57 protein-coding genes are annotated in these 54,898 nt (G+C 72.0%); 33 read left to right on the forward strand and 24 right to left on the reverse strand.

Annotation, left to right across the window (positions count from 1 at the left end):
• Positions 1-46 precede the first annotated feature (46 nt).
• The gene (locus ABD287_RS04895; RefSeq protein ID WP_344168877.1) at positions 47-286 is read left to right on the forward strand and encodes a hypothetical protein; all 240 of its coding nucleotides are present in this window, start codon (positions 47-49) and stop codon (positions 284-286) included.
• Positions 287-348: 62 nt separating this feature from the next.
• On the opposite strand, the gene ABD287_RS04900 is transcribed toward ABD287_RS04895, so the two are convergent.
• From ABD287_RS04900 to ABD287_RS04915, 4 genes are all read right to left on the reverse strand, one after another.
• Entirely contained in the window at positions 349-633 is a 285-nt protein-coding gene (locus ABD287_RS04900) for a DUF427 domain-containing protein (protein WP_344168880.1), read from the reverse strand.
• Between the two features lie 139 nt (positions 634-772).
• The gene (locus ABD287_RS04905; RefSeq protein WP_425565505.1) at positions 773-2,905 is read right to left on the reverse strand and encodes a putative bifunctional diguanylate cyclase/phosphodiesterase; all 2,133 of its coding nucleotides are present in this window, start codon (positions 2,903-2,905) and stop codon (positions 773-775) included.
• Positions 2,889-3,689, reverse strand: coding sequence for an SAM-dependent methyltransferase (locus ABD287_RS04910; protein WP_344168885.1), 801 nt, complete (start codon positions 3,687-3,689; stop codon positions 2,889-2,891). The genes ABD287_RS04905 and ABD287_RS04910 overlap by 17 nt, the downstream gene beginning before the upstream one ends.
• Positions 3,690-3,768: 79 nt before the next feature.
• Positions 3,769-4,149: a response regulator gene (locus tag ABD287_RS04915; RefSeq protein ID WP_344168888.1), complete on the reverse strand. Its 381-nt coding sequence runs from the start codon at positions 4,147-4,149 to the stop codon at positions 3,769-3,771.
• A gap of 101 nt (positions 4,150-4,250) precedes the next feature.
• On the opposite strand from ABD287_RS04915, the gene ABD287_RS04920 reads away from it, so the two are divergent.
• The 3 genes from ABD287_RS04920 to ABD287_RS04930 all read left to right on the forward strand — a co-directional run bounded on the left by ABD287_RS04920 (position 4,251) and on the right by ABD287_RS04930 (position 9,841).
• The gene (locus ABD287_RS04920) at positions 4,251-5,558 is read left to right on the forward strand and encodes a GAF domain-containing sensor histidine kinase (RefSeq protein WP_344168891.1); all 1,308 of its coding nucleotides are present in this window, start codon (positions 4,251-4,253) and stop codon (positions 5,556-5,558) included.
• Positions 5,559-5,821: 263 nt separating this feature from the next.
• On the forward strand, positions 5,822-7,990 hold the full coding sequence (locus ABD287_RS04925) for an IPT/TIG domain-containing protein (protein WP_344168894.1): 2,169 nt from the start codon (positions 5,822-5,824) through the stop codon (positions 7,988-7,990).
• Positions 7,991-8,131: 141 nt separating this feature from the next.
• Positions 8,132-9,841, forward strand: a complete 1,710-nt coding sequence (locus ABD287_RS04930) for a S1 family peptidase (RefSeq protein ID WP_344168897.1) — start codon at positions 8,132-8,134, stop codon at positions 9,839-9,841.
• Positions 9,842-10,068: 227 nt separating this feature from the next.
• On the opposite strand, the gene ABD287_RS04935 is transcribed toward ABD287_RS04930, so the two are convergent.
• Together ABD287_RS04935 and ABD287_RS04940 are read right to left on the reverse strand one after the other, a co-directional pair.
• On the reverse strand, positions 10,069-10,521 hold the full coding sequence (locus ABD287_RS04935; RefSeq protein WP_344168900.1) for a MaoC family dehydratase: 453 nt from the start codon (positions 10,519-10,521) through the stop codon (positions 10,069-10,071).
• 14 nt (positions 10,522-10,535) lie between these two features.
• Complete coding sequence (locus ABD287_RS04940; protein WP_344168903.1) at positions 10,536-10,967, reverse strand: ATP-binding protein; 432 nt, start codon at positions 10,965-10,967, stop codon at positions 10,536-10,538.
• 218 nt (positions 10,968-11,185) lie between these two features.
• Here ABD287_RS04940 and macS point away from each other — a divergent pair, with 218 nt between their 5' ends.
• Positions 11,186-12,349, forward strand: coding sequence for a MacS family sensor histidine kinase (macS, locus tag ABD287_RS04945; RefSeq protein WP_344168906.1), 1,164 nt, complete (start codon positions 11,186-11,188; stop codon positions 12,347-12,349).
• A 59-nt stretch (positions 12,350-12,408) separates the two neighbouring features.
• The gene (locus tag ABD287_RS04950) at positions 12,409-13,035 is read left to right on the forward strand and encodes a response regulator (protein WP_344169326.1); all 627 of its coding nucleotides are present in this window, start codon (positions 12,409-12,411) and stop codon (positions 13,033-13,035) included.
• 35 nt (positions 13,036-13,070) lie between these two features.
• Here the strand turns inward: ABD287_RS04950 and ABD287_RS04955 are convergent, their stop codons facing one another.
• The 6 genes from ABD287_RS04955 to aroA form a co-directional block, all read right to left on the reverse strand.
• Entirely contained in the window at positions 13,071-13,520 is a 450-nt protein-coding gene (locus ABD287_RS04955) for an ATP-binding protein (protein WP_344168909.1), read from the reverse strand.
• Between the two features lie 2 nt (positions 13,521-13,522).
• Complete coding sequence (locus ABD287_RS04960) at positions 13,523-14,503, reverse strand: SDR family NAD(P)-dependent oxidoreductase (protein WP_344168912.1); 981 nt, start codon at positions 14,501-14,503, stop codon at positions 13,523-13,525.
• 56 nt (positions 14,504-14,559) lie between these two features.
• Entirely contained in the window at positions 14,560-15,435 is an 876-nt protein-coding gene (locus ABD287_RS04965) for a hypothetical protein (protein ID WP_344169329.1), read from the reverse strand.
• 79 nt (positions 15,436-15,514) lie between these two features.
• Positions 15,515-16,330, reverse strand: coding sequence for a histidinol-phosphatase (hisN, locus tag ABD287_RS04970; RefSeq protein WP_344168915.1), 816 nt, complete (start codon positions 16,328-16,330; stop codon positions 15,515-15,517).
• 63 nt (positions 16,331-16,393) lie between these two features.
• A complete protein-coding gene (gene rsgA / locus ABD287_RS04975) occupies positions 16,394-17,440 on the reverse strand; it encodes a ribosome small subunit-dependent GTPase A (protein ID WP_344168918.1) in 1,047 nt (348 codons plus the stop codon).
• Positions 17,401-18,711: a 3-phosphoshikimate 1-carboxyvinyltransferase gene (aroA, locus tag ABD287_RS04980; RefSeq protein WP_344168921.1), complete on the reverse strand. Its 1,311-nt coding sequence runs from the start codon at positions 18,709-18,711 to the stop codon at positions 17,401-17,403. The genes rsgA and aroA overlap by 40 nt, the downstream gene beginning before the upstream one ends.
• A 91-nt stretch (positions 18,712-18,802) precedes the next feature.
• On the opposite strand from aroA, the gene ABD287_RS04985 reads away from it, so the two are divergent.
• From ABD287_RS04985 to rsrA, 5 genes are all read left to right on the forward strand, one after another.
• Positions 18,803-19,510, forward strand: a complete 708-nt coding sequence (locus tag ABD287_RS04985; protein WP_344168924.1) for an SOS response-associated peptidase — start codon at positions 18,803-18,805, stop codon at positions 19,508-19,510.
• 147 nt (positions 19,511-19,657) lie between these two features.
• Positions 19,658-20,041: a WhiB family transcriptional regulator gene (locus ABD287_RS04990; RefSeq protein ID WP_344168927.1), complete on the forward strand. Its 384-nt coding sequence runs from the start codon at positions 19,658-19,660 to the stop codon at positions 20,039-20,041.
• An 87-nt stretch (positions 20,042-20,128) separates the two neighbouring features.
• The gene (locus ABD287_RS04995; RefSeq protein WP_344168930.1) at positions 20,129-20,761 is read left to right on the forward strand and encodes an alpha/beta hydrolase family protein; all 633 of its coding nucleotides are present in this window, start codon (positions 20,129-20,131) and stop codon (positions 20,759-20,761) included.
• Positions 20,762-20,980: 219 nt separating this feature from the next.
• Entirely contained in the window at positions 20,981-21,715 is a 735-nt protein-coding gene (locus ABD287_RS05000; protein WP_344168933.1) for a sigma-70 family RNA polymerase sigma factor, read from the forward strand.
• Positions 21,716-21,729: 14 nt separating this feature from the next.
• The gene (rsrA, locus tag ABD287_RS05005; RefSeq protein WP_344168936.1) at positions 21,730-22,029 is read left to right on the forward strand and encodes a mycothiol system anti-sigma-R factor; all 300 of its coding nucleotides are present in this window, start codon (positions 21,730-21,732) and stop codon (positions 22,027-22,029) included.
• A 34-nt stretch (positions 22,030-22,063) separates the two neighbouring features.
• Here the strand turns inward: rsrA and ABD287_RS18520 are convergent, their stop codons facing one another.
• On the reverse strand, positions 22,064-22,243 hold the full coding sequence (locus ABD287_RS18520) for a 50S ribosomal protein bL37 (protein WP_425565502.1): 180 nt from the start codon (positions 22,241-22,243) through the stop codon (positions 22,064-22,066).
• Between ABD287_RS18520 and ABD287_RS05010 the strand changes: the two genes are divergently transcribed.
• A complete protein-coding gene (locus tag ABD287_RS05010; protein ID WP_344168939.1) occupies positions 22,242-22,508 on the forward strand; it encodes a biotin/lipoyl-binding carrier protein in 267 nt (88 codons plus the stop codon). The genes ABD287_RS18520 and ABD287_RS05010 overlap by 2 nt on opposite strands.
• Positions 22,509-22,514: 6 nt before the next feature.
• Positions 22,515-23,018, forward strand: a complete 504-nt coding sequence (locus tag ABD287_RS05015) for a GNAT family N-acetyltransferase (protein WP_344168942.1) — start codon at positions 22,515-22,517, stop codon at positions 23,016-23,018.
• A 64-nt stretch (positions 23,019-23,082) separates the two neighbouring features.
• Here the strand turns inward: ABD287_RS05015 and ABD287_RS05020 are convergent, their stop codons facing one another.
• Both ABD287_RS05020 and ABD287_RS05025 read right to left on the reverse strand, forming a co-directional pair.
• Positions 23,083-23,337 carry a WhiB family transcriptional regulator gene (locus ABD287_RS05020; RefSeq protein ID WP_344168945.1) on the reverse strand — a complete coding sequence of 85 codons (255 nt, stop codon included), beginning with the start codon at positions 23,335-23,337 and terminating at the stop codon, positions 23,083-23,085.
• Positions 23,338-23,772: 435 nt separating this feature from the next.
• Positions 23,773-24,699, reverse strand: coding sequence for a diacylglycerol/lipid kinase family protein (locus ABD287_RS05025; RefSeq protein WP_344168948.1), 927 nt, complete (start codon positions 24,697-24,699; stop codon positions 23,773-23,775).
• 122 nt (positions 24,700-24,821) lie between these two features.
• Between ABD287_RS05025 and ABD287_RS05030 the strand changes: the two genes are divergently transcribed.
• Both ABD287_RS05030 and ABD287_RS05035 read left to right on the forward strand, forming a co-directional pair.
• A complete protein-coding gene (locus ABD287_RS05030) occupies positions 24,822-25,232 on the forward strand; it encodes a hypothetical protein (protein ID WP_344168950.1) in 411 nt (136 codons plus the stop codon).
• A gap of 92 nt (positions 25,233-25,324) precedes the next feature.
• Positions 25,325-26,077 carry a FadR/GntR family transcriptional regulator gene (locus ABD287_RS05035; RefSeq protein WP_344168953.1) on the forward strand — a complete coding sequence of 251 codons (753 nt, stop codon included), beginning with the start codon at positions 25,325-25,327 and terminating at the stop codon, positions 26,075-26,077.
• On the opposite strand, the gene ABD287_RS05040 is transcribed toward ABD287_RS05035, so the two are convergent.
• The gene (locus ABD287_RS05040) at positions 26,046-26,465 is read right to left on the reverse strand and encodes an ATP-binding protein (RefSeq protein ID WP_344168956.1); all 420 of its coding nucleotides are present in this window, start codon (positions 26,463-26,465) and stop codon (positions 26,046-26,048) included. The genes ABD287_RS05035 and ABD287_RS05040 overlap by 32 nt on opposite strands.
• A 113-nt stretch (positions 26,466-26,578) precedes the next feature.
• Complete coding sequence (sodN, locus tag ABD287_RS05045; RefSeq protein ID WP_344168958.1) at positions 26,579-26,983, reverse strand: superoxide dismutase, Ni; 405 nt, start codon at positions 26,981-26,983, stop codon at positions 26,579-26,581.
• Positions 26,984-27,114: 131 nt separating this feature from the next.
• Here sodN and ABD287_RS05050 point away from each other — a divergent pair, with 131 nt between their 5' ends.
• The 3 genes from ABD287_RS05050 (at position 27,115) to ABD287_RS05060 (ending at position 29,748) form a co-directional block, all read left to right on the forward strand.
• On the forward strand, positions 27,115-27,453 hold the full coding sequence (locus ABD287_RS05050) for a S24/S26 family peptidase (protein WP_425565506.1): 339 nt from the start codon (positions 27,115-27,117) through the stop codon (positions 27,451-27,453).
• Positions 27,454-27,559: 106 nt separating this feature from the next.
• The gene (locus ABD287_RS05055) at positions 27,560-28,765 is read left to right on the forward strand and encodes an NAD(P)-dependent malic enzyme (protein ID WP_344168963.1); all 1,206 of its coding nucleotides are present in this window, start codon (positions 27,560-27,562) and stop codon (positions 28,763-28,765) included.
• 29 nt (positions 28,766-28,794) lie between these two features.
• Positions 28,795-29,748: a zinc-binding dehydrogenase gene (locus tag ABD287_RS05060; protein WP_344168966.1), complete on the forward strand. Its 954-nt coding sequence runs from the start codon at positions 28,795-28,797 to the stop codon at positions 29,746-29,748.
• A gap of 33 nt (positions 29,749-29,781) precedes the next feature.
• Here ABD287_RS05060 and ABD287_RS05065 read toward each other — a convergent pair whose 3' ends face one another.
• Entirely contained in the window at positions 29,782-30,792 is a 1,011-nt protein-coding gene (locus ABD287_RS05065) for an alpha/beta hydrolase family protein (RefSeq protein ID WP_344168969.1), read from the reverse strand.
• A 180-nt stretch (positions 30,793-30,972) separates the two neighbouring features.
• On the opposite strand from ABD287_RS05065, the gene ABD287_RS05070 reads away from it, so the two are divergent.
• Positions 30,973-31,407 carry an NUDIX hydrolase gene (locus ABD287_RS05070; RefSeq protein ID WP_344168972.1) on the forward strand — a complete coding sequence of 145 codons (435 nt, stop codon included), beginning with the start codon at positions 30,973-30,975 and terminating at the stop codon, positions 31,405-31,407.
• Positions 31,408-31,467: 60 nt separating this feature from the next.
• A complete protein-coding gene (locus ABD287_RS05075; RefSeq protein ID WP_344168975.1) occupies positions 31,468-31,632 on the forward strand; it encodes a hypothetical protein in 165 nt (54 codons plus the stop codon).
• Positions 31,633-31,695: 63 nt separating this feature from the next.
• Here ABD287_RS05075 and ABD287_RS05080 read toward each other — a convergent pair whose 3' ends face one another.
• Both ABD287_RS05080 and ABD287_RS05085 read right to left on the reverse strand, forming a co-directional pair.
• A complete protein-coding gene (locus tag ABD287_RS05080) occupies positions 31,696-31,875 on the reverse strand; it encodes a DUF6104 family protein (RefSeq protein ID WP_344168978.1) in 180 nt (59 codons plus the stop codon).
• Between the two features lie 6 nt (positions 31,876-31,881).
• Positions 31,882-35,673, reverse strand: coding sequence for a multifunctional oxoglutarate decarboxylase/oxoglutarate dehydrogenase thiamine pyrophosphate-binding subunit/dihydrolipoyllysine-residue succinyltransferase subunit (locus tag ABD287_RS05085; RefSeq protein ID WP_344168981.1), 3,792 nt, complete (start codon positions 35,671-35,673; stop codon positions 31,882-31,884).
• Between the two features lie 334 nt (positions 35,674-36,007).
• Here ABD287_RS05085 and ABD287_RS05090 point away from each other — a divergent pair, with 334 nt between their 5' ends.
• The gene (locus ABD287_RS05090) at positions 36,008-36,259 is read left to right on the forward strand and encodes a hypothetical protein (protein WP_344168984.1); all 252 of its coding nucleotides are present in this window, start codon (positions 36,008-36,010) and stop codon (positions 36,257-36,259) included.
• 26 nt (positions 36,260-36,285) lie between these two features.
• Here the strand turns inward: ABD287_RS05090 and ABD287_RS05095 are convergent, their stop codons facing one another.
• Entirely contained in the window at positions 36,286-36,942 is a 657-nt protein-coding gene (locus tag ABD287_RS05095) for a hypothetical protein (RefSeq protein ID WP_344168987.1), read from the reverse strand.
• Positions 36,943-37,032: 90 nt separating this feature from the next.
• Here ABD287_RS05095 and ABD287_RS05100 point away from each other — a divergent pair, with 90 nt between their 5' ends.
• From ABD287_RS05100 to ABD287_RS05125, 6 genes are all read left to right on the forward strand, one after another.
• On the forward strand, positions 37,033-37,815 hold the full coding sequence (locus ABD287_RS05100; protein ID WP_344168990.1) for a GNAT family N-acetyltransferase: 783 nt from the start codon (positions 37,033-37,035) through the stop codon (positions 37,813-37,815).
• Between the two features lie 71 nt (positions 37,816-37,886).
• Positions 37,887-38,594: a lysophospholipid acyltransferase family protein gene (locus ABD287_RS05105; protein WP_344168993.1), complete on the forward strand. Its 708-nt coding sequence runs from the start codon at positions 37,887-37,889 to the stop codon at positions 38,592-38,594.
• Positions 38,595-38,661: 67 nt separating this feature from the next.
• Positions 38,662-39,369, forward strand: a complete 708-nt coding sequence (locus ABD287_RS05110; protein ID WP_344168996.1) for a response regulator transcription factor — start codon at positions 38,662-38,664, stop codon at positions 39,367-39,369.
• The gene (locus ABD287_RS05115; RefSeq protein WP_344168999.1) at positions 39,366-40,931 is read left to right on the forward strand and encodes a sensor histidine kinase; all 1,566 of its coding nucleotides are present in this window, start codon (positions 39,366-39,368) and stop codon (positions 40,929-40,931) included. Before ABD287_RS05110 ends, ABD287_RS05115 begins: the two co-directional genes overlap by 4 nt.
• A 39-nt stretch (positions 40,932-40,970) precedes the next feature.
• On the forward strand, positions 40,971-42,476 hold the full coding sequence (locus tag ABD287_RS05120) for a S1C family serine protease (protein WP_344169002.1): 1,506 nt from the start codon (positions 40,971-40,973) through the stop codon (positions 42,474-42,476).
• Positions 42,477-42,730: 254 nt separating this feature from the next.
• Complete coding sequence (locus ABD287_RS05125) at positions 42,731-43,012, forward strand: hypothetical protein (protein WP_344169005.1); 282 nt, start codon at positions 42,731-42,733, stop codon at positions 43,010-43,012.
• Between the two features lie 14 nt (positions 43,013-43,026).
• On the opposite strand, the gene ABD287_RS05130 is transcribed toward ABD287_RS05125, so the two are convergent.
• Positions 43,027-43,485 (reverse strand): helix-turn-helix transcriptional regulator, encoded by a 459-nt coding sequence (locus ABD287_RS05130; RefSeq protein WP_344169008.1) that lies wholly within the window; start codon positions 43,483-43,485, stop codon positions 43,027-43,029.
• 327 nt (positions 43,486-43,812) lie between these two features.
• Between ABD287_RS05130 and ABD287_RS05135 the strand changes: the two genes are divergently transcribed.
• Positions 43,813-44,271: an RICIN domain-containing protein gene (locus ABD287_RS05135; RefSeq protein ID WP_344169011.1), complete on the forward strand. Its 459-nt coding sequence runs from the start codon at positions 43,813-43,815 to the stop codon at positions 44,269-44,271.
• A 63-nt stretch (positions 44,272-44,334) separates the two neighbouring features.
• Here ABD287_RS05135 and glpK read toward each other — a convergent pair whose 3' ends face one another.
• Positions 44,335-45,822, reverse strand: coding sequence for a glycerol kinase GlpK (gene glpK / locus ABD287_RS05140; RefSeq protein ID WP_344169014.1), 1,488 nt, complete (start codon positions 45,820-45,822; stop codon positions 44,335-44,337).
• A 138-nt stretch (positions 45,823-45,960) separates the two neighbouring features.
• Between glpK and ABD287_RS05145 the strand changes: the two genes are divergently transcribed.
• The 5 genes from ABD287_RS05145 (at position 45,961) to cphA (ending at position 54,007) form a co-directional block, all read left to right on the forward strand.
• Entirely contained in the window at positions 45,961-49,398 is a 3,438-nt protein-coding gene (locus ABD287_RS05145; RefSeq protein ID WP_344169017.1) for a cyclic nucleotide-binding protein, read from the forward strand.
• 9 nt (positions 49,399-49,407) lie between these two features.
• Entirely contained in the window at positions 49,408-49,623 is a 216-nt protein-coding gene (locus ABD287_RS05150; RefSeq protein ID WP_344169020.1) for a hypothetical protein, read from the forward strand.
• Between the two features lie 43 nt (positions 49,624-49,666).
• Complete coding sequence (locus ABD287_RS05155) at positions 49,667-50,326, forward strand: hypothetical protein (protein WP_344169023.1); 660 nt, start codon at positions 49,667-49,669, stop codon at positions 50,324-50,326.
• 112 nt (positions 50,327-50,438) lie between these two features.
• Positions 50,439-51,305, forward strand: coding sequence for a cyanophycinase (locus tag ABD287_RS05160; protein WP_344169026.1), 867 nt, complete (start codon positions 50,439-50,441; stop codon positions 51,303-51,305).
• Entirely contained in the window at positions 51,302-54,007 is a 2,706-nt protein-coding gene (gene cphA, locus ABD287_RS05165; RefSeq protein ID WP_344169029.1) for a cyanophycin synthetase, read from the forward strand. Before ABD287_RS05160 ends, cphA begins: the two co-directional genes overlap by 4 nt.
• Positions 54,008-54,052: 45 nt before the next feature.
• On the opposite strand, the gene modA is transcribed toward cphA, so the two are convergent.
• Positions 54,053-54,820 carry a molybdate ABC transporter substrate-binding protein gene (gene modA, locus ABD287_RS05170; protein WP_344169032.1) on the reverse strand — a complete coding sequence of 256 codons (768 nt, stop codon included), beginning with the start codon at positions 54,818-54,820 and terminating at the stop codon, positions 54,053-54,055.
• Positions 54,821-54,898: the final 78 nt, after the last annotated feature.

Genomic DNA, 54,898 nt, shown 5'->3' on the forward strand with positions numbered 1-54,898 from the left:
CGGCGATTGGCCGACCGCCGTCCTGCCGATCGGCAGCTTCGATCTCGTGCTCCGACGAGCACGCCGCCTGGCCCGGCATGTGAGCGTCAGCCACCGGACTCTCAGCGCGGTGACGCACGCCGACCACGTCAGCGACGAGCGCCGGCTGCTCTTGGTCCACGGAATGAGCGCCTACACCAGGTCCGGCATCATCGGCCGTCCGTCGCTGGGTACGGCGGCCAAGGGCAGGTCGCGGATCGAGAGCCTGGTCAGGAGTTTCCGGAGCCACCTTGACGCTATGCGCTGAAAAGGGGCGGACGACCGCGCCGTGGCGCTGTCGCCCGCCGTTGACGGTCGGGTGGGGCCGGTTCAGTCGAGTATTTTCACGTCTTTGGTGAAGTAGACGCGGTCCTTGACGCTGCGGGCGTCGGGTTTGGGCTCGGGGTAGTAGACGGCCGCGTCGTCGCAGCGCTCGCCGTCGAGTTCCAGCGAGTAGTACGAGGCGCGCCCTTTCCAGAGACACACGGTGTGTTTCTCCGACGGGCGCAGCAGATCCTCGCGCAGAGACGCGCGGGGGAAGTAGCGGTTGCCCTCCAACACCACGATGTCATCGCTCTCGGCAATGACGACGTCGTTCCACACGGCCTTTGGCATCTCTCCACGCTAGCGCGCAGATCGCCGGGCAACGCCCGCTATCAACCTTTTTTGTGGGCTGCTTCCCGAGACTGGGCATATAGGCGCCCGAGTGGCCTCGGCAAACTCGGACACGACGGCGCAAAACACAACGCGACACTCAGCGGGATCGCGCGTCGGTCGCGGGTTGGCCGACGGCCAGCCGGCGCAACTGTTCAGGCGGGTACGCCGGGCCCAGGAACCAGCCCTGCGCGGTGTCGCAGCCGAGGGCGCTCAGCCGCTGCGCCTGCGCGTACGTCTCCACGCCCTCGGCGGTGACGGTGAGGTCGATGGCGTGGGCGAGGCGGACCAGCGCGTCGACGATCTGCTCCTCGACGGCCGGGGCCCCGCCCTGCTCGGCCTGGTCCAGCCCGGCGATGAACGGGCGCGGGAGCTTGAGCGTGTGCACCGGCAGGCTGCGCAGGTAGGCCAGGTTCGAGTATCCGGTGCCGAAGTCGTCGATGGCGACCCGGACCCCGCCGTCCGCCAGCGTCCGCAGCGCCCGCAGTCCGGCGCCGTGCGGGGACATCAAGGCGCTCTCGGTCAGCTCCAGCTGTAGCCGCGAGGCCGGCAGCCCGGCGGCGACCAGCGCCTCGCCGATGTCGCTGACCAGCGAGTCCTCCTGGGTCTGCGCCACCGAGAGATTGACGCTCACGAAAAGGTCGTGGTCGGGGAACGACACCGCCGCCTGCCGGCACGCCTGCCGGAGCACATGCCGGCCGAGCGGGACGATGAATCCGGTCTCCTCCGCCAACGCGATGAACCGGTCCGGCGGCAGCAGCCCCAGCTCCGGGTGCCGCCACCGCACCAGCGCCTCCAACCCCAGCAGCTTCTGCCCGGGCAGGGCGACGATCGGCTGGTAGACGAGGGTGAACTCGCCGCGCTCCAGCGCGTCGGGCATGTCCGCCGACAGCGCGTACCGGGCGGACTCCTCGGCGACCATCGCCGGGTCGTAGCGCACCCACCGGCCGCGACCGGCGGCCTTGGCCTGGTAGAGGGTGACGTCCGCGGCCTTCATGATCTCGGCGGGCTCGGTGGCGGCGGCCGGCTGCTCGACCACGCCGATGCTCGCGCCGACCCGGAGCCGGTGGGCGCCGAGCGAGATCGGGGCGGTCAGCGCGGTGAGCGCGGCCTCGGCGAGGATCTCCAGCTGGTCGGGGCCGGAGCACCGCTCGACCAGGATGACGAACTCGTCTCCGCCCATCCGGGCAGCCAGGTGGCCGAAGGCCCGGGCGCAGTCGCTGAGCCTTCCCGCCACGGCGACCAGCAGCTCGTCGCCGACGTCGTGGCCGAGGCTGTCGTTGATCCGCTTGAAGCCGTCCAGGTCGAGGTAGCAGACGCCGATCCGGTCGGTCGGCCCGGCGTTGGCGATCGCGTCGGCGAGGCGCTCGGTGAAGAGGCTGCGGTTGGGCAGGCCGGTCAGCGGATCGTGCGCCGCCTGGTGCCGCAGCCGGGCCTGGAGGTGGTGCCGTTCGGTGACGTCGTCGACCATGGCGACGGTGAACTGCGGCTCGCCAGCGTCATCGCGGATCACCGACACCGACAGCTCGGTCCACACCACGTCGCCGTCGCGCCGGTAGTACGCCTTCTCCATCCGGATGTGGTCCACCTCGCCGGAGAACACCCGGCGGTAGTCCTCCCACATCCTCGCCGGGTCGCTGGGGTGACGCAGCTCTGGGATGGTCATCCCGCGCATCTCCTCGACCGGGTAGCCGAGCAGGTCGGCGAAGGCCTGGTTGACCTGGATGATCCGGCCGAACATGTCGGAGATCCCGATGCCGAACCCCGCGCCGGCGAAGATGGCCCGGAACCGGGCCTCGCTCTGCCGGGCGGCCCGTTCGACCCCGGACTGCGCCCTGATGATCGCCTGTGCCAGTCGTTCCTGCTCCCGTAGCGTCGCGGCGCGTAGCTGGGTGGTGAAGCCGCGCGCGAAGGCGCCGGCGGCGGCCGTCGCCGGCGGGCCCGGCGTCAGCCGTTCGCCCAGCACCAGCAGCGAGGTCTCCAGCGCGGCGGGGTCGGTGAGGTGGGCATCGACGAGTGTGGCCCCCGCCCGCCGACCCCACTCTGCGAGGGATGCCTCGGCGTCGGCGGACCCCCTGGCCGTTTCGAGGTCGGCGGCCAGCGCGGTGAGCAGTCCGCGCAGCTCTGGCGGGCGCAGCGGCGTGTACGTGGTGGCCGACAGCCGTCGCGCCCATTCGGTGGGCAGACGCTGTGACCAGGACGGGCCGCCGCCCCCGTCAGCCCTTGTGGCCAACGCCGGCGTAGGCGGCGATCCGCTCTGGGCGGTCGATCGCATCCTCCAGGTCCGGGCGCCACAGCGGGATGAACACGACGCCGGGCTCGATCATGCGGAGCCCGGAGAAAAGGCCGCGCACCTCGGCGTACGGGCGGGCGTGGATCTGGGTGCTGGTGCGGGCGGACAGCTGCTGCGCCTCGATGAGCGCGGCCGGCTGCTCATCGAAGGTGGCGTGCGAGATGAGCAGGTAGCTGCCGGTCGCCAGCGGCTCGATGAGCGCGTCGACGATCCCGCCGGGATTGTCGTTGTCGGACAGGAAGTGCAGCACGCCGGCCAGCAGCACCGCCACCGGTCGGTGGAAGTCGATGAGGCCGAGCTGGCGTACCTCGGCCAGGATCCGCTCAGGCTCGCGCAGGTCCCCGGCCAGGACGGCGGCCCGGGGGTCGCCGGCCAGGATCGCCTCGCTGTGCGCGACCGCCACCGGGTCGACATCGATGTAGACGACGGTGGTGTCCGGGGCCAGCCGCTGGGCGATCTCGTGGACATTGCCGACGGTGGGGATCCCGGATCCGATGTCGACGAACTGACGTACGCCGGCCTCGACGAGGAACTGCACCGCTCGGCGCAGGAACACCCGGTTGGCGCGCATGGTCTCGGCGATCTCGGGGGAGCGTCGCGTCAGCTCGTCGCCGAGGGCGCGGTCGGCGGCGAAGTTGTGCGCCCCGCCAAGCAGGTAGTCGTAGACGCGGGCGGCGCTGGGGTGGCTTACATCGATGCTGTCAGGGGCCCAGGTCGGATGCATGAGGTCACCTCGATGGGGGTGGACGGGGTGCCCTTAACGTATCCGACCCGTCCGACGCCCGTCGGGCGCCTGCGACCGTCTACTGAGGTCCAGCTGGCGCGGCGGTGAGGTGGGTGTGGACGCAGGCGAGCAGGTCGGCCGGGGTGAACGGCTTGACCAGCACGGCGTCGGCGCCGACCTGGGCCGCGCGGTGGTCACCGGGGTTGACGACCCCGGTGACCAGGACCACCGGCGTGTGGCGCAGCTCGCCGTCGTGGCGGACCTCGTCGCAGAGTAGGAAGCCGTTGATGAGCGGCATGTCGACGTCGGTGAGGATGAGGTCCGGTCGGATCCGACGGATTTCCCGTAGCGCGGTCTCGCCGTCGCCGACCGTCTCCACCTTGTGCCCGTCCGCGGTGAGGATCCGGGTGAGGATCTCTCGGGCGGACGGGTCGTCGTCGGCGGCGAGAATCAGCGCCATCGGCATGCCTTTCTGACGTGGCCCGCCGGCTGCGGAGGCCCGCTTTGATACTACTATCAGTACGGGATCAACTACTTGGCGTAGTCTCAGATGCTGGCGGGGTGTTCGTGCGACAGCTGAGCATTCCCGGGACTGACGGGGAACGACTGATCCGCCAGGAGGCGGCCATGGCGACAAGGACCACCTCGCCGGCGAGCTGGACCTCCCCGCCCAAGCCGGCGGACGAGGCGGACCGGCTCGTCAGACTCCACCAGCTCAACGTGCTCGACAGCCCGCCTGAGGCCGAATTCGACCAGATCGTCGCGCTGGCCTCCAAAGTCTGCGGGACCACCGTCAGCCTGGTGAGCCTCATCGACGCCGACCGGCAGTGGTTCAAGGCCCGACTCGGCCTGGACCTCCAGGAGACCTCGCGCGACCTGTCCTTCTGCGCCTACGCGATCCTCGGCAAGGACCTGCTGGTCGTGCCGGACGCCACCCGAGACGAGCGGTTCGCCGAGAACCCCCTGGTCACCGGCCCGGCAGGCGTGCGTTTCTACGCCGGCGCTCCGCTCGTCACCAGTGACGGCTTCGCCCTGGGCACGCTGTGCGTGGTCGACGGCGAGCCGCACCGGCTCAGTTTCGACCAGCTCCAGGCGTTGCGGGCGCTGGCCAGGCAGGTCACCGCCCAGCTGGAGCTGCGGCACTTCGCCGCCGTGTTCAACCAGGTCAGCCACTCGCGGGCCGAGGCCGACCGCCGGGTCGACGAGCTGGTCACGCTCGTTGACGCGCAGCTGCGCGGACCACTGACCGACGTGCGCGCCTACCTCGACCACCTCGCCGCCGGTGGCGAGTTGGAGCCCGAGGTGGCCGCGCGGGCCGCGACCGCGGTCCAGGATCACGCCGTCGGTCTGCGTACCCTCGTCGACGACGTGCTCGCGGTCGTGGGCGTCGATGACGGGGCCACCCTCCGGATGCGTCGGCTCGACCTCAGCCGGCTCACCACCCGGGCGGTGGAGGCGGTCCGGCCGATCGCCCACGCCAAAGGCATCTGGATCGTCCACCAGTCGGGACCGGAGCTGCCCGTTCTGGTCGACCCGATCCGACTGGAGCAGGCGTTGGGCCACCTGCTGTTCGCGGCCGTCAAGTACACGCCCGACGGCGGCCGGATCCAGGTCGCGACGGGCGCCGAGTCCGGGCCGGCGGTCCGGATCGAGGATCTGGACGCCCCCGACGGCGCGCACCCGCACCTGTTCGAGCACCTGCACCGCGTCATCAGCCGGGGCGAGGACCCAGAAGGCACGGACCGGGGTCTGACGGTCACCAAGCAGATCCTCGACATCCACCACGCCACGTTGACGATGTCCGACCGCCCCGGCGAGGGCACCTCGCTGCACGTGGTGTTCCCCGCGGCGCCTGAACTGGTCAGCTGACCCCACCCCGCGCGCCTGCCTGCGCCGTACGCCCGCCGAGTCGGGCGTACGGCGCATGTCGTCCAACCGGCTGACGTCCGGCTGAGGGCCTACAGCCCCCGCCGGGTCCGGCCACGGTTCCCACTCAGTTTCCTTCATGCCGCCGGGGCGCTGCCGATCACAGCCTCACGTCCCGGCCACCACCCGGCCGGAACAGGACACCGCAGCGACCACCCAGGTCACCGCGGTGAGGATGGCCTGTTCTCACCCCCGGAGGAGCACGGATGCGCCCAGTTCCAAGGCTGTTGGTTGGCCTGCTCGCAGTAGTGACGCTTTCCCCCGTACTGCCTGCCGCGCAGGCGTCCGCGGCGGCCCCCCGCCCGGTCGCCAAGCACAAGGTCGGCGGCTATGTGAAGAGCCCTGGTCGGATCAACGCCAAGCCCAGGGTTCGCACGCTCAACGTCCTGCCCGCCTCGGTGGACCTGCGCTCGTATGCGCCGGCTGTCGGCAACCAGGGCCAGATCGGCTCATGCGTCTCGTGGAGCATCGCCCACTCGATCATGGGCTACTGGGCGAACCGGACCGGTGGCGTCGGCGCCCCGTACGCGCCGCTCTACCTGTACATGCGGACGGTCGCCGCCGGCGGCGCCCCGAGCGCGGGCACCAACCCGGACCACGCCCTGAGCGTGGCCACCAACTCGGGTGTCACCACCCAGGCGGACTACTTCCAGGGCTACTACAACTACCAGACCCCGCCCACCGCCGGGCAGATCGCCAACGCGGCGAACTACCGCGTCTCCGGCTACAGCCGGCTGTGGCTGGGCGCCGGCCAGACCACCGCCGCCAAGGAACTGATGATGCAGTCGTTGGCGTCCGGCAACCCGGTCGCGATCGGCATGCCGGTGTACTCGAACTTCATGAGCCTGGGCGCGCACACCCTGTACAGCACGGTGTCGGGAACCAACCAGGGCGGCCACATGATGGCTGCCTACGGCTACGACAGCCAGGGCATCTTCGTCCGTAACTCGTGGGGCACAGGTTGGGGCAACAGCGGCGACGTCAAGATCGCCTGGTCGTACGTGCTGGGCAAGGTCGACGCGGCCTACACGGTCAACGGCATCAACACCCCAGCCCAGGCGACCCCGATCGCGCCGACCGTGGCCCGCCTGTCGGTCCTCAAGGGCTCGAAGCTCGGCGGCACGCAGGTCACCCTGACCGGCTCCGGCATGGACAGCGTCACCGGCGTCACCTTCGGCGGCGTGCCCGCGACGAACCTCACGCCGACCACCACCAACGGCACCACCACCCTGACGGTGACCACGCCGCCCGGCGCGGTCGGCACGACCGTCGACGTGGTGGCCACCAACCCCGCTGGCAGCAGCGCGGTGACGGCGACCTCGAAGTTCCTGTACACGCCACCGTCGCCGGAGTTGTCGTCGCTCAGCACGAACAGCACGGTGATCTTCGGCGGGGAACGCATCACGATGACCGGTGGCCAGTTCGCCACCGGCGTCAAGGTGATGGTCGGGGCGAAGTACGCCACCGGAATCGTGATCACCTCGCCGACGCAGCTGAGTTTCCTCGCGCCGGCACAGGTCGCCGGAACCTACCCGGTGAAGGCGCTCAACACCTACGGCGCCAGCGCGATGACGAACCTGACGTACGTCAACCCGCCGCCGCCGACCGTCGCCACGGTCGTCCCGTCGACGGTCATGTACTACAAGAGCACGCCGGTGCTGCTGACCGGCGCGAACCTGACCGGCGCCACCCTGGTGACGCTGGGTGGGTACAAGGTGGCCTTCACCAAGGTCTCGGCCACGCAGCTGAAGGTGACGGTCCCGGTCAAGAACCCGGGGACGTACAGCCTCCAGGTCACCACTCCGGGCGGCACGGTGACGGTGGCCACGCCGATCACCTCGGTCGTTCCGGCCGCGCCGACGGTCACCGGGCTCAGCGTGACCAGCGCCAACATCGGAGCCCCGTCGACGGTGGTCCTGGTCAACGGCACGAACCTGACCGACGCCAGCAAGGTGTATGTCGGCGGTGTGGCGGTGACCTTCGCCCGGGTCTCGGACACCCAGGTCAAGGCGACGCTGGCCAAGCGGTACGCGGGTGGCTACTACGTGCAGGTGCAGACCCCGGGCGGTCTGAGCCCGGCGACCTCGGCGGGAGTGTTCACCTACTTCACCCCGGCGGCGCCGACGGTGGGCGCCTTGAGCGTCACCAGCACGTCGATCACCAAGTCCTCGACGGTGGTGTACGTCAACGGCGCGAACCTCTCGTATGCCACGAAGGTGTACGTGGGTGGGGTGGCGGTCGGCTTCACCAAGATCTCGGATACGCAGATCAAGGCGACGCTCGGCAAGCGGTACGCGGGCAACTACTACGTCCAGGTGCAGACCCCGGGCGGCCTCAGCGGCGCGAGCCAGGCGGGAGTGTTCCGTTACGTGTGATGACCGACGGTAGGCAGCGATGAACCCCCGAGTGTGATCTAAATCACACCCAGGGGTTCATCTGGTGTGGCGGTCCGTGCGTACTCCTTGGTCAGAGCGGCGATGTTTTCCCCTCACTTCGCCGCACGAGAGGAGACCCGGATGAACCGCATGCGCGCCACCTCAACGGCTGTGCTTGGCGGAGCGGTCCTGGTGGCCGCAGGCCTCACAGTTCCGGCGCTCGCGGAGACCACGTCGCCGCCGCAGTCGGCGGTGGTCCAGCTCATGAGCCGTGACCTTGGTCTCACTGCCGACCAGGCGCAAGGTCAACTCGCCTTCGACTCCCAGCTCCCCGGCCTGGTCGACCAGATCGGCGCAGACCTGGGCGACTTCGCCGCGAAAGGCTCCGGGCGCGCCCCCCTGCCCGACGCTGACCTCCTCAGCCTCGGTGGCATCGACAGCGGCGCCGGGCAGGCCCAGAGCCGTGGCGTCGCCGGCGTCTTCGCCGGAGCCTGGGTCGACCGCGACAACAAGAAACTCAAGATCGGTATCACCGACCCGGACGCCGCGGCGGCGGTTCGCCGCGCTGGCGCCGAGCCCAAGATCGTCACATACAACGCGGCGCAGCTGGCCACCGTCAAGGCCGACCTCGACCGTCGGGCGACGAAGATCACCCCGACGTCCGCCCCCGGCTGGTACGTCGACCCGGCCACCAACAGCGTGGTGGTGCTCGCCACGCCGGGCAGGGAAGCCGCCGCGAAGGCGTGGGCGCTCAAGGCCGGCGCCCCGGCCAAGGCGGTCCGTATCGTCAAGTCCAACGAACGGCCACGCGCCTTCGCCGGCGATCTCCGGGGCGCCGAGCCGTACCTGGTCAACGGCGACGCCAGGTGCTCGGTCGGATTCTCGGTCATCGGCGGCTTCGTCAGCGCCGGCCACTGCGGTCAGCGTGGCGCCCAGACCACAACCGGTCAGGACGCCGAACTGCAGGGCGTGTTCGGCGCCTCCTCCTTCCCCGGCGACGACTTCAGCTTCGTCAGCACCTCCCGCGACGTCATCCCGACGCCGGTCGTCGCCACCGAGCGCGGCGACGTGCCGGTCCGTGGCAGCGAGGAGGCGCCGATCGGATCGACCGTGTGCCGGTCCGGCTCCACCACTGGGACCCGGTGCGGCGCGATCCTCGCCAAGAACGCCACCGTCAACTACGCCGAGGGCGCGGTCACCGGCCTCACCCGTACGAACGTGTGCGCCGAGCCCGGCGACTCGGGCGGCCCGTTCTTCTCCGCCGACCAGGCCCAGGGTATGACCTCCGGCGGGTCCGGCGACTGCGTCAGCGGCGGCATCACTTTCTTCCAACCCGTCAACGAGGTGCTTGACCGGCTCGACCTGACTCTGGTGACCACCGGCGCGGCGGCCCTGTCCGCCAACCGGGCCAGCCTGGGCGGCCAGCCGGCACTCGGCACGTTCAGCGGCGCTGCGGACGGTCCCGACTCCCAGCCCGTCGCCAACGACGCCGGCCTGGGTTCCGGCAATGCCAATGGCGGCGCCGCCGCGATCGAGGCCGTCCCCGCCGCCTGCCGCGGCGGCCAGACCCACGACGGCGCCCTCGCCGCCAGCGGTGACCAGACGCTTGAGCCCGACCAGCCGTTCGTCCAGGCGCCAGCCGGCGAGCAGGTGCTCTGCCTCGCCGGCCCCACGGACGCCGACTTCAACCTCGCCCTGCAACGGTGGAGCGGTGTGAGATGGGAGACGGTCGGCAAGGCCGACAGCGACGACTCATCCGAGGTGCTCCGCTTCGACGGAACCGCCGGCCTGTACCGCTATCAGGTGACGTCGGAGCAGGGCGAGGGTGAGTACACATTGACTGTCCGGTGATCCGATGTTGCCGGCGCATCGGCGGCATCGGATCACCGGCGGCCTGGTCGCCCGGTCGAACGTCCCCCTCGACCGGTCAGCCAGTGCGCGGCCAGTGGTGACGGATCTTGTGAGGGAGGTCCGGAGACCGCCAGGCCCAACCGAAAGAGGCGGCGGCGTCTTTTCCCGATAGTTGCGGATCGGGAAGCGGCGCCGCCGCCGTTCGTCCGCTCGACCTGGCGCGCTTGTCAGAGGTAGATGCGGGTGACCGTCTCGGCGACACAGACCGGTTTCTGGCCGCCCTCGCGCTCCACGGTCACCTCCAGGACCAGCTGAACACCGCCGGAGACATCCTCAGCGGAGGTGACCCGCACGCCGGCCCGGACCGCCGAGCCGGTCGGCAACGCGGCGGGGAAGCGCACCTTGTTGAGACCGTAGTTGACGCGCAGCCGGGCGCCCTCGACCGTGAGCACGCTGGTCACCAACGACGGCAGCAGCGACAGCAGGAGGTAACCGTGGGCGATGGTCGTGCCGTACGGGCCCTGCGCCGCCCGTTCTGGATCGGTGTGGATCCACTGCCGGTCCCCGGTGGCCTCGGCGAACGCGTCGACCTGTGCCTGGTCGACGAGGCGCCAACCGCTGTAGCCGAGGTGTTCGCCGACGGCCTTGGCCAGCTCGGCGGGCGTCCCGAAGGTGCGCATGGGTGGTGACTCCTCTAGATGGCGGCGCGTAGCCGGATTGTTGTGCCGTGGTCGCCGGTGTCGACGGTCATACCGTCGGTGAGCTGGCGGGCCAGCCACAGCCCCCAGCCTCCCGCCAGGTCGACGGGGGGCCGTTCGTGACCGGCGGCGCCGCCGACGGCGATTCCGCCGCCATGGTCGACGATCTCGCAGAGCAGGGCGCCGTCGGCGAGCCACAGCCGTAGCTGGCCGATGCCCCCGCCGTGGCGCACCGCGTTGGTGACCAGCTCGTTGACCGCGAGGATGAAGTCGTCCCGTCGTTGCCCGGTGAGCCCTACCGCCGCGACGTGCTGTGACACCTGGTGGCGGATCGTGGTCACGCCGGCCTGGTCGAACGTGCCCCGGAGCAGCTCACGGCCAGCCGCGGCCGGGCCGGAGCCGGCCGCGGCGGCTGCGCCGGGAACCATAGTGTCTACCTCGCGATGTGCGGCGTCACGAATCGATGGTGATGACCCGTGCCGATGGTGGTGACCCGAGGCCGTCATCGTGCCGGTCATGACGTGATGACGCCTGCCGTCGGTGGATCGGATGTCCAACAGTACGCCGGGCGGTTGACCGTTGGCGTCACTGCGCCGGCCCGTCGCCCGGCCGCGTCGGGTCGATCGTCCGGTGGCAGCATGCGGTGATGGTGTTCGTTTCCGGATCGGATCAGCCGCCGTCCCACCGACCAGGCCGCCTGCTCGGGCCACTGTGGCGTGCCGTGGCGGTGTTCCGCCTCGCGGCGTTGGCGTATGTCGGATATCTGACAGTGGCGAACGCCGACCTGTACCAACGCCCAGCCGTCGCCTGGGCGGTTCTCGCGCTGATGGCGGGTTGGACCGGCTTCACCTGGTGGGCCTACGCCGCGCCGGGCCGGCGCACCTGGCGGGTCCTCGTGCCGGACCTGGGCGTCACCGCGGTGATCGAACTGAGCACGGTCTGGGTCATCGGCGTCGAGGCGCTGACGCAGGGCATCCCGACGATGGCGGTCGCCTGGATGGCCGGTCCAGTGCTCGCCTGGTCCATCGCCGGCGGACGCCGACTCGGCGTGGCCGCCGCGCTGTTCATGGGCGCGGTCGAGATCGTCGTGCGCGGCGCCGCCCAGCAGACCGCCACCACCGGCACCATCCTCATGCTGCTGGCCGCCGTCTCCACCGGCCATGTGGCCCGCCTCGCCGGCGACACCGAACGGCTCACGCAGGCCGCGATCGAGCGGGAGGCCGCCGCCCGGGAGCGCGAACGCCTCGCCCGCGGCATCCACGACTCGGTGCTCCAGGTGCTCGCCATGGTCGCCCGGCGCGGCGCCCGGCTGGACGGGGAAGCCGGGGAACTGGCCCGACTCGCCGGCGAGCAGGAGGCCGCGCTGCGGGCGCTCATCGGCAGCAGCACGCCGGCCGGCGGCCCCGCCGCGGACGACACCGTCGACCTCAGCGCCCTCATCAACGGCCTCGCCGGTCGGGCGGTGTCGGTGGCCACGCCGGCCGAGCCGACACTGCTGCCGGCCGCGGCCGCGCACGAGGTCGCCCGCGCGGTGCGGGCCGCGCTGGACAACGTGGCCCGTCACGGCGGTTTGACCGCCAAGGCATGGGTGCTCGTGGAGGACGAGCCGGGCGCCGTCACCGTCACCGTCCGGGACGACGGGGTCGGCATCCCACCCGGTCGACTGACTGAGGCGGCGGCCGGTGGCCGGCTCGGCGTGGCACAGTCGATCCAGGGCCGTATCGCCGACCTGGGCGGCGTCGTCAGCCTCCGGTCCGAGCCCGGCGAAGGCACCGAGATCGAGCTACGGGTGCCCCGCCGCGCGCGATGAGCCCGACGTACGCTGCGGCGGTGACCGAAGAGACCAACAACGACCAGTCGATCCGGGTGATGGTCGTCGATGACCATCCGATGTGGCGGCACGGCGTCGCCCGGGACCTGGCGGAAGCCGGCTTCGCCGTGGTCGCCACCACCGGCGAGGGCCGTCAGGCGGTGCGGCTCGCCCCGGCGGCCCGACCGGACGTGGTGGTCCTGGACCTCCAGCTTCCCGACATCTCCGGTGTCGAGGTCATCGGTGGCCTCATCGCGGCGCTGCCCGACCTCAAGGTGATGATGCTGTCGGCCAGCGGCGAGCAGCAGGATGTTCTCGACGCGATGAAGGCCGGCGCGACCGGCTATCTGCTCAAGTCGGCCAGCCCGGACGAGTTCGTGGCCGCCGTGCGCGCCGCCGCCACGGGCGCCCCGGTGTTCACTCCCGGCCTGGCCGGGCTGGTCCTTGGCGAGTACCGCCGGCTCGCCGCGGAGCCCACCGACGACCTCGCCCCGAAGCTGACCGACCGGGAGACCGAGGTGCTGCGTTTCGTCGCCAAGGGACTGTCGTACAAGCAGATCGCCGAGCGGCTCAACCTCTCGCACCGGACTGTGCAGAACCACGTCCAGAACACGCTCAACAAGCTTCAACTGCACAATCGGGTGCAGCTGACCAGGTACGCCATCGAGCGCGGCCTCGACGCCTGAACTCCGGAGCGACCCGTCGGCGGCCGGCCCCGGAGTCATTCCGGTCGGATCAGCGCCCAGACGGTCTTGCCGCCGTCGTCCGCCGTGCAGCCCCAGCGTTCGGCGAGCGCCTGCACCACGACCAGCCCACGACCGCCCGGAGTCGTCGGCGACGCCGGTCCACGGGCCTGCGGCGGCGCCGGTGAGCGGTCGGCGACCTCGACGAGCAGTCCACCGTCCACAAGCGTCAGGCGCACGAGCATCTCGGTGCGGGCGTGGGCGACGGCGTTGTTCACCAGCTCGGTGAGCACGGTGCAGGCCGGTCCGACGAGGTCGGCCAGCTCCCACCGGGCGCACGCCTCGGTGACCAGCTCCCGGGCCTGCCGCGCCGCCCCGGGCGCGGGACCCAACCGGGCTGTCAGCGCGTCCAAGGCGTCGCCTGTCGGGACGCCCCCGTCGGCGATGGCCGGTCGGGCGGTCGACTGGTTCCCGGCCGGCGTGGTCATCGTCACCGTCCTCCCCGTCCGGCCCACCGTCGCCGGGCCAGCGCTGCCACGGTACCCGCCGTGAGACCGACCGCTGCGGACGTCCGTAGCGCTGTGCGGGCCTGCCCATGCCAACCGCCGGCGATCCGGGCGTCGTCGGGGCTTTCGGCGAAGAGGCTTCCCGCGGTGACCGGGGCGGCGCCGGGCCGGAACTGACGTCGGGCGCCCCAGCTGCCGCCGATGATCTCGCCGGCCAGTGGCGCCAGGCGCCGACGCAGGCTGCTCAGTCGGCCGGCGGTTCCGACCGTGATCTCCGCTCGTGGTCGCAGCAGCGCCGTGATCATGGCCCGCGCGACCCTTGCCGCCGGGTACACCGGCGGCGGCGGCGCGAGCGCGCGTCCGGTGTGGTTGGCCGCATGCGCGTACAGCGGGGTGTCGGCCGTGTACGGCAGCAGCGTGCACACGGCGATGCGCTCGCCGGACTGCCGTAACTCTTGGCGGGTCGATGCCGACAGGGCCCGTACCCCGTGCTTGGCGGCGTGGAAGATGCTCACGTACGGCCAGGTCAGCGCCCCGTGCACGCCGGCGTTGTTCACGATCACGCCGTCAATGCCGCCGCGCCGCAGCGAGCTGAGCGCCGCTCGCGTCCCGTACGCGACACCCAGCAGGTTGACGTCGATGATCCGGCGCATCTCCTCGGGAGTCAGCGCGACGAGTTCCCCGTAGGCGGCGACGCCGGCGTTGTTGATCCACGCGTCGATCCGCCCGAACCGGGCCTCGGCGGTCCGGGCCAGCAACTCCACGGCGTCGGCGTCGCCCACGTCGGTGGGCACTACCATGGCCTCGGCGCCGAGCACGGCGCACTCGTGGGCGACGGCGTCGAGCGCGTCCTCGCGTCGGGCCGCCAGCACCAGCCGCGCGCCGCGTCCGGCCAGCTCCAGCGCGGTTGCGGCGCCGATGCCGCTGGACGCGCCGGTCAGCACGACGACGGAGTCACGGATCATCGGTAACGCCATGACGCCCGGATACCCTATGGTCCCGAGCCGAAACTCCGCTGGTCTCAGCGCGGACGTGCGGCGGCCCCGGCGCCGACGGCGGCGGCTGCCCGGCGGCGCGGTGGCGGCTCGCTCACCGCGTGGTGGTGCTGCGGCTCGGCGTATCTGGTCAGTCCGATCACCGCCGCCAGGGTCAGCAGGAAGCCGGCCACCGCCAGCCACTCCAGACCCGGCCGGACCTTGTCGCCGAGCAGCAACAATCCCACGATCGCCGCCGGGATCGCGCCGGCGGCGTCCATGGCCGCCACGGCCGCCGTCGTCGAGCCGCGCTGCATCGCCAGGCCCAGCAGCAGCTGCCCCACGATCGAGTGGGCGATGAGCAGGTACAACAGCGGGTGCGTCAGCAGCGCCTCGGTCCCGTGCAGCGAGGCCAGCGGCCGTGCGGCCACGGCGGCCGCGGAGAACGCCAGCCCAGCCAACGAGCCCAACGCCACCGAGCCGGGCGCACCGTGCAGCCGGACGGCCAGCACGCTCAACAGCGCGATGACGCCGAGGGTGGCGCCCAGCGCGATGACCCCGGCGAGCCCGATCGGCAGCGACTTGGCCGGTTGGGCCGAGACCACGAGCCCGCCGATGCCGAGGAACAGCAGGATGAGCAGCCACACCTCGGCCCGTGGCAGCCGCCACTTGGCCACCAGCACGCCGAGAATCGCGGTGACGCCGAGCCCGGCGGCCACGCTGGCCTGAACGAGGAACAGCGGCAGGTCCTTGCGGGCCAGGAACGCCAGCACGAAGCCCGCCATCTGGCAGGCCAGCCCCACCAGGTACGCGCGCTGGCTGGCCAGGCGCAGCAGCAGTCCCGGGTCGAGTGTGTGGTGGACCGTGGTGCGGGCCGCGGCGATGGACTGGAGCAGGTTGGCCACGCCGTACGCGGCGATCATCGCCGCCAGGAACCACCAACCAGTCGAGACCACCTGGCGAGGATAGTCGCTCGGGGTTGCTGACCTCGGCGCCTCCGGGTCAGGTCAGCTCGGACCAGGTCCGTTCCCGGGTCGACAGCCGGTCGAGGATCTCCGCGTGGAGCCTGCCGTTGGTGGCCACGGCGCTGCCGCCGCCAGCGGCGCTGCCACCGGCGAGATTGGTGAAGGCCCCGCCGGCCTCGGTGACGATGGGGATGAGCGCCGCCAGGTCCCACATCGACAGCTCCGGTTCCACCATGACATCCACGGCGCCCTCGGCGACGAGCATGTGCCCGTAGAAGTCGCCGTAGGCGCGGCTGCGCCAGCTGTCGCGCATGAGGTCCAGCATCGCCGGCAGCCGTCCGTCAGCCTCCCAAGCCGGCAGGGAGGCGTAGCAGAAGCTGGCGTCGGCGAGCTGGCTGACGCCCGACACCTTGAGCGTCTGCGCCCCGGCCGGGTGCCGCCCCGCGTAGGCGCCGAGATCCTTTCCGGCCCACCAGCGGCGGCCGAGCGCGGGCGCGGAAACCATGCCGACGACGGGCTCGTCGCCGTCCAGCAGCGCGATGAGGGTGGCCCAGATGGGCACTCCCCGGATGAAGTTCTTCGTCCCGTCGATGGGGTCGATCACCCAGCGGCGCCCGTTGGCTGAGGCGTTGCCGGCGCCGAACTCCTCACCGGTGACCGCGTCCCGGGGGCGGCTGCGGGCCAGGGTCGCCCGGACGGCCTTCTCCACCGTCGTGTCGGCGTCCGATACCGGGGTCAGGTCCGGCTTGGCCTCGACGTGCAGGTCCAGCGCCCGGAACCTGGCCATCGAGATCGAGTCGGCGGCGTCGGCGAGGATGTGGGTGAGCGACAGGTCGTCGGCGTACCGGTTCATGGCGGAAACCTAGCTGATGGGCGGGGCGCGATCCCGGTAGGGCCGGTGGATCTGGGCGAACGCTCAGCCGATCCACTCGGTGCTTGAGCGGGACGCCAGCAACCGCCGGTAGGACTCCAACCGTCGCGGGTCGGCTCTGCCCGCGGCGGCCCACGCGCTCAGCGTGCAGTCCGGCTCCTCGACCGTGTGCTCGCACCCCGGCGGGCACTCCAGGGCGCCGTCGACGAGGTCGCTGAAGCCGTGCAGCAGGCTCTCGGCCGACACGTGCGCGAGCCCGAAGCTGCGGATGCCCGGCGTGTCGACGATCCAACCGTCGTCGCCGGGCAGTGGCAGGGCCACCGCCGACGTAGACGTGTGCCGGCCCTTGCCGATCGCGCTGACCACGCCGACCGCCCGATCGACGCCTGGCACGAGGCGGTTGACCAGCGTCGACTTACCCACCCCGGAGTGTCCGACGAGGACCGAGACGCGCCCGGCAAGCGCTGACCGCAGCGCGTCGGGCTCGGCGTCGGGCCGGCACAGCACATGGCGTAGGTCCAGCTCGCGGTAGTAGTCGAGGATCTCCTCCGCCCCGGCGAGGTCGGCCTTGGTGAAGCACAGCAGCGGCTCGATCGCGGCGTCGTAGGCGGCGACCAGGCAGCGGTCGATGAAGCCGGTGCGCGGCTGCGGGTCCCGTAGCGCGGAGACGATGACAAGCTGGTCGGCGTTGGCGACCACGACCCGCTCCAGCCGGCCCTCGGCGGTGGTGTCGTCGTCGTCGGCGGTGCGGCGCAGCACCGACGTGCGCGGGGCGATCCGCACGATCCGCGCCAGCGAGCCGGTCGTGCCGGTGGTGTCGCCGACCAGGTGCGCCCGGTCGCCGACTACGACAGCCTTGCGCCCCAGCTCACGGGCCCGCATCGCGGTGACGATCCGCCCGTCGTCGGTGGCGCAGGTGTACCGGCCCCGGTCGACGGCGAAGACGAAACCGTCGATCGCGTCATCGTGGGCGGGTCGGGTACGGGTGCGGGGGCGGGAGGACCGTCCCGGGCGGACCCGGATGTCGTCCTCGTCGTAGTCGCGTTTGCCTTTCAGCGCCTGTCCTCCGCACTGTTGACCATGCCCGACCATAGCGTGGCGAACTGCGGCATGGTCTTGGCGGTGCAGGCCACGTCGGTGAGTCTGACTCCCGGCACGGCCAGGCCGATGATCGCGGCGGCGTGCGCCATCCGGTGATCGTCGTAGGTGTGCACAGTGCTGGCGCGCAGCCGGCGGGGTCGGATGACCAGGCCGTCGTCGGTGGCGTCGACCCCGGCGCCGAGGGCGGTCAACTCCCGGGCCAGGGCGCTGATCCGATCGGTCTCGTGCCCGCGGATGTGCCCGATGCCACGCAGCTGTGACGGCCGGTCGGCGAGCACGGCCAGCGCGGCGACCATCGGGGTCAGCTCGCTGAGCCCGGAAAGGTCGACGTCGATGCCGGTGACCGTGCCGCCGCCGGTGACGGTGATCCCGTCCGGGCCGACGACGAGCGTCCCGCCGAGCCGGGCGATGAGGTCGCGGACCTCGGTCACGGGCTGGGCGCTGTGCGGCGGCCAGCCGGGCAGCCTGACGACGCCACCGGTGACCAGGGCGGCGGCGAGGAACGGCGCGGCGCCGGACAGGTCCGGCTCGATGACCCAGCTTCGGCCGGAGAGCCGACCGGGTTCGACGGCCCACAGGTCGGGGACGCTGTCGTCGACGCCGGCGCCGGCCGCGCGCAGCATCTCGGCGGTCATCCGCAGGTGTGGGGCGCTGGGCACCGGCGGGCCCTCATGCCGGATGACCAGACCGTTGTCGAATCGGGGGGCGGCCAGCAGGAGCGCGGAGATGAACTGGCTGGACGCGGAGGCGTCGATGGTGACCGGGCCGCCGTCGATCCGCCCGGCGCCGGTGACCGTCAGCGGCAGCCTGCCGACGCCGTGTGCCTCAACCGGCACGCCGAGGTCACGGAGCGCGGCCACCAGTGGCCCGAGCGGCCGGACCCGGGCGGCCGGGTCGCCGTCGAAGACGGTGGCGCCGTCGGCCAGCCCGGCGACGACCGGCAGGAACCGCATGACGGTGCCGGCGAGGCCGACGTCGATCTTCGCCGGTCCATGCAGCGGACCTGGCCGCACCACCCACCGCTGGTCGTCCATGGTCGACACGGCGCAGCCGAGGGCGCGTAGGCCGTCGGCCATCAGTTCGGTGTCGCGGGCCAACAGCGGCGCGGCGATGGTGGACTGCTCGCCGCTGAGCGCGCTGAGGATCAACGCCCGGGCGGTCATCGACTTCGAGCCGGGAAGGTCGAGAGCGGCGTCGACGGGCCCGTGGGCGGTCGGCGCCGCCCACGGCTGGGCGGTCGGGATGGGGGCAGGCGAAGACATGCCCCCATCCTGCCTGGTCGGAGCAGGTCCTGTCGGCGGTGCCGCCGCGTCGTCGCGGGGGTGGCCACCGCGCGGCGCTACGGTGGTGGCCATGTGTGGGCGGTATGCGACGACCCGGAGCACGGCTGAGCTGAGCGTCATTTTCGAGGCTGCCGACGAGACCGACGACCTGCTGGCGCCGGACTACAACGTGGCGCCTACCGATCCAGCCCCGATCGTGCGGATCACGCCCGAGCCGCGGGCGGGCGCGACCGCCGGCCGGGTGCTGTCGGTGGCCCGCTGGGGTCTGACGCCGCACTGGGCCGACGACGCCCGCTCCGCCGCCCGCATGATCAACGCACGGGCGGAGACCGTCGCGGAGGCGCCGGCGTTCCGCGCCTCGTTCGCCGCCCGCCGTTGCCTGGTCCCGGCCGACGGCTGGTACGAGTGGCCGGCGCCTGGCCGGCCCGTGTTCCTCACCCCGACTACCGACGAGCCTCTCGTCTTCGCCGGCCTGTGGGCGGCCAATGCGGCCGTTCCGGGCCGGCTCAGCTGCGCGGTCGTCACCATCGGGGCGGTCGGCGCCCTCGCCCGGGTACACGACCGGATGCCGTTGCTGTTGCCCCGCCAGCGGTGGGCGGACTGGTTGACCGCCGAGGACGCCTCCGGCCTGTTGACGCCGCCGACGGCGGAGTGGTTGTCGACGGTGGAGATCCGTCCGGTGGGGCGGGCGGTCGGCGATGTCCGCAACGACGGGCCCGGGCTTGTCGAGCGGCTCGCGGCGCCCCCGCCCGAGGCGGAGCAGATCGGCCTGTTCTGAGGCTGTCCAGACCGCTTCTGGCCCCGAAACTGTCGGATATCCGCCAGAGGAGTGCCCGAAACCCGATTGAACCCTTGTTGCCGGCCGTTTTCCTGGGATACAAACCGTCGCCGATGGCAGTCCCAACACTGTGGAGGCGGGGGAGAGATGACACGAGCACGGCCGCCACGGCCGCATGAGGTCGAGGTGGCGCGAACTGATCCACGACTACGACGGGCGGTGGCCCAGCGCCGGGAGGACACCGGCTGGCGACCGCTCGGCGCGTGCCGGCAGACCGATCCTGATCTGTTCTTTCCCGCGCCGAACGAACCGGCGACCGCCGCGCTGGCGGTCTGCGGCGCCTGCCCGGTGCAGGGCGCATGTCTGGCGTGGGCCCTTGACGTGGGCGACACCCATGGCGTGTGGGGCGGGACCACTCCCCGGGATCGACGGGCGATGGCGGTGATCTGGCACGGCCGAGCCCGCCCGGGCGACGACGGCCCGCCGGTGCGCGCCCAGCTGCTGACTCTTGAGCCGGTCACAGCAGGGTGACGCCGCTGCGCCCCGCTGCGCCCCGCTGCGCCCCGCTGCGGCCGGCGTGCCGGACGGCCCAGGTCGGGGCGCGGTACTGTCGCGCTGGTGAGCGCGTCAACGAGGGTGGAGACACCCACCCCGACCGGTCTGGCCTGGTTGGATCTGTCCTGGCCGGCGGGGTGGCCAAGGTCCTTGCTGATGCTTGGGCACGGCGCCGGCGGCGGCGTCGACGCCCCGGATCTGGTGGCCCTGACGGACCGGGCGGTGGCGGCAGGGGCCTTGGTCGGACGGGTCACCCAGCCGTACCGGGTGGCCGGCCGTCGGGCCCCGGCGCCGGCGGGCCAGCTCGACGCGGCCTGGGTGGCGGTCGTCGAGGTCGGCCTGGCATTGGCGGCCGAGCGGGGCTGGACGCTCCCGCTGATCGTGGGCGGACGGTCCAGCGGGGCCCGGGTCGCGTGTCGCACCGCGGTCGGTTTGGGCGCGGTGGGCGTGGTCGCGTTGGCGTTCCCCACCCATCCGCCGGGCCGGCCTGAGCGCTCGCGGGTAGCGGAGCTGCGAACGGAGCTGCCGACGGTGGTCGTCAACGGCGATCGTGATCCATTCGGGCTGCCTCCGCCGCTGGCCGGCGTGACGTTGGCCGTCCGGCTGGGGGAACGCCACGACCTGCGCAGGGACCCCGGTGGCGCGGCTGACGCGGCGCTGGTCTGGTTGGCCGACAACGACTGGGTGACGCCCTAGCCCTCAACGGACTTTCCCTGTTAAATAATGACGAAATACGAACAAACTCCCAGATCCATTTGTCCCCGGCGGCTGGCAGTCGCCGGGGACAAGCTCGTGTGGGCGGGAATGAGCAGGGAGTTCAGAGGCGTTGCTCCGGTGTGCGTCGTTATGCCGGCCGCCCGCGGCTACGAAGCCTGGTCGCCCGGCAGCCGCCGACGCCCGAGGAAGGAGAGCCCCGTGTCCGCTCCGACCCGACGGCCGCAGCTTGATCTGGTCCGGCAGTTGCTCAGCGCGCCGTCCTGGCCGGCCGACGGCGGCCTTGACGCGGTCGGCGTATCCTCGGCACAACAGTCGAGGGGAGACGTGCGGGTGACCCGAGCGGAACGGCCCGACGAGCGGCGCGAGCGCTTCGAGCGTGACGCGCTGCCATTCGTGGACCAGCTCTACGCAGCGGCGCTGCGGATGACCCGCAACCCAGCCGACGCCGATGACCTGGTGCAGGAGACATTCCTCAAGGCGTTCAGCGCGTTCCACCAGTTCACCGAAGGCACGAACCTCAAGGCATGGCTGTACCGGATCCTCACGAACACCTTCATCAACTCGTACCGCAAGCGGCAGCGCCAGCCGGTGCAGGCGCCCACCGAGGAGATCAGCGACTGGGTGCTGGCCGAGGCCGAGTCGCACACCTCCAGCGGCCTCAAGTCCGCGGAGACCGAAGCCTTGGAGCGGCTGCCCGACAGCGACGTCAAGCAGGCGCTCCAGCAGCTGCCTGAGGACTTCCGCCTCGTCGTGTACCTGGCCGACGTCGAGGGGTTCTCCTACAAGGAGATCGCCGAGATCATGGGCACGCCGATCGGCACCGTCATGTCCCGGCTGCACCGCGGTCGCCGCAATCTCCGTCGGGAGCTGGAACGGTACGCGGCTGACCGCGGCTTCGCCCGGCCGGCCGTCGACCCGGCCCCGGCCCGGTAGGAAAGGGGCACAGCGTGAGTCAGGGCCAGGCCCCCGAGTGCGGCAGTGGCGGGGACGACTGTGGCGAGGTGCTCGGCGAGGTGTACCTCTACCTCGACCTGGAGTGCGCCGAGAGCCGGCGGGAGCTGATCCGCCGTCATCTCGACGAGTGCCACCCGTGCCTGAGCGAGTACGGCATCGAGCAGGAGGTCCGGGCGCTGGTGGCCCGGTGCTGCGGCGCCGAGCGCGCCCCCGAGGAGCTGCGTCAGCGGCTGCGGGTCCGGCTCAGTGAGCTGGTCGTCGACGTGGAGTCCCGCGGGCCGATGTCCGAGTAGCCCGCGGGACGCCGCGTGTGCCTAGGGTCTGGCCCTAGGAGTTGGGGCGCTTGCCATGGTTGGCGGCGCTCTTCTTACGGGCCCTCTTCCTCCGAGCCTTCTTTGCCATCGTCGATCTCCCCTCGTCATGGATTGTCGGCGTCGACCATGGTAGGCCGCGCCGGCGCCGGCCGGCCCGCGTGGTGGGATGCCGGCGTGACGCCGTGGCGCCCATGATTGGATACCGACGCGGGACATCCGCGTACGCGAAGAGGGGTGCCGACGTGTCCGAAGAGATCCGCGCCGAGATGGTCGCCAACGTGTGGAAGGTTGTCGCCAAGGCCGGCGACCAGGTGTCCGAGGGTGACACCCTGGTCATCCTGGAGTCCATGAAGATGGAGATCCCGGTGATCGCCGAGAGCGACGGCATTCTCGGCGAGCTGGCCGTCAACGAGGGCGACGTGGTCCAGGAGGGCGACCTCATCGCCACCATCGAGTGACCACTGTTGGCTGACATCCGGGTTCGCCATGCGCAGCCGGAGGACCACGACGCGGTCGTCCGGCTGACGCTTGCCGCCTACCGTCGGGACGGGCAGCTGGCCGGGCCGAGCGGGGACTACGCGGCGACGCTGGCCGACGTGGCCGCCCGGACGGCCGTCGCCGAGGTGCTGGTCGCCACCGACGATCTCGGTCTCGTCCTGGGCTCGGTCACCCTGACGCCCTACGGCAGCCCGCTGGCCGATCTCGCCAGGCCCGGTGAGGGTGGCTTCCGGATGCTGGCGGTCGACCCGGTGGCTCAGGGACGTGGCGTCGGGGAGGCCCTGGTGCGCGCCTGTGTCGCGAGAGCCGTCGAAGACGGCAGCACGGCCATCTCGATCTTCAGCCGTGACTTCGCCACCGACGCGTTCCGGCTCTACTCACGACTCGGCTTCGAACGCGACCCCGAACGCGACCGGGCGGTCGGACCGGGCATCCAGCTCTGGGCGTGGAGCTACCTGATCACGCGCTGATGCCCCGGACCTCACAGGTCCGGGGCATCAGCGGTTCAGTCGTGGTGGTGGCGCGGTGGGTCAGTCAGAGAGAGGCGGCGCGCACGCGCAGTCCGCCGCGGCGCTTGAGCGCGCGACGTTCTTCCTCGCTCATCCCGCCCCAGACGCCCGCGTCCTGGCCGCTTTCCAGCGCCCAGGAAAGGCAGGATTCGGTCACGTTGCAGCGACCGCAGACCGCCTTGGCCTGCTCCACCTGGAGCAGGGCCGGGCCCGACGTCCCGATGGGGAAGAACAGTTCGGGGTCTTCGTCGCGGCACAAAGCACGGTGGCGCCAGTCCATGGCGGCAACACTCCTTGTTTCTGGATAGGTGTAAGTAAATGTGGCGGTGCGTCGGGCATGCGTCCGAGATGCCCTTGACCAAGGACGTGCTGATCAAGCGACATGACGTGAGCAAGATTGTGGAACGGGACAGATCGCGATTGCGGCCGCGCGCCAAGGCTTGTGGGCCCCGTGCAAGCGCAGTCGTACGCGCCCCTATCCGTTTCGCTTGTGAATGCTTTCACGAACTCCCCGGATGTCAAGGGGATGCTCGGAAAAAAATACTGTCGGTGAGGCAACTCACCTGTGTTATGTCCTATTTGCTGGCAGATCGGGAAGTCTCCGATGCAACAGCCAGTTACGAGATTAGTACCGTAGGCGCCGACCCGGCGGTATTTCCACCGCGTGTCGTCCTGGTGTCGTTTGGGTGACCTGGTCAGTTGGCCGTCGTATCGATCAGCAGATTACTCGTAACGATTCGGGAACACTGAGGAATCGCACCTTCTGTCGCTCTCCAAGGTAGTCACCATCGACGTGGAACGGCTCGGGCTGCACAGCGCTCAACGAGAATTCGCTCAGATCGTGGCGGCGGACGACGTGCTGACCCGGACGGGGCCCCCGCCGGCTCAACATCCGCAGCCCTGCCCACGCTGCCCCGGGCGCCCGCAGGCTCCGTAGCGCCAGGACGTCCAGCCCCTTGTCGAACGAGGCGTCCGGGCTCGACTCGACGCGCCGCTCGCCCAAGAACGTCCACGGGGCGCCGTTCTGGATGATCGCCGTCGCCAGCTCCGGCTCAGGCTCCTCGCCTGGCGCTTCGAGCGTCAGCGACGGCTCGTGTCGGGTGCTGGCCACGACGTACTGGCGCACCGCCTCGCGCAGATAGAGCGCCGGGGTCGAGACCCGTCCGCGTAGTCTGGCCCGCTCCACCCGGCGGATCACGGCCGCGTCCAGCCCGAAACCAGCACAGAAAGTGAAGTAACGGTCGTCGGCCATTCCGAGCCCGATGACCCGGCTCCGGTCGGCGCGCATCGCCTCCAGAATGGCCCCAGTGCCCTCGGTGGCGTCCCGTGGCAGGCCCAAGGCGCGGGCGAAGACGTTCGTCGACCCGCCCGGCACCACCGCGAGCGCCGGCCGGGACGCCGCGCCCGTGCCGCTGGCCATCAAGCCGTTGACCACCTCGTTGACCGTGCCGTCGCCGCCGAGGGTGACTACCACGTCCACGCCGTCGGCGGCGCTGCCGGCGGCCAGCTCGGTGGCGTGGCCGCGCCGGCGGGTGAGGCTAATTTCCAACTCGAACTGGCTGCGCAACGCCCGCACGAGCACGTCGCGCGTGCGTTCCGTCGTGGTAGTGGCCTTCGGATTGACCACCAGTAGCGCCCGCATTCCCGGCACGATACCCGTTGGCTGACGAAGTAATCGCCCAGCTTGTGCGTCGGCCAACGCCGGCCGACAGGTTGGGCGCTGTCGCGCGGTAGGGTCGCCGCGGTTTCGACTGAGGAGGACACGTGACGGCAGCGGCCGATGAGATGACCGGCCCGGCGCCGGCGACCCTGCGATGGGCGGCCGCGCTGGTGGCCGCTGAGGCCGGCGGTCTTGGCCTCCTCAGCGCCTATCTGCTGTATGCCGACCTGACCGGCGAAGCGGCGAGCCAGCTCGGCGCGCTGCTGGTGACGGCATTTGTGGTCGCGGCGGCTGTGGCGGTCGCCGCGATGGCGCGCGCGCTCGGCCAACGGCGTGGCGGGGCCCGTGGGCCCGCGGTGGTGACGCAGCTGTTTCTGCTCGCTGCGGCGTACTACATGGTTACCGGCGGGCTGGTGTGGGCAGGGGTACCGCTGGCTGTGTATGCGCTGGTTGCGGGGGCCGCGCTCATCGCCTCGGCGACGACCACCGCGTTGGGCTTGCGCCGACGTCTCTGAGCGCCCGTTCGGGCGACCTGATATGTGCCTAATGGGACAGTGAAAGTGTTACGAGCAGTTCATACGTTCTTGTCAGCTTTAGAGTGCGGGCCGTGAATCCCGCCTTCCCCGCGCCGGAACCCGTCGTCGTCCGTCCGGGCCAGACCACGCGACCGCCGGCCTACCAGGCGCTCGCCGACGATCTGCGTCAGCTCATCACGTCCGGTCGGCTCCGTCCAGGGCAGCGGCTGCCCACTGAGCCCGAGCTGTGCGCGCGGTCCGGCGTCAGCCGGAGCACCGTCCGCGAGGCGTTGCGGATGCTGGCCAGCCAGAGCCTCATCGTCACCACCCGGGGGGTGTTCGGCGGCAGTTTCGTCGCCGAGCCGTGCCCGGAGCGGCTGGCGTCGTCGCTGTTCCCCGCCGTCCGGCTGGTCTGGTCCGCGAGCACCCGCAACTCCGCCCGCCATCTGGAACTCCGAGAATTGATCGAGATACCCGGGGCCGGCCTGGCGGCGCAGCGGCGCACCGACGCGCAGGTCGTCCGGCTGCTCGCCATGGCGCCGCGACCGGATGCCGCCGCGGATGAACGGCTCGGCGCCTACCGGCAGTTCCACGGCGCGCTGGCCGCCGCCGTCCAGAATCCGCTGTACGAGCTGCTGGCCCGGCCGTTGCACCGGCTCTGCGTAGAGGTCCAGCTCGCCAGCGCGCCGGTGGACTGGACGAGGATCGCCGACGAATGTCAGGAACTGGCCTATCGGGTGCGTGACCACGATGTCGTCGGGGCGCAGGAGGCCGCCGAGCGCCATCTGCGCCACCTGCGCGGCGTCCGGGTGATCAAACCGGCGCTGGGCCCTGCCGTCGGGTGAGGAGCCGGATCGAGGCGCTGACGCCGTCGCCCTGCGCGACGGCGTCAGTGGTGAGCGCGGTCAGGACCTTCCAGGCGAACGACGACTCGGACGGCAGCTGGGCACCCGGCAGAACCTGCACCGATACCTGGACGGTGAGCGCGTCGTCGCTGACGGCGAAGCGGCACTCCAGCTCCGCGCCGGCGACGGCGACGCCGAGCAGCATCGCGCACGCCTCGTCAACCGCGATCCGGAGATCCTCGATCTCGTCCAACGCGAAATGGAGCCGGGCGGCGAGACCGGCGGTAGCGGTGCGCAGGACGCCGAGGTAGCCCACCTCGGCCGGCACGGTCAGCAGAACGATGTCGTCCTCGACGATCGCCTGGTCATCCGTTGTCAGCTGGCTCACCTGAACAATCCCCCCTGGCGGCACTCTACTGTGCCGGTCGCCAAAAAGCGGGTGGAGGGTCGGCGCGTCGCGACGCGCCGACCCTCCACCCGCTGACATGCCCAGAATAAGGCTCAGACCTGCTTGGTCTCCCAGAAGATCTTGGAGATCTCCTCGATCTTGCCCAACAGCTCCTCGGCCTTGGCCGGGTCCAGCGAGCCCTTCACGCCACTCGCCCCAGCCAGTTTCGTGGCCTCGTTGAACAGGGTGTGCAGGTGCGGGTACTTCTCGAAGTGCGGCGCCTTGAAGTAGTCCGTCCACAGCACCCACAGATGGTGCTTGACCAGCTCGGCCCGCTGCTCCTTGATCAGGATCGCGCGTTCGCGGAACGCCGGGTCGTCGTTGGCCTGGTACTTCTCGCAGATCGCCTTGACCGACTCGGCCTCGATCCGGGCCTGCGCGGGGTCGTACACGCCGCAGGGCAGGTCGCAGTGGGCGTGGACAACGGTGCGCGGGGCGAACATCCTCGAAAGTCGCATCGGGACCCTCCATGGTGACGATCCGACCGGCGACCGCCGGCGGGTGGCTTGAATCGTGAGTCGCGTCGACCCTATCGCGCCCCCCGTGCTCCCCACCGGGCAAGCCGGGCTACCGACCGCCGCCGGGTACCCTGCCAACCGCCATCGCCGGAAGGGAGCGCCAGGTGACCGCGCGCTGGGGCGCAGTTCTCGTCCACGGGCCCTCGATGTCGCCGACGCTGAGCGCCGGCGACGCCCTCGTCGTGCGCTACGGCGGCCGGCCCACCCGCGCCGGCGACGTCGTCATCGCCAGGTTCCGCGCCCGGCCCGACCTGCTCGTGGTCAAACGCGCCGAGCGGCCCGTCGACGGCGGCTGGCTCCTGCGCGGCGACAACGACCACGGCAGCGACGACTCCCGCGTCCACGGCGTCGCCGACGTCCTCGGACGGGTGATCCTGCGTTACTGGCCGCGACCGGCACTGATCCGGTGAACCCCGGCGCGTCGCACGCCTCCCTGGCTTGCGCGCCGGCACTACCCTCGGCGGGTCATCCGCGCCCGGCGCCCGGGCACGGCGTCGCACAGATCTGGAGCCACTCATGGCGACGGCCACCGTCGACCCGCTGGACCCCGTGTTCGCCCTGCACCGCGGCGGCAAACTCGCCGTCGCCGCCACCGTCCCGCTGACCAGCCGCGAGGACCTGTCCCGCGCCTACACCCCCGGCGTGGCCCGGGTCTGCGCCGCCATCGCCGCCGACCCGACCCTCGCCGACGAGTACACCTGGGCCGGCAACGCGGTGGCCGTCGTCACCGACGGCACCGCCGTCCTCGGCCTGGGCGACATCGGCCCCCGGGCCGCCCTGCCCGTCATGGAAGGCAAAGCGATCCTGTTCAAGCAGTTCGCCGGCGTCGACGCCGTGCCGATCTGCCTGGACACCACCGACGTCGACGAGATCGTCGCGACCGTCACCGCTCTGGCCCCGTCGTTCGGCGGGATCAACCTGGAGGACATCGCCGCGCCCCGCTGTTTCGAGATCGAACGCCGCCTCGACGCGGCGCTCGACATCCCGGTCTTCCACGACGACCAGCACGGCACCGCGATCGTCGTGTACGCCGCGCTCCGCAGCGCCGCCGCCGTCCTGTCCCGCAAACTCCCGGACCTACGGGTCGTCATCAGCGGCGCCGGCGCCGCCGGGACGGCGGTCGCCCGGATGCTGCTGGCCGGCGGCGTGGAAGCCGCCACCCTCACCCTCGTCGACTCCCGGGGCATCCTGCACGCCGACCGTCCCGGCCTCGTCGGCGTCAAGCGGGAGTTGGCGACGCTCACTAACGCCGAACGCCGCCGCGGCCCGATCGGGGAGGCGCTGCGCGGCGCGGACGTCCTCATCGGGGTGTCCGGCGGCCGCATCGACGCCGCCGCGTTGGCGGGTATGGCGCCCGGCGGCGTCATTTTCGCCCTGGCCAACCCGGAGCCGGAGGTCCACCCGGACGTCGCCGCCCGCCACGCCGCCGTCGTCGCCACCGGGCGCAGCGACTATCCGAACCAGATCAACAACGTGCTGGCCTTCCCCGGAGTGTTCGCCGGCGCGCTGCGGGCCCGGGCCACCCGGATCACCGAGGGCATGAAACTCGCCGCCGCCGAGGCTATCGCCGGCGTCATCGCCGGGGCGGCCACCTCCGACGCCATTGTCCCGAGTCCGTTGGACCCCAGGGTCGCGCCCGCGGTCGCCGACGCCGTCGCACGGGCGGCCCGGGATGAGGGTGTCGTCCGCGACCCCGTGGCTGCCGGTTGTGGTTCTGGCTGATGCGCGAGCCCGGGCGATAGCCTTGCGGAATGCGTGCCGCCTATGCCTCCGCGATCAAGCCCGACGACCCGTTGGCCGCCCTCACCGTCGGCGAACGCCCCGAGCCGGTCCTGCCCACCGATGACTGGGTGAGCGTCGAGGTGCGCGCCAGCGCCCTCAACCACCACGACCTGTGGTCCCTGCGCGGCGTCGGCCTGCGGGCCGAGCAGCTGCCGATGATCCTGGGCTGCGACGCCGCCGGGATCGACCCCGACGGCAACGAGGTGGTCGTGCACGCCGTCATCGACGACCCCACCGATCAGCGGGGCTACTCGCTGCTGTCCGAACGTCACCAGGGGGCGCTCGCTGACCGGGTCGCGGTGCCACGGGGAAATCTCGTCGTCAAGCCCGCCGGATTCAGCTTCGCCGAGGCCGCCTGCCTGCCGACGGCCTGGCTGACGGCCTGGCGGATGCTCACCACCCGTGGGCGGGTCGCCGACGGGGAGTCGGTGCTGGTTCAGGGCGCCGGCGGGGGAGTGGCCACCGCGGCGGTGGCGTTGGGCGTCGCCATGGGCAAACGGGTCTACGCGACCAGCCGCAGCGCCGCCAAGCGCGAGCGGGTGTCCGAGCTGGGCGCCACCGCTGTGGCGCCGGGGGTCCGGCTACCGGAGCGGGTCGACGTCGTCATCGAGACCGTGGGCGAGGCGACATTCGACCACTCGATGAAGTCGGCCGCCCCCGGGGCCAGGATCGTCGTCGCCGGCTGCACCAGCGGCCCCACGCCGCCGGTGGACCTGCGCCGGGTGTTCTGGCTCCAGCTGGAGATCCTGGGCTCCACGATGGGCTCGGCCAACGAGCTGCAAAGCCTGCTGGCGTTTCTCACCTCCAGCGGGCTGCGCCCGGTCATCGACTCGGCCCACGGCTTCACCGAAGCGGAGCAGGCGTTCGCTCGGCTCGCCAGCGGCGAGGCGTTCGGCAAGGTCGTCATCGACCACACCCGGTGACAGCACCGGGCGCAGCGGTGGCCGACCCGCGCGTCAGAGGCGGTCGTCCAGGGTCGGGCCGGCGGTCCCCGACGCCGCCGCCCGCCGGAGGTTGTCGCGGGCCGACGGGTCCCGGTAGAGGCCCCAGCGCAGGAACTCGACCGTGAAGTCGGCGACAGCCTCGAAGTCGTCGTCAGCGCCCCGGCCGAGTCCCTCGCCGTGGTCGCCCTCAGGCAGCGTCAGCATCGCCTTGGGCCACGGGACCGCCTGGAACGCCCGGCGTCCGGCGTCGTACGGCACGACCTGGTCGCGCTGGCCGTGGACGAACAGCAGCGGGGTCGCCGCCCCGCCGTAGGCAAGGTTGATGCCGAGCGTGCCGCCGGCCATGACCACACCGGCCCGGAGCCGGTCGTCCCGGGTCAGGGTGAACATGCCGATCGTGGTCATGCCGCCGGCTGAGTGGCCGGCGGCGGCCACCCGGCCGGTGTCGAGTCGCCCGCGCAGGCCGTCGCCGCGCCGGTTGTCGAGGCTCAGGACGACGTCCAGCACCCGGCTGGCGTCCAGCGGCTGGTTGAGCACGTCGACCGGGTCCCGGTCGCTGCCGCGTCGGGTCCGCGGATACGCGGGCGCGGCCACCACGAAACCGGCCTGGGCGAAGCGGCTCAGCAGCGGGCGGTAGTCGGCCGGCTCACCCCCGAGCCCGTGGCTGAACAGGACCACCGGGAAACGTCCCTCAGCCGCCGTGGCGTCACGGCCGGCCCGGCCGGCGGGATACCAGATCGTCGTCGGCAGGGAACGGTCCCCACGGTCGACGGCGAGCTGACGTACGCCAACGGCGTGGCGCCGGCGCGGCGCGGTCGTCGGGGCCACGCTGGCGGCGTCCGCCGAGGCGCCTGGGCCGGCGGCGCCGGGCGACCGACCGCCGGGGGAACGGCCGGCTGACGCCCCGCCCGCGGCGTCGGCCTGGCCGGAGGATGCCGGCGCGGCGGCGTCACACCCGGCTATCAGTGCGGCGGCCAGCCCAGTGGCCAGCAGCAAGATTGTCGATCTGGAGGCGACGCGCATCCATCAATTGATACCTCGTGGCGCCTCTGCGCCCAACTCGCCGCCAGTCGGCGAGCGTGACCACGCCTGGAAAGTCGCCGCGACCGCGGGTGATCTTTGCCACCCGCCAGGGCGAATCTGTCATTGTTACCCACCGGTCGGGGGCGGCGCTCGTCCAGGAGCACCAACTACCGTTCGCGTATGGATCGCTACCGTTCGATTGTCGATGTGCACCTGCTGCTTGTCCGCGACGGCCGGATCCTGCTGGGCCTGCGACAGAACACCGGGTACATGGACGGCTGCTGGCACCTGCCGTCCGGCCACCTCGAAGCCGGCGAATCGATCCCTGATGGGCTGATCCGCGAGGCACACGAGGAGGTCGGGCTGGTGCTGCGACACGACCAGCTCCGCTTCGCCCAGCTCGTGCACCATCGGGAAGACGGCGAGGAGCCCCGGGTGGGCGTCTTCTTCGAGGTCACCGAGTGGACCGGCGAGCCTGTCAACGCCGAGCCGGACAAGTGCGCCGAGCTGGCGTGGTTCCCGCCGTTGGCGCTGCCGGCGAACACCGTCCGCTACCCGGCCCGGGCGATCCACCGGTACCTGGCCGGGGACACCTTCGCCGTGCACGGCTTCTGAGTCGACGTGGGTCAGGGGTTGTCGGCCAACAGGGTCGTCTACGTCGCTAAGGTCTTCGGCATGCCCGAGGAGTACAAGGACCCCAGTGCCAACACCACCCAGTTCCAGGCGTTCGCCGCCGGCACGCCGCCGGAGTCGAAGCGGGCGCCCGTCGGCCTCATCCTCGGCGGCGCGGTTCTCGCCGTCGTGGTGATCGGCGTGGCGATCTGGGCGTTCGCCTCTTGACCAGACCAACAACGACGTGAGGGGCCGACCGGCGATGCCGGTCGGCCCCTCACCCGTCTCGGGTCACTCGTCGTCCGGGTCGTCCAGCCGGGCCAGCCAGGTGGCGAGCCGCTCGATCGGCGTCTCGAACTCCGGGTTCAGGTCGACGAAGTCGCGCAGCCGCTCAGCCAGCCACTCGACCGTCACCGACTCCTCGCCCCGGCGCTCGTTCAGCTCCTCGATCCCACGGTCGGTGAAGTACATCGCGCCTCAGCCGTTCTGACGTGGCAGGGCGGCGTCCAACAGGGCCTGCTGTTCTGCGTCGTGCTTCTTGGACGAGCCGCCGGCCGGGGCTGCCGCCGACGGGCGGGAGATCCGGCGCAGCTGCACCCCGTCGAGGTGCTCCAACAGGTTCAGCGCCACGAACGACCAGGCGCCCTGGTTCGCCGGCTCCTCCTGGACCCACGCCACGTCGGCCAGGTTGGCGAACCCGCCAAGCTCGGCCTTCAGCTCCGCCACCGGCAGCGGATGCAGCTGCTCCATCCGCAGGATCGCCGTGTCGCTGAGGCCGCGCTCGGCCCGCGCCTGGGCCAGGTCGTAGTAGACCTTGCCGGTGCACAGCAACACCCGACGCACGTTCTCCGGGCGCAGCGAGCCGTCGGCCACCGCCGGGTCGCCGAGCACCGGGGCGAACGTGCCGGTGGTGAAGTCGGCCACCGACGACACGCACAGCTTGTGGCGCAGCAGCGACTTCGGCGTGAACACCACCAACGGCTTGCGCCGTGTAGACAACGCCTGGCGACGCAGCAGGTGGAAGTAGTTCGCCGGAGTGGTCGGGATGGCCACCCGCATGTTGTCCTCGGCGCACAGCTGCAGGTACCGCTCAGGACGGCCCGACGTGTGGTCGGGGCCCTGACCCTCGTGCCCGTGCGGCAGCAGGATCGCCAACGAGTTCTGCTGGCCCCATTTGACCTCGCCGGACGAGACGAACTCGTCGACGACCGACTGGGCGCCGTTGGCGAAGTCGCCGAACTGGGCCTCCCACAGCACCAGCGCGCCCGGGTTCTCCACCGAGTAGCCGTACTCGAAGCCCATCGCCGCGAACTCGCTCAGCAGCGAGTCGTGCAGGAAGAACCGGGCGCCGTCGGCGGCCATGCCAGCCACCGGCAGGAACGAGTCGCCGCTGTGGGCGTCGACGATCGCGCCGTGCCGCTGGACGAAGGTGCCGCGGCGGGAGTCCTGACCGGACATCCGCACCGTGACGCCCTGCGCCAACAGCGAACCGAAGGCGATGATCTCGCTGAAGCCCCAGTCGATGTTGCCGTCGGCGGCCATCTTCGCCCGTCGGTCCAGCAGCTGCTGGACGCGCTTGTGCGGGGTGAAGCCCTCCGGCAGCGTCACGTGCGCCTGCCCGACAGCGTGGACGGTCGCCGCGTCGACGGCCGTCTGCACCACCGGCTCCGGTCCGGTCTGCGGCGGGGCCGGGCGCATGACCTTCGCCGGGTGCCCGTCGCGGGTGGCCTTGAAGACCTGCTCCAACTGCGCCTGGTAGTCGCGCAGCAGCTCCTCGGCCTCGGTGACGGTGACGTCGCCGCGGCCGATCAGCTCCTCGGTGTACAACTTGCGCACCGATCGCTTCGCGTCGATGATCTGGTACATCTCCGGGTTGGTCATCGACGGGTCGTCGCCCTCGTTGTGACCGCGACGCCGGTAGCAGACCAGATCGATCACGACATCCTTGTTGAACGCCTGCCGGTACTCGAACGCCAGCCGGGCCACCCGCACGACGGCCTCGGGGTCGTCGCCGTTGACGTGGAAGATCGGCGCCTGGATCATCCGGGCCACGTCGGTGCAGTACAGCGACGAGCGGCTGTACTCCGGCGCGGTGGTGAACCCGACCTGGTTGTTGACGACGATGTGCACGGTGCCGCCGGTGCGGTAGCCGCGCAGCTGCGACAGGTTGAGCGTTTCGGCCACGACGCCCTGGCCGGCGAACGCGGCGTCGCCGTGCACGAGCACCGGCAGGACGGTGTAGCCCTCCAGCTTGAGGTCGATCCGGTCCTGCTTGGCCCGGACGATGCCCTCCAGCACCGGATTCACGGCCTCCAGGTGCGACGGGTTCGCCACCACCGAGACGGTCGTCGTCGCGCCGCCGTCGGGCGAGGTGAACGTGCCGGACTGGCCCAGGTGGTACTTGACGTCGCCGGAGCCGTGCGCCGACTTCGGGTCCAGATGCCCCTCGAACTCGAAGAAGATCTTCTCGTAGGGCTTGCCGACGATGTTGGCCAACACGTTGAGCCGGCCACGGTGCGCCATGCCGATGACAACCTCGTCGAGGTTGCCCTCGGCGGAAGCCTGTAGGACCTCGTCGAGCAGCGGGATGAGCGACTCGCCGCCCTCCAGCGAGAACCGCTTCTGGCCCACGTACTTGGTCTGGAGGAAGGTCTCGAACGCCTCGGCGGCGTTGAGCCGGTTGAGCACGTGCTTCTGCGCGACCGCGTCGAGCTTGGTGTGTTTGCGCTCGATCCGTTCCTGGATCCAGCGGCGCTCCTCGGGGTCCTGGATGTGCATGTACTCGACGCCCACCCGGCGGCAGTACGAGTCACGCAGGACGCCCAGAACCTCGCGTAGCTTCATTTTCTGCTTGCCGGCGAAGCCGCCGACGGCGAAGTAGCGGTCCAGATCCCACAGGGTCAGCGAGTGGCGCAGCACGTCCAGGTCGGGGTGCTTACGGATGTGGAACTCGAGCGGGTCGGTGTCGGCCATGAGGTGGCCGCGGACCCGGTACGCGTGGATGATCTCCAGCACGCGGGCGGTCTTGTCGATCTGCCCGTCGCCGTCGGCGGCCACGTCGCGGGTCCAGCGGACCGGCTCGTACGGGATTCGCAGCGCGGTGAAGATCTCGTCGTAGAAGCCGTCGCCGCCGAGCAGCAACTCATGCATGACCTTGAGGAACTCGCCGGACTGGGCGCCCTGGATGATCCGGTGGTCATACGTCGAGGTCAGCGTGGCGACCTTGCTGACGCCCATCTCGGCCAGGCGCTCGTCGGACATTCCCGCGTACGGGGCCGGGTACTCCATCGCGCCGACGCCGATGATCGTGCCCTGACCCTGCATGAGCCGTGGGGTGGAGTGCACGGTCCCGATCCCGCCGGGGTTGGTCAGCGAGATCGTGGCGCCGGCGTGGTCGTCCATCGTCAGCTCGCCCTTGCGGGCCCGCCGGATGAGGTCCTCGTACGCCTGCCAGAACTGGCGGAAGTCCATCTGCTCGCACGCCTTGATCGACGGCACGACGAGCATCCGGGAGCCGTCCGGCTTGGCCAGGTCGATGGCGATGCCGAGGTTGACGTGCTCCGGGGTCACCAGAACGGGCTTGCCGTCGACCTCGGCGTAGGAGTTGTTCATCTCCGGGTGCGCGGCCAACGCCCGGATCATCGCGTAGCCGATGAGGTGGGTGAAGCTGACCTTGCCGCCCCGGCCGCGGGCGAGGTGGTTGTTGATGACGATGCGGTTGTCGGCCAGGAGCTTGGCGGGCACGGCCCGCACGCTGGTGGCCGTCGGCACCGTCAAGGAGGCGTCCATGTTCTGGACGATCTTGGCGGCGATGCCACGCAGCGGCGAGGTCTTCGCGCCTCCCGGCACGGCCGGGCCGGCCGGGGCGGGCCTCGCCGCCGCCGGCTCCGGCGTCGCCGGTTCGGCCGCCGCCGGAGCGGGCCGCGCCGCCACCGGCGTGGGCGCCGCAGCAGCGGCGACCGGCTCCCGGGGCGTCGCGCCGTTGGGGCCGGCCGGCATCGGCTCGACGGCGGCCTCCTCGGCCGCGGCCGGGGCCGAGGCCCCGACGCTCGCCGCCGCGACCGTCGCCGTTGCCGCCGTGGCGGCCGCCGGGGTCACCACGGGGCGCACCCCGTCGGTCACCGGCCGGTAGTCGGCGAAGAAGTCATGCCATGCCGGGTCGACGCTCGTCGGATCGGTGAGGTACCGCTGGTACATCTCCTCGACGATCCACTCGTTCGTCCCGAAACCCGCCAGCGGGTTGTCCTGCGAAGTCTGCTGGGTCGACACAGCCGGTATCGCCTCTTCCTCGCGCGATGAATCCACCCCGGTGGGGGTCCGAGACACCCGGGCCGCCGCGTGGTCGGCAGGTACGCGAAGATCAAGTGGCGGCCGGGAGCTCGCTGTCGGAAAGTCGGCTATCAGGTTACGCCTGCGTCGTCGCTCAGGTCTCGCCGAGGCTGACAGTGGCGCATATCACCGTTCGGACTGCGGCAGATCGCTCCGCCACCCCGCCAGATCCCGACGACGTGGGCAACCCGACCGCAACCGGAACGGGTCTTGGTCGGCAACCGGGCAGGCGTTGAGTAGGTCCTGTCAGCGAGAACTAGCACGGGGGTGCGAAATGATCAGCACGGTGAACGACCTGATGGCCGAGGCGCTGTTCGCCTCCGACCTCCAGCCGTCCCAGAACGCCGCCGCCGGCGCCGTTCACGAGGCCGTCTCCGCCGCGCTGCTGCGGCACGGCGCCGAGGGTTGCCTGGCGATCGTCGCCGGCGAGTTCGGCGACCGCCCCGAATCCGCCGTCGCCCGGATGGGCTGGGCCCGCGAGACCGTCGCCGTCGTCGCCTCCGAACTGGCCAGCGCCACGGCCTGACCCGCCCCGCGGATCCCTCGGCCCGCTCAGGAAACGGCGATCCAGGTGGCCCGGGCCGACCCCAGAGCCGCGCCCGTCGACGACCAGAGCGTAGAGCTGACCTGCGCCTTGCGACCCTCGACGGCGTCACACCGGCCCACCACCACACACACCTCGCCCGCCGCTGGCAGGGCCCGCACCGTGGCCGTCATCCGGCCCAGCACGTACGGCCGGCCCTGGCCGAGCACCGACCAGCCCCCGGGGCAGTCCAGCGCCGCCCACACCACCGGCGCCGACACCGCCTCCGGAGCGATGAACGGCGACGCGACCCGCCCGTCCGGGAGCGGACCAGGGTAGATGGCCAGCCCGTCCGGGCGCTCCGGACCGCACACGTAGCAGCGCGGGAACGGATGGTCGGTGAAGCCGGGGTAACCGCTGGCCACGGCCGTCGCCGTCGCCAGATCCACCGGCGGGACGGTGCCGGCAACCGGCGCGACAACCCGGGCCTGCGCCACCAGCCGTTCACCGTCGTGAGCGGTCGCGGTGTCGCCGTCGACGACGGTCGTCAGCTCGACCTCCAGCGGCGGCGGCAGCCGCAGCGTCACCTCCGCCGTCCCAGCGCCCAGCAGCGCCGCCACCAGGCCGGCGGTGTAGCCGCCGTTGCCTGATCCGTCCGGTCCGTTGAACCGCGCCCCAATGATCACAGCGCCACGGTACCGGCGTTCATGTGATCGCCACGTATCACTATCCGGGCCGACACGGGCTGGCAGCGGATCGGCCCAACCATGGTCGTCATGGCAGTCTTGCTGACCGCACCGACCCGCACTAGCGGGTACACCCTCCTGCTCACCGACGACGCCGACCACGTCGCCGCCGCGCAGCGGCTGCGCCGACGGGTCTTCTCCGACGAACTCGGCGCCCTCCTCCCCGACGACCCCGACGGGCGCGACGTCGACCACTTCGACGAGCACTGTGACCACCTCGTGGTCCGCGAGGACACCACCGGGCAGATCGTCGGCACCTACCGGATGCTCCCGCCGGCCGCCGCCGCCCGCGCCGGGCGCCGGTACGCCGACGCCGAGTTCGACCTCACCCCGTTGGAGGGACTCCGGACCCGGATGGTCGAGACCGGCCGGTCCTGCGTCCACCCCGACCACCGCAGCGGGGCAGTGATCAACCTGATATGGGCGGGGATAGCCCGCTACCTGCACCTGCACGGGCTCAGCTGGCTCGCCGGCTGCGCCTCAGTGCCGTTGGCCGCCGGCCGAGACCTCGCCGCCGGCGTCTGGTCCGCCGTGCGAGCCGATCACCTCATCCCGGCTGGCCTGCGGGTCACCCCACGCCGGCCCTGGCTCGCCGAGCCCGGCGTCGCCGAGGCCCTCGAGCGCGCCAGCGCCCCCGACGCCCCGACCGCGGCAGCGCCGCCACTGCTGCGCGGCTACCTGCGTCTGGGCGCCCGGGTCTGCGGCGAGCCCGCGTACGACCCCGACTTCAACGTCGCCGACCTCTACGTGCTGCTGTCGATGGATCGCATCCATCCGCGTTACCGGCGGCACTTCCTCGGCGCCGTCCGGTGACCGTCGGCACGCTCTGGCGGCCGGCTGCTCCGTGCGGCCCGAGCTGCGTCGCGGTTTCCCACCGTGCCAGCGTGCTGCGGCAGGCTCTCCGGTGGGTGGCGTTGCCGCTGGCGCTGCTGCTGGCGCTGCTGGCCGCGCCGCTCAGCGCGGTCGGCCCGCTGCGGGCGGCGGTCGTCGGTCGGCTGGCCCGGCTGACGCTGACGGCCGCGGGCGTCCGGTTGCAGATCACCGGACGCCCGACGCAGGCCGCCGCGCTGCTGGTCGCCAACCACATCTCCTGGCTGGACGCGCTGGCGTTGCTGGCGGCGATGCCGTCAGCCCGCCTGGTGGCCAAACGGGAGGTGCGAGGCTGGCCGCTCATCGGCGCCATCGCCGGGGCCAACGGCACGATCTTCCTGGACCGGTCCCGCCCGCGCAGTCTGACCGCCAGCGTCGCCGATGTTGCCCGCGTGCTTCGCTCCGGCACGCCCGTCGCCTGTTTTCCGGAAGGCACGTCCTGGTGTGGCGCCGCGGGCGGCCGGTTCCGGCCCGCGCTGTTCCAGTCGGCCGTCGACGCGGGTGTTCCGGTGCGCCCGGTGACCGTCCGCTACCGCAGCGCCGAGGCGGCGACGACGGCCGCCGCCTTTGTCGGCGCCGACACCCTGTGGGCCTCGGTCCGGCGGGTCCTGGCCGCCCCCGACCTGTGCCTCCAGCTGACCCTCGGCCAGGCCCTGCACCCCGGGGAGGGGGCCAGTCGGCGCTCGCTGGCCCGGATCGCCCAACGTCAGGGGGTCGGCTGAACGGCTTTCCAGCAACTTCACAGGAACTGCCCAGGCGTCCTCCAGAGCCAGGGTCGAGAATGTCCGTATGGCCACCGCCCAGAGAGACCGCAGCGAAGCCCGCCTGCTCGTCGTCGAGGACGATCCGAGCATCCTTGAGCTGCTCTCCGCCAGCCTGCGCTTCGCCGGCTTCGAGGTCACCACCGCCGAGACGGGCGGCACGGCGGTCGACGCCGCCCGGACCAGCCGCCCGGACCTCGTCATCCTGGACGTCATGCTGCCCGATCTGGACGGCTTCGAGGTCGTGCGCCTCATGCGCGAGGACGGCGCCCGCACGCCGGTGGTGTTCCTCACCGCCCGGGACGCCACCGAGGACAAGATTCGTGGGCTGACTCTCGGCGGCGACGACTACGTCACCAAGCCGTTCAGTCTGGAGGAGCTGACCGCCCGGATCCGGGCGGTGCTGCGGCGCACCGGCGGCGACGCGGCCGCGCCCCGACTCACCTTCGTCGATCTTGAGCTCGACGAGGAGACCCACGAGGTCTACCGGGCCGGGGCTCGGATCCAGCTCTCGCCGACCGAGTTCAAGCTGCTGCGGTACCTCATGCTCAACGCCAACCGGGTGCTGTCGAAAGCGCAGATCCTCGACCACGTCTGGAACTACGACTTCCGGGGCGACGACAACATCGTCGAGTCCTACATCTCCTACCTGCGGCGTAAGGTCGACACCTCGGAGCCACGGTTGATCCACACCCTGCGGGGGGTCGGCTACGTGCTGCGCAAACCCGTCGCATGACCGATCCGCTGGCGGCCGCAGCGGGCTGGGCCCGCAGCGTTCCGCTGCGGGTGAAGCTGGTCGCCGCGGTGCTGGCCCTGGTGTCGCTGGCACTCGGGGTGATCGGCGTCGGCAGCGCGCTGGCGCTGCGGTCGTACCTGGTCGGTCAGGTCGACACCGCGCTGCGGGAGCAGGGCCCCCGGTTGAACGTCGCCGGCCTGATCCGCCCCGACCTAGGCCAGACGCTCATGCCCCCCAGCGACTACGCCGTCGCCCTTCTCGACCCCGGCGGCCGGGTGGCTGTCGGCGACTACGGGCGGCCCGAGCTGCTGTTCTCCCCAGGGCGTTTCAGTGAGAGGGACCTGCCCCGGTGGCCGGCCGACCCGCAACGGCTGACCACCCAGCTGGGCCAGCCGTACACCGACCGGGGTCAGAACGACCGGGTCCGCTGGCGCATCCTCGTCACCCGTAACGGCGACGCCGGGTACCTGGTGGTCGCCCGCAGCCTCCAGGAGACCGACGCGGCTGTCGCCCAGCTCGTCTGGATCGACATCCTGGTCGGCGCCGGCGTTCTGTTGTTGCTGGCTTCGATCGGCGCGGCGATCATCCAGGCCAGCCTGCGTCCGCTCGTGCAGATCGAACGGACCGCCGGGGCGATCGCCGCCGGCGACCTGAGCCGCCGCGTGCCCGACCCCGAGCCGGGCGTCGACCCGCCCGCCACCGAGCTGGGCCGGCTGTCGCGCGCGCTCAACATCATGCTCACCCAGATCGAGGCCGGCTTCGCGGCCAGCGCCGCCTCGGCGGCGGCGGCCCGCGAGTCGGAGACCCGGGCCGTCAACTCCGAGGAGCGGATGCGGCGGTTCGTCGCCGACGCCTCCCACGAGCTGCGTACCCCGCTGACCACCATCCGGGGCTTCGCCGAGCTGCACCGTCAGGGCATGGGCGCCGATCCTGCCGAGAGCGCCCGCCTGGTCCGGCGGATCGAGGACGAGGCGGCCAGGATGGGCCTGCTCGTCGAGGATCTTCTGCTGCTCGCCCGCCTCGACCAACAGCGGCCGCTGGAGCGCAACCCGGTCGAGCTGGCGGTGTTGGCGGCCGACGCGGTCCAGGCCGCCCATGCCACCGCCCCGGAGCGACCGATCCGCTTGGATCTCACGGCCGACGCGGCCGACGTGGTGGTGCTCGGCGACGACGCCAGGCTCCGGCAGGTGCTGGCCAACCTCATGACGAACGCCCTCAACCACACCCCGCCCGAGGCCAGCGTCGTGCTGCGGCTGGTGCGCGCGGGCCCCACCGTCCTCGTGGAGGTCGCCGATACCGGGCCCGGTATGGCCGCGGAGCACGCCCAACGGGTCTTCGAACGGTTCTACCGGGCCGATGCCGCGCGGAGCCGCCGGCCGGGACCGGTCGCTGGCGCGGGCCTCGGGCTGGCGATCGTGGCCGCGATCGTGGCCGCTCACAGCGGAACCGTTGAGGTCGACACCGCCCCGGGCGAGGGGACGACGTTCCGGGTGCGGCTGCCGCTGTTGGCCCCGGACGCCGATCCCAACCCGGATCAGCTTTCAGCAAACTCCCAGGGCTGACACAGCCGCGGACAAGTCCGATCGGTCAGAGTAGGAGACATGACCGACTACGACAACGCGCGCGAGCCCGTCCACTCCGATGACGCCGCGGACCGCGCCCCGGACCACCGCAGCCTCGCCGGCCGTGGCGCGGACGCGCCCGCCGGCAGCGGCGCCCCGGTAACGTCCGCCTACCCGGCGGTGGCGCAGCCCGCGCCCCAGTCGCCGGACCGGTCCGCGGTCCCGGCCGGATACGGCGCCGCCCCCTACGGTCAAGGCGGCGGCCAGCCCGCCTACGGCCAGCCCGCCTATGATCAGTCCGCTTACGGCCAGTCCGCCCACGGCCAGGGCGGCGCGGACGCGTCGGCCGGTCGGCCCACCTACGGCCCGCCGGCCAACCCGTACGGCGCCGGCGCGCCGACCACGGCCGGTTACGGCCAGCATGACGCCTACCAGCCGCCGTGGACCGCCCCGACCGGCGCGCTGCCGACGTCTGCGGCGCAGGGCGCCGGCAACAGGGGTGGCGGCAAGGTGGGCAAGGCCATCGGTCTGGGAGCGGCGGCGGTCGTGCTGTCGTTGTGCTCCGGGCTGGTAGGGGCCTTCGTGGCCACCGGGATGGACGACGACGTCGTCACCCTGGACCGGGGCTTCGTCAGCCAGGATGCGGCCCCGGTGCTCGACCGTGGTTCGTTGGCCGGAATCGCCACCACGGTCTCGCCGAGCGTCGTGTCGATCGGCGCCGGCAACGGCGAGGGCTCCGGGGTGCTCATCAGCGCCGACGGCTTCCTCGTCACCAACAACCACGTGGTCGAGTCCGCGCCTGGCGGTCAGGTGACCGTGTTCTTCAAGGACGGGCGCTCGGGTCGCGGCAAGGTGATCGGCACCGATCCGCGCACCGACCTGGCGGTGGTGAAGGTCGACGGTCTCAGCGGGCTCAAACCGGCCACCTTCGGGTCCAGCAGCGCCATGCAGGTCGGCGACACGGTGCTGGCCATCGGCAGTCCGCTTGGTCTGCAGGGCTCGGTCACCGCCGGCATCGTCAGCCAGACCGACCGGACCATCAGCGTCGGCGGAGAGGCGCCCGAGGGCGGCGCCCGCAGTTCCCTGTCCGGGCTGTTCCAGACCGACGCCCCGATCAACCCCGGCAACTCCGGCGGCGCGCTGGTCAACCTTAAGGGCGAGGTGATCGGCATCAACACCGCCATCGCCACCGCCGGCAGTCAGGGCAACATCGGTGTCGGCTTCGCCATCCCGAGCGACCGGGTGAAGCGGGTCGCCGACGCGCTCAAGGCCGGCGAGAAGGTCACCCACCCGTACCTGGGGGTGCGGCTGGAAGCCGCCGAGAGCGGCGGGGCTCTGGTCATCCTCGTCGAGCCGGGCAGCCCCGCGGACAAGGCCGGCATCAAGCGCGGGGACGTTATCACCGAACTCGGCGGTCGCAAGATCACCAAGCAGGACGACCTGATTTCGGCGGTCCAGTCCGGCAAGCCCAACGACAAGCTCAATCTGACCTACACCCGAAACGGCTCGCCGGCCAAGGCCACGGTGACGCTCGGCGAGAACTGAGCCTTTCTCGACACCTCCCCAAGCCGGGGGCGGGTGGCGTGGCCCTCACCGGGGAAGGCCACGCCACCCGCCCCCGGTGCTTCTGACCGGTCGTGGGTCGGCCCGGGGCCTATCGCCAAGTCAGATCATGGACAGAACCGGCAAAGTGCTTTGACGTGCGTAGATCGGGCTTTCTAGCGTGGCAGGCGTTGAGGGAACAATCTCGCGGCCACGCCATCGGGCGGGCACGCCCAACACAGGGAGCTCTGTCCGAGATGCCGCAGGCACAACCCCGTACCGGACGCCCGGCCGTCACCCTTCCTGGCTGGATGGCCACGCCGGAGCCGGCACGGCTCACGCTGTCGGGTCGCCTCGCCACGCTGGTCTTTCGCGTGCCGGGCGCCGCGGCGCTGCGCGAGCGCTGGTGGCGCTTCGCTGGCAGGACCCGGTTGGCGGACAGGTACCCACGCTCGGTGGCCGTTCTCGGCGCCTTCCTCGCCTTCGCCGGCACGTGTCTGCTGGTAGGTCTGGCGTTCCTTATGCTGGCGCTGGCCTGAGTTGTCCGGCCAGTTCAGACGGCGCCGTCAGCGCTGGCGGTCGCAGCTCGCTGCTGCGACCCCGCCCCCCAGATCGCGCCGAGGGCCAGGCCCAGCTGAAATCGGTTGTCGACCTCGAGCAGGTCCATGAGGCGACGCAGGATGTTGGTGACGGACCGTGCGCTGATCCGCAGTCGTGCCGCGGCGCTGGCGTCAGTGTGGCCCCGGGCGAGCAGGCCGAGCAGCTGCTGATCCCGTCGGGTGAGGCGCAGGGGCTTCCTACCAGCTGGCCCCGGCCGGCTGTCGGTCACAGCGCCGGCCCGCCGCAGCGTGACGAGAGCGTGTTCCACCCGCGCGGGCGGCATGTTCAGCTCCCGGGCGAGCGCGGCTGCCGGCTTCGGCCCCGCGGCCGCGAGCGCCTGGAGGACGCGGGCGGTATCGGTCGGACGGTGATGTCGGACGGTCGTCGCGGGACGGCGAGCGTCGCTGCTCACGACAGGCTCCTCCCTCAAAGGCGGTCGATGTCTTGGTGGCGCTTCCGGCGGCCCGTCGCCGATGTAACCACACAGTACGTATGTTCGACCACCACGTATCGTCACTTAACCGCAACGTCCACAATGGTCAATCGACCGTTCGTTTGGCGCCCTTGCGCAATCCGGAAACGGCTTCCGCGATGACCTTGACCGGCCCGGCCCGGACTTCGCAGTCTGAGCGTGCGCTCGTCGACCGTCCACGGCCGTCCCTCACCGTGGCCTACCTGGTTGGGCGGGGCGACGGCGCTGTCCCTCCCGCAATGTCATCTGATCGCAGGAAGGTGTGAAATGAACTCGTTCAACCGTCTGGGAGCCGCCCTGGCTGCCACGACCGCCGCGCTCGCTGCCGGCGTGGTCGCCCCGACCGCCGCCCAGGCCGCTCCCCTCCTGGCCGAGCGCTACCGGAACGTGGCCACCGGCTTCTGCCTCGACAGCAACGCCGACCGCGCCGTCTACACCCATGCCTGCAACGGCGGCAACTACCAGGCGTGGAACGTCGTCCGCCACAGCAACGGCGTCCAGCTCCGGAACGTGTCGACCGGTTACTGTCTGGACAGCAACGCCGACCGCGCCGTCTACACACTCGGCTGCAACGGCGGCAACTACCAGCGTTGGCAGGTGCTCCGGCGCTCCGACGGCGCGATCGCCTTCAAGAACGTGTCGACCGGTTTCTGCCTCGACAGCAACGCCGAGCGGCGCGTCTACACCCTCGGTTGCAACGGCGGCAACTACCAGCACTGGAACTGATCTCAACTGTGGGCGGCGGTCGTGCTACTGCGGCCGTCGCTCACACCGGACAGCAGCCTTCGCTCACGGCTGGTCGTCGACCCAGTCCAGGGACCTGGCCACGGCCTTGCGCCACTGTCGTAGCCCGGCCTGGCGGCGACTGTCGGTCATGGTCGGCTCCCAACGACGGTCGACCCGCCAGTTCGCCCGCAGTGAGTCCACATCCGGCCAGAAACCGACCGCCAGACCTGCCGCGTACGCCGCCCCGAGACAGGTCGTCTCGGCGACGGTGGGACGCGACACCGGCACTCCGAGCACATCGGACTGGAATCCCATGAGCAGCTCCGAGGCCGTCATCCCGCCGTCGACCTTCAGCTCGGCCAGGTCGACGGCGGACCCGGCGTTCATGGCGTCGACGACGTCATAGACCTGCCAGGCGGTGGCCTCCAGCGCTGCCCGGGCCAGGTGCTCCTTGGTGACAAAACCGGTCAGACCGGCGATGACTCCGCGGGCGTCGGGGCGCCAGTGCGGGGCGAACAGCCCGGAAAAGGCCGGGACGATGACGCAACCGCCGTTGTCGGGAACCTTGGCGGCCAACTCGTTGACCTGGGCCGCATGGCGGATGATGCCCAGGTTGTCCCGCAGCCACTGGACCAACGCCCCGGTGACCGCGATGGAACCCTCCAGCGCGTACACGGCGGGCTGGTCGCCGATCTGGTACGCGACGGTCGTGAGCAACCCCCGTTCGGACGCGGTCGGCGTCGTCCCGGTGTTGAGCAGCAGAAACGATCCCGTGCCGTAGGTGCACTTGGCCTCGCCAGGGGCGAAGCACGCCTGTCCGAACAGGGCGGCCTGCTGGTCGCCGAGGGCGCTGGCGACGGGCGTCCCGCCGAACGGGGCGGCCTCGCCGTAGACGTGGGAGGACGGCAGGACCTGCGGCAGCATCGCCCGGGGGATATCGAAGGCGGCCAGCAGCTCGTCGTCCCAGTCCAGGGTGCGCAGGTTCATGAGCATGGTCCGGCTGGCGTTGGTGACGTCGGTGGCGTGCCGACCGGTCAGCCGTTCGATGAGCCAGGTGTCCATGGTGCCGAAGCGCACCGCGCCGTCGGCCGCACGGGCCTGTAGCTCGGGGTCGGCGTCGAGCATCCAGCGGATCTTCGGGGCGGAGAAGTAGGTGGCCAGCGGCAGGCCGCACCGGTCGCGGAATCGGTCCTGGCCGCCGTCGGACGCCAGCCGGCCCACGAGGCGGTCGGTTCGGGTGTCCTGCCACACGATGGCGTTGCCGACCGGCTCACCGGTGGCGGCGTCCCACAGGAGGGTGGTTTCCCGCTGGTTGGTGATGCCGATCGCGGCCAGATCGGCGTGCGAGAGGCCGGCGGCGTCCAGCGCCCCACGGGTGACGGCCTGCACGTTGTGCCAGATTTCGACGGCGTCGTGCTCAACCCAGCCCGGGCGGGGAAACCGCTGCTCATGCTCGCGTTGGGCCTGGGTGACGACGGCGCCGGCGGCATCGAAGACGATGCAACGCGACGAGGTGGTGCCCTGATCGATGGCGGCGACGTAACGGGTCACGGGTCACATCCTCTCCTATCGGTGGCTTCCGGCACCAATAGGTGGTCACACGCTGTCGTCGCGTCGTAGCGAGACTCGCCCTGGCGAGGTCTTGTCGTTTAACCTCCCGATGTTCCTTCAGCGAGCGGAGATTCGGCGATGGCGGTGGTGGAAACCCGCACCGACCTTTGGCAGGCGGTGGCCGGGCGGGCCCCGGGCACGCCGTCGGGCCCGGCTGACGCCGACGTGTGGGCGGCGGTCAGGGAGCGGCTCAACCCCGCGAAGGCCCGGCCCGCGCTGCGCGCCGGGGTGGAGCGGTCCGATCTGGTCTCGGTCCGCAATGTCCCTTACGTGATGTTGCGCTCGCCGGACACCGGCGGCCGCTCCTGTTATCTGCGTCTCACCGCCGACGAGGCCCGCCTGGCCCTGCTCATGGACGGGGAGCGCACGGTCGCCCGCCTCGTCGCCGAGTTCGCCCGGATCACCGGCCGGCTCGCCCCCGACCAGGTCGTCCGGGTCGTCGCCGACCTGGCCGCCAACCGGATGCTCGACGAGCTGCCGGTCGACGCGCTGCGTCCGCTGGCCAGCGTGGCGCGCGCCCCCTGGCAGGTGCGATGGGGCCGGACCCTGCTCGCCGCAGCCGGCGGTCGACGGATGGTCGTCGGTGACGTCGACCCGCTCGTCACCGCGATGTACCGGGCCGGCGGGCGGTGGCTGTTCACCCGCTCGGCGCTGGTCATCGGAGGCGTCGTCGCGCTCGCTGGCGTGGCGATCTTCCTGTGGTCGTGGCTCACCGGCGCCCGGTCGCTGTTCCTGGTCGGCGGCTCCTACGTCACCGGGGCGGCGATCCTGGTCGGGCTCAACGTCGTCGCGTTGGCGTTCCACGAGCTGGGACACGCCCTCGCGGTCAAACACGCCGGGCGGGAGGTGCCGGCGGCCGGGTTCCTGGTCTACTTCGGCATCCCGTCGGTCTTCGTCGACACCACCGACGTGTGGATGGCCGGGCGCCGGGCCCGGCTCGGCGTCACCGCCGCCGGTCCGGCCGCCGGGCTGGCGCTCGCCGGATTCGTCCAACTCGTCGGGTTGGCCGTGCCGGCGGTGGCGCCGCTGGCGTTCGTCCTCGCCTTCGCCTGGTACATCAACACGCTGTTCAACCTCAACCCCCTGTTGGCCCTCGACGGCTACTACCTGCTCATGGACTGGCTGGAGATTCCCAACCTGCGTGCCCGCGGGCTGGCCTGGGTCTCGGCGCGGCTGCGCCGCCGCCGGCCGTCGTGGCGCGAGCTCGACAGCGAGGGCCGGCTCATCGCCCTCTACGGGATGCTCGCCGCCGCCTGGCTGCTCATCGCCGTCAACCTGGGCCTACGGGTCTGGACCGACCGGCTCGCCGGCCTCGCGCTCGGACTGTGGCGCGAGGGAGCGCTGGCCCGGCTGCTGTTCGTCGCGGTCATCGCGGCGCTGGCCGCGCCAGCGCTGGTGGCGCTCGCCGGCTGGCTGAGCCGGGTGATCCGACGGTGGCGGGCCGAGCTGGCCGCTCGCCGGGACGCCTCCGACGCCCCCCGCCGGCTGGCTGCCCTGCGCGGCAGCGTCCTCGGCCAGCTCCCGGCCCCGGTCCTCAACGGGCTCGCGGCCCGTGGCAGCTGGCACCACCCCGCGCCCGGCCAGCCGATCCTCCAGGCCGGCGCGGCTGTGGGCGCGGTGTTCGTCGTCGTCGGCGGGTCCGTTGACGGGCGGGCCCCGGCCGACGCATCCGGGGTCGTCCGGGAACGGGTCGGGCCCGGCGGCATCATCGGACTCGCCGGCGCGCTCTCCGGGTCCGAGTCCAGCCTCACCTGGCACGTCGCCGCGGGCGCCGTCCTGCTGAGCCTGCCCGCCAGCGCCGTCGCCGCCGCGCTGTCCCCGCTGCCGGGCCTGCCGCCGGCGGAGCGGTCCGAGGCCGAGAGCCTGTTCGCCGAGACGCCGGCGCTTCAGGCGATGTCCGCCGAGGACCGGCTCGGCCTGGCCGTCAGCGCCCAACCGGTGATCCTCGCCCCGGGCATGGCGGTGGCGCTCACGGCCGAGCGCGACGCCGTCGTCATCGCCTCCGGCGAGGTGACGTTGGACGACGGACGGGCGTTGCGCCGCGGCACGCTCATCGGGCCGACGGGCGCGACGACCAGCCAGGAGGTCGGGCACACCCGCACCCCCGTGCGGCTGTGGAGCCTGCCGGCGGCGGCCACGTCGCTGCTGCCACGGTTGGCGGTGTCGCTGGCCCGGGATGTCGCCGAGCCGGTCGCCGTCGGCGCGCTGGGCGGGGTGGGCGTGCTCGCCGCCGCCGGGGGCGCCCCCAGCTCCGGGCTGCATACCAGCGCCGCCTACCCGCCGGTGACCGGACCGCCCGGCCCGCCGACGCCGGACGACTCCGGGCAGGACGGCCGTTTTGAACGGCGCCTGTGGTGGCTGCTGCTGTCGCTGCTGCTTGTCGGTCTGTTGCTCTCGGGCAGCCAGTTGCTGCCTGGGCCGGCCTGGGCGGAGATGCCCGACGACCGGGCGCTGCTGGTCGCCGAGCGCGGCGGCGCGACCGCCACCGTCAACGGCGCCGACCGGCGACTCGACCCCGGTGACCGCGCCTACCTGCGGGCCGGGGACTCGGTCCGGGTCGCCGACCGGGCCCGGGCGCGGATCGTCTACCGGGGCGGGGCGTCCACGCTGCTGTGCGCAGGCAGCCTCGCCACCGTCGACGCGATCGCCGGCGGGACCGACGCGCCGGTGGCCGGCCTTCGCCTCGCCCGCGGCTCTCTCATCGCCGACACCGCGGCCGCGAACCGGGCTTTCGGCGCGCTCACCCTGACAGTCAGCGACCAGGGTCGGGCGACGGTCAACCAGGGCCCGTCCCGACACGCTGTCGCCGGCGGCGAGACCGTGGTGGCAAGCGGCACGGTGCTGCGCGACGGCCAACCGGTCGCCGCCACCGGAGCCGAGGTCGGTTGCGCGACCCTGGCCCGGCCGCCCGCGCTGCCGCCGCCGCTCACGCCGTCCGAGCCGACCGCGGCGCCGTTGCCGAGCGCATCGGCGAGCGCGTCGCCGTCTGCCTCGCCATCCCCGTCGCCGTCGGCGGGCGCGTCGCCCAGCCCCAGCCAGTCGCGGCCGAGCCCGTCGCCGTCGAACGGCCCCGGTCGCGACCGCACCCCGCCGCGGATCACGGGCGTGGCAGCCGACCCTGGGACGATCGACCAGCGACCACCGGACGGCCAAGTCTGCGGGCCGCCGCCCGAGAGTTTCGCGGCCACGGCCGCCGACGCTGGCGCGACCGCGATTGTCACCGCTGGGGCGACCGCGACCGTCACCGCCAGGGTCGCCGACAACCAGGACTCCGCCGGGCAGCTCAGGACCCGGATGACCTGGCAGTTCGGGGACGGTCAGTCGGTGTCGATGACGGTCGGCCGCAGCGGGGACAAGTTCTCCGGCACGGTCACCGTCCCGCACGGGGCCGGTCAGGAGCGCGGCGGCACGGTCGTCGTGAGGGTCACGGCCACCGACCGGGCCGGCAACGCCGCCACCGCCACGACGACGATCGCAGTCAACCCCTGCTACCCGCGACCTCCGGCGCGGAGTTGAGGAGTCACCGTGCTCTGCTGGTTCTGCCCCAAGGCCGCCCGCGCCGGGTGCCGCTTCTGCGGCCGGGGGGTGTGTGAGGATCACGCGCGATTCGGCCCGTTCCTGCTCCAGGTGCACCGGTCGGCCTCGCGGGGGCGGGCGGAGGCGCTGGTCGTCGAGGACGCGGTGCAGTGCGGCACCTGTCGCCCCCGCCCGCAACCTGTCCCGATGCCCGAGCTGGACTGACCACCGGGCGGACCTGCCGCGCTGAGAACGCCAGGAGGCGACAATGAGCGACTTCGACTCTGTCCTGGAACGTCTCGTCACCGACCCGGGATTCGCGGCTGCGTTGGCCGCTAACCCGACCGCCGCGCTGTCGGGCTACCAACTCGACGACGCCGAGGCGGCGCTGTTGCGCAGCCAGGCCGGCGGGCCTGTCGGCGCCCCGAGCGCGGTGGAGCAGCGGACGAGCCAGTCGAGCGTCTTCGGGCTGCTCAGCGGCGCCGTATGGCCCGAGGGCGCGGCCCCGGCCGCTGCCGCTGGCGGCGGCGGATCGACCGGCTTCGGCCCGGCCTCGTCCGGCGGAGGGACCGCCGGCTTCGGCCCGGCCCCGTCCGGCGGCGGCGTGGCGGGTTTCGGCCCGGCTCCGTCCGGCGGCGGAGCCCCCGCGGGCATCCCCGACGACTACCGGACCCGGGTCGACGCCGACGGCGACGGCCGCTGGGACGCCCACCGGGTGGTTGCCGCCGGTCACGGCGTCGACCTCGTCGTGGACGCTGACGCCGAGGGAATCGCTGAGTTCGTCGGCCACGACCGGGACGCCGACGGCCGGATCGACGCCGCCAGTTACGACCACGACGGCGACGGGCGCGCCGAGCGGACCATGGTCGACGACGACGGGGACGGCTGGCTCGACCGCGCCGTCACCCACCTGCGCGACCGGCCCTGAGCCCAGCGCCGACCGGCGCGAACTCGTTCCGGTAGCCGGTGAATGAGAACGCCCCGGCGGGGTAGTCGCTGCCGCGGGGCGCCGGCGTGCGGCGCCCGCCGGGAGGACGCGCGTGGTTGACCGGGTCCGCTCCGCGCCGGGACCGCGCGGGCAGCTCGTGGTGATCGGCGGGGCCGAGAGCCGCACCGAGGGCATTCTGCGGGAGTTCGTGCGTCTGTGCGGCGGCCCGGACGCCGACATCGCCATTGTCGCCACCGCCAGTGGCGAGCCTGGCGAGGTCGAGGCCGAGTACATCGACGCGTTCACCGCGCTCGGCGCCACCCACGCGCACGCGGTGTCCATCCGCTCCCGGGCCGACGCCAACAGCGAGCAGATCGCGGCGTCGATGGGATGCTGCACCGGGGTGTTCTTCACCGGTGGGGACCAGCGGCGAATCGCCGCGATCATCGGCGGTTCGCTGGTCGACCAGGTGCTGCACCGCCGGGTCGGGGCCGGCGAGGTGGTGCTGGCCGGCACCAGCGCCGGCGCGGCCATGATGTCCGCGACGATGATCCTCGGCGGCACCGACGCCGGCGTCGGGACCAACGCCGTGCAGACCGGACCGGGGCTGGAGTTCCTGCCCGGCGTGCTCATCGACATGCACTTCGCCGAGCGGGGACGGCTGAACCGTCTGCTCAGCGCCATCGGGCTGTACCCGCACGAGTTGGGTCTGGGAATCGACGAGGACACCGCGATCGTCGTCGACCGTGGTTGCTTCGAGGTCATCGGCGCCGGGTCGGTGACGGTGATCGACGCCGGCCAGGCGTCCATGATCGAACTGCCGGTGGACGGGGACGGACCGATCGTGCTGTCGGGCGTCCGGCTGCACGTGCTGCCCTCGGGTCACCGCTTCGATCTGACCGGACGCGAGCCGACGACGTCGCCACCGGGTTTCCGCCACCACCGCCAGGACACGCAGGACCGAGGAGCATCGGTGTGAGAATCGACCGCATCAGTCGGCTACGCGGCCCGAACCACTATCTGGACCGTCCGGTCGCCCTGGCCAGGGTGATCCTGGGGGAGCTGACCGAGCGGGAGTCCACCGATCATCCCGGCTTCGGCGGGCGGCTGCTGGCCGAGTTGCCCGGGCTGGCCGAGCACCACTGCGCCGCCGGACGGCCGGGCGGGTTCGTCGATCGGTTACACGGCGGCACCTACTTCGGTCACATCGCCGAACACGTCGCCATCGAGCTGTCCACGCAGGTCGGCCGGCCGGTCAACTTCGGCCGCACCACCTACGCCGGCGCCCCGGGCCACTACGACATCATCATGGAGTGCCCGGTGGACGAGCCGGTCGACTCGCCGCTGCCACGCCGACTGCTGGAAACGGCGATCGATCTGGTCACCGACCTGCTCGCCGGGGCTCCGGCCCGTCATGACCCGGCGTTGGCCCGGCTTCGCCGGCAGCACGAACACGACGCCTTCGGTCCCAGCACCGCCGCAGTGGGGGCCGCGGCCCGCCGGCGCGGCATCCCGGTCGAACGCGTCGACGGGCTCAGCCTGCTGCGCCTGGGCCAGGGGGTGCGCCGCCGGCTGGTGTGGGCGGCGATGACCGACGCCACCAGCGCCGTCGGCGTGGACCTGGCCGGGGACAAGGAGCTGACTCGGCGGATGCTCGCCGCCGCCGGCGTCCCGGTAGCCGAGGGCGGCCGGGCCGCCACGCCACGCGAGGCGTTGACGCTGCATGAGCGGCTGGGATCGCCGGTGGTGGTGAAGCCGGTCGCCGGTCGTCAGGGCATCGCCGTCCACCTTGATGTGGACGGTCCAGACAAGCTACTGGCGGCCTTCGCCTCTGCGGTGGCCCACGGCGGGGAGGTAGTCGTCGAACGGCAGCTCACCGGACGTGACTTCCGGGTCCTGGTCGTGGGCGGACGGATGATCGCGGCCGCCGAGCGGGTCGCCGCGCACGTCATCGGCGACGGGCAGGCCACCGTGGAGCAACTTGTGGACCGGGCCAACGCCGACCCCCGCCGGGGCGAGGGCCACGGCCGTGAGCTGACCCGGCTGGCGATCGACGACGTGTGCGCCCGGGTGCTGGCCGAGCAGGGCCACCGTCCGGACACGACCCCGGCGGCCGCCGAGACGGTGTGGCTGCGTCGCAACGCCAACCTGTCCACCGGCGGCGCGAGCCACGACGTCACCGATGTGGTTCACCCGGCGGTGGCCGCGCTCTGCGAACGCGTGGCGGCCGTCCTGGGTCTCGACGTCGCCGGGGTCGACCTGCGCGTCCCGGACATCAGCGTGCCGCTGCCGCCGGTCGTCGACGGCGCCCCCACCCGTAGCGGCGTGGTCGAGGTCAACGCCGCCCCCGGTCTGCGGATGCACCTGGCCCCGGCCACCGGACGCCCACGGGACGTCGGCGCGGCCATCGTCGACCAGCTCTTTCCCGACCCGAACGACCAGGGTCGCATTCCGACGGTCGCGGTGACCGGCACCAATGGCAAGACCACGGTGTCCCGACTCACCGCCCACCTGCTGGCCGGCACGGGTCGCCGCGTCGGCCTCACCACCACCGACGGCGTATACCTGGGCGGGCAACTGGTGCGCCGCTCCGACGCCACCGGGCCCGTCTCGGCGCGGATGGTCCTTGACGACCCCACGGCGCAGGCCGCGGTGCTGGAGACCGCGCGCGGCGGGATCATGCGCCGCGGCCTCGGCTACGACTGGACCGACGTCGGCGTCATCACCAACATCAGCGCCGACCACCTCGGCCAGGACGGTCTTACCAGCCTCGACGACATCGCCGACGTCAAGGCGCTGGTCGCCGAGCGGGTCCGTCCCGGCGGCACGGTCGTCCTCAACGCCGACGACCCCAGGGTGCGGCAGCTTGCCGAACGGCCCCGGGTGAACGGCGCCGGCAGACGGATTGTCTGGTTCTCCACCGCGGCGTCGAACCCAGTGGTCGACGGCCACCTCGCCGCCGGCGGCCGGGCCTTCCTGCTCCGGGCCGGTCAACTCGTCGAGGTCGACGGCGACAATGCCGTCGTGCTGCTCAACGCAGCGGACCTGGCCGGGGGATTCGGCGGCCTGGCCCCGTACGCGGCCGCCAACGCTCTGGCCGCGGCGGCGGCCGCCCGCTCCCTGGGCGTGTCGCCGACGGTCGTGACCGGCCGGCTGGCCGCCTTCCGCACCGCCGACAACCCGGGGCGCGGAGTGCTGCTGCGCTGTGGCGACGTCCACGTCGTCGTCGACTACGCGCACAACCCGGCCGCGATCGCCGCCGTGGCAGGGCCGATCGGGCGGCTGTGGGGGCGCTCGCGGGCCGTCGCCGCGGTGACCCTGCCCGGGGACCGCTGTGACGAGCTGGTGCGCTCGTGCGGGCGGGCGCTCGCCGCCGGCTTCTCCCGGGTGGCGCTGTACGAGGACCACGACCTGCGTGGTCGCCGCCCGGGAGAGCTGCCGTCGCTGCTCGGCCAGGAGATCGCCCAGGTGGCCCCGGACTGTCGTCAGGTGGTGGCGGCGCACCCCCAGGACGCGGTTCCGGCGGCGTTGGCCATGGCTGACCCGGGCGACGTCGTGCTGGTCATGTATGAGCAGGTTGACGAGGTGCTGGCCGTGCTGCGGGCCAGCGGCGCGGTGCCGGTGGCCGACGACGCCGCCCCGTGGTCCGCCCAAGCCGCCCTCGCCTCCGCGGCGGGCTAACCGTGGCGGCCACGCCGGCGCGCTGCTCAGTCCCGCCGCTTGCTCTCACGGGCGGTCGAGGCCAGCCCTACGCAGGGCTGTCTGGGCCTTGTCGCTGGTGAGGTAGCCCACCCAAGCGGCGGCGTCCTGGGGTCGTGCGCTGTTGGTCAACCACACGGCCTGGTAGCCGCTGGTCGCTCCGCGCCCCTGTGGCACGTCGACGAGATCGATCTGACCCTGCGCGGCGAACGCCTCCGAGCGGCGGAGCAGGCCGGCGTCGGCCTCGCCGAGCGTCACACGGGTGAGCACGGCGTTCGCGGTGCCTTCCTCGGCAGCCGAACCGAGTCGGACACCGGCGGAGTCGAGCGCGTCGTCGGTAGCGGCGCCGCAGGGCGCCCGCGCCGCGCACCGCGCGACGGCGAGGTCGCCGCGGCTCAGGTCATCGAGGCTGTCGATCCTCATGGGGTTGCCGTCGGCGACGACGATCGCCAGGCGGCTGCGGGCGAAGATCCGGGGACCGGTGGCTGCCAGTCGCGCGACGACCACGCTCCGCATAGCCCGCTCGTCGTCGGCTACAAAAACATCGGCGGTCGCGCCGTCGTTGAGCTGCTCGGCCAGGCTGGCACTGGGGCCAAACGTGAAAACGATTCGTAGGCCGGGGCGGTTCCGTTCGAAAGCATCGGCCAGGTCGGTAAGGGCGCCGGCCAGCGCGGCGGGGGCATACACCGCCAGGCGTGGCTCGGCGACGGCCTGCGGCGCGTCGGCGCAGCCGCCGACGGCCAACGTCGTACCGAGCGCGGCCAAGGCCCGCCCGATCGGGCTGCTGATCCCCATGCCGCATCGTAACCGGGCGTGCAAGAGTCATCACAGCGCTGCGGGCGGGGGCCACCCCGCCCGCAGCGTCGACGAACC

Origin of the sequence: Pilimelia columellifera subsp. columellifera, assembly GCF_039532605.1 — a bacterium.
Taxonomy (GTDB): domain Bacteria; phylum Actinomycetota; class Actinomycetes; order Mycobacteriales; family Micromonosporaceae; genus Pilimelia; species Pilimelia columellifera.

Coding starts and splice junctions, on each gene's coding strand:
- ABD287_RS04900 (WP_344168880.1), bottom strand. CDS start 633: ATGCCAAAGGCCGTGTGGAACGACGTCGTCATTGCCGAGAGCGATGAC.
- ABD287_RS04910 (WP_344168885.1), bottom strand. CDS start 3,689: ATGCATCCGACCTGGGCCCCTGACAGCATCGATGTAAGCCACCCCAGC.
- ABD287_RS04915 (WP_344168888.1), bottom strand. CDS start 4,149: ATGGCGCTGATTCTCGCCGCCGACGACGACCCGTCCGCCCGAGAGATC.
- ABD287_RS04925 (WP_344168894.1), top strand. CDS start 5,822: ATGCGCCCAGTTCCAAGGCTGTTGGTTGGCCTGCTCGCAGTAGTGACG.
- ABD287_RS04930 (WP_344168897.1), top strand. CDS start 8,132: ATGAACCGCATGCGCGCCACCTCAACGGCTGTGCTTGGCGGAGCGGTC.
- ABD287_RS04935 (WP_344168900.1), bottom strand. CDS start 10,521: ATGCGCACCTTCGGGACGCCCGCCGAGCTGGCCAAGGCCGTCGGCGAA.
- ABD287_RS04940 (WP_344168903.1), bottom strand. CDS start 10,967: ATGGTTCCCGGCGCAGCCGCCGCGGCCGGCTCCGGCCCGGCCGCGGCT.
- macS (WP_344168906.1), top strand. CDS start 11,186: ATGGTGTTCGTTTCCGGATCGGATCAGCCGCCGTCCCACCGACCAGGC.
- ABD287_RS04950 (WP_344169326.1), top strand. CDS start 12,409: ATGGTCGTCGATGACCATCCGATGTGGCGGCACGGCGTCGCCCGGGAC.
- ABD287_RS04955 (WP_344168909.1), bottom strand. CDS start 13,520: ATGACCACGCCGGCCGGGAACCAGTCGACCGCCCGACCGGCCATCGCC.
- ABD287_RS04960 (WP_344168912.1), bottom strand. CDS start 14,503: ATGATCCGTGACTCCGTCGTCGTGCTGACCGGCGCGTCCAGCGGCATC.
- ABD287_RS04965 (WP_344169329.1), bottom strand. CDS start 15,435: ATGATCGCCGCGTACGGCGTGGCCAACCTGCTCCAGTCCATCGCCGCG.
- hisN (WP_344168915.1), bottom strand. CDS start 16,330: ATGAACCGGTACGCCGACGACCTGTCGCTCACCCACATCCTCGCCGAC.
- rsgA (WP_344168918.1), bottom strand. CDS start 17,440: ATGGTCGGGCATGGTCAACAGTGCGGAGGACAGGCGCTGAAAGGCAAA.
- aroA (WP_344168921.1), bottom strand. CDS start 18,711: ATGTCTTCGCCTGCCCCCATCCCGACCGCCCAGCCGTGGGCGGCGCCG.
- ABD287_RS04985 (WP_344168924.1), top strand. CDS start 18,803: ATGTGTGGGCGGTATGCGACGACCCGGAGCACGGCTGAGCTGAGCGTC.
- ABD287_RS04990 (WP_344168927.1), top strand. CDS start 19,658: ATGACACGAGCACGGCCGCCACGGCCGCATGAGGTCGAGGTGGCGCGA.
- ABD287_RS05010 (WP_344168939.1), top strand. CDS start 22,242: ATGATTGGATACCGACGCGGGACATCCGCGTACGCGAAGAGGGGTGCC.
- ABD287_RS18520 (WP_425565502.1), bottom strand. CDS start 22,243: ATGGGCGCCACGGCGTCACGCCGGCATCCCACCACGCGGGCCGGCCGG.
- ABD287_RS05020 (WP_344168945.1), bottom strand. CDS start 23,337: ATGGACTGGCGCCACCGTGCTTTGTGCCGCGACGAAGACCCCGAACTG.
- ABD287_RS05025 (WP_344168948.1), bottom strand. CDS start 24,699: ATGCGGGCGCTACTGGTGGTCAATCCGAAGGCCACTACCACGACGGAA.
- sodN (WP_344168958.1), bottom strand. CDS start 26,983: ATGCGACTTTCGAGGATGTTCGCCCCGCGCACCGTTGTCCACGCCCAC.
- ABD287_RS05055 (WP_344168963.1), top strand. CDS start 27,560: ATGGCGACGGCCACCGTCGACCCGCTGGACCCCGTGTTCGCCCTGCAC.
- ABD287_RS05060 (WP_344168966.1), top strand. CDS start 28,795: ATGCGTGCCGCCTATGCCTCCGCGATCAAGCCCGACGACCCGTTGGCC.
- ABD287_RS05065 (WP_344168969.1), bottom strand. CDS start 30,792: ATGCGCGTCGCCTCCAGATCGACAATCTTGCTGCTGGCCACTGGGCTG.
- ABD287_RS05070 (WP_344168972.1), top strand. CDS start 30,973: ATGGATCGCTACCGTTCGATTGTCGATGTGCACCTGCTGCTTGTCCGC.
- ABD287_RS05075 (WP_344168975.1), top strand. CDS start 31,468: ATGCCCGAGGAGTACAAGGACCCCAGTGCCAACACCACCCAGTTCCAG.
- ABD287_RS05080 (WP_344168978.1), bottom strand. CDS start 31,875: ATGTACTTCACCGACCGTGGGATCGAGGAGCTGAACGAGCGCCGGGGC.
- ABD287_RS05090 (WP_344168984.1), top strand. CDS start 36,008: ATGATCAGCACGGTGAACGACCTGATGGCCGAGGCGCTGTTCGCCTCC.
- ABD287_RS05100 (WP_344168990.1), top strand. CDS start 37,033: ATGGCAGTCTTGCTGACCGCACCGACCCGCACTAGCGGGTACACCCTC.
- ABD287_RS05110 (WP_344168996.1), top strand. CDS start 38,662: ATGGCCACCGCCCAGAGAGACCGCAGCGAAGCCCGCCTGCTCGTCGTC.
- ABD287_RS05115 (WP_344168999.1), top strand. CDS start 39,366: ATGACCGATCCGCTGGCGGCCGCAGCGGGCTGGGCCCGCAGCGTTCCG.
- ABD287_RS05120 (WP_344169002.1), top strand. CDS start 40,971: ATGACCGACTACGACAACGCGCGCGAGCCCGTCCACTCCGATGACGCC.
- ABD287_RS05125 (WP_344169005.1), top strand. CDS start 42,731: ATGCCGCAGGCACAACCCCGTACCGGACGCCCGGCCGTCACCCTTCCT.
- ABD287_RS05135 (WP_344169011.1), top strand. CDS start 43,813: ATGAACTCGTTCAACCGTCTGGGAGCCGCCCTGGCTGCCACGACCGCC.
- ABD287_RS05145 (WP_344169017.1), top strand. CDS start 45,961: ATGGCGGTGGTGGAAACCCGCACCGACCTTTGGCAGGCGGTGGCCGGG.
- ABD287_RS05155 (WP_344169023.1), top strand. CDS start 49,667: ATGAGCGACTTCGACTCTGTCCTGGAACGTCTCGTCACCGACCCGGGA.
- modA (WP_344169032.1), bottom strand. CDS start 54,820: ATGGGGATCAGCAGCCCGATCGGGCGGGCCTTGGCCGCGCTCGGTACG.